This is a genomic window from Streptomyces sp. NPDC090994 (assembly GCF_044768905.1).
Classification (GTDB): domain Bacteria; phylum Actinomycetota; class Actinomycetes; order Streptomycetales; family Streptomycetaceae; genus Streptomyces.
In genome coordinates this window covers 1-56036 of record NZ_JBIVWS010000018.1, presented here as the reverse complement: position 1 = coordinate 56036, position 56036 = coordinate 1, and the positions used below count along the sequence as shown (strand labels likewise).

The 56036-nt window shown below is 72.6% G+C and carries 52 protein-coding genes and 4 pseudogenes (1 of these 56 running past the window's edge); 33 read left to right on the top strand and 23 right to left on the bottom strand.

Annotated features, from left to right (window positions below; all coding sequences use genetic code 11):
* Both ACIQR3_RS28970 and ACIQR3_RS28965 read left to right on the top strand, forming a co-directional pair.
* Positions 1 to 1512, top strand: the 3' portion of a protein-coding gene (locus ACIQR3_RS28970; protein WP_403543586.1) for a PucR family transcriptional regulator. Its footprint begins 180 nt before the window's first position; only the last 1512 of its 1692 coding nucleotides appear in the window; its start codon lies off the left edge, out of view; it ends in the stop codon at positions 1510 to 1512.
* 136 nt (positions 1513 to 1648) lie between these two features.
* The gene (locus ACIQR3_RS28965) at positions 1649 to 2431 is read left to right on the top strand and encodes a hypothetical protein (protein ID WP_403543585.1); all 783 of its coding nucleotides are present in this window, start codon (positions 1649 to 1651) and stop codon (positions 2429 to 2431) included.
* Between the two features lie 105 nt (positions 2432 to 2536).
* Here the strand turns inward: ACIQR3_RS28965 and ACIQR3_RS28960 are convergent, their stop codons facing one another.
* Both ACIQR3_RS28960 and ACIQR3_RS28955 read right to left on the bottom strand, forming a co-directional pair.
* On the bottom strand, positions 2537 to 3277 hold the full coding sequence (locus ACIQR3_RS28960; protein WP_403543584.1) for a hypothetical protein: 741 nt from the start codon (positions 3275 to 3277) through the stop codon (positions 2537 to 2539).
* 277 nt (positions 3278 to 3554) lie between these two features.
* Positions 3555 to 4355, bottom strand: a complete 801-nt coding sequence (locus tag ACIQR3_RS28955; protein ID WP_403543653.1) for a GntR family transcriptional regulator — start codon at positions 4353 to 4355, stop codon at positions 3555 to 3557.
* Between the two features lie 177 nt (positions 4356 to 4532).
* Here ACIQR3_RS28955 and ACIQR3_RS28950 point away from each other — a divergent pair, with 177 nt between their 5' ends.
* Together ACIQR3_RS28950 and ACIQR3_RS28945 are read left to right on the top strand one after the other, a co-directional pair.
* A complete protein-coding gene (locus ACIQR3_RS28950) occupies positions 4533 to 5378 on the top strand; it encodes a (2Fe-2S)-binding protein (protein ID WP_403543583.1) in 846 nt (281 codons plus the stop codon).
* 328 nt (positions 5379 to 5706) lie between these two features.
* Positions 5707 to 6753 (top strand): DUF2637 domain-containing protein, encoded by a 1047-nt coding sequence (locus tag ACIQR3_RS28945; protein WP_215170333.1) that lies wholly within the window; start codon positions 5707 to 5709, stop codon positions 6751 to 6753.
* Between the two features lie 83 nt (positions 6754 to 6836).
* Here the strand turns inward: ACIQR3_RS28945 and ACIQR3_RS28940 are convergent, their stop codons facing one another.
* From ACIQR3_RS28940 to ACIQR3_RS28930, 3 genes are all read right to left on the bottom strand, one after another.
* On the bottom strand, positions 6837 to 7229 hold the full coding sequence (locus ACIQR3_RS28940) for an ATP-binding protein (protein WP_403543652.1): 393 nt from the start codon (positions 7227 to 7229) through the stop codon (positions 6837 to 6839).
* Positions 7230 to 7567: 338 nt separating this feature from the next.
* The gene (locus ACIQR3_RS28935) at positions 7568 to 9313 is read right to left on the bottom strand and encodes a pyruvate dehydrogenase (protein WP_403543582.1); all 1746 of its coding nucleotides are present in this window, start codon (positions 9311 to 9313) and stop codon (positions 7568 to 7570) included.
* Positions 9314 to 9341: 28 nt separating this feature from the next.
* Positions 9342 to 11102 (bottom strand): protein phosphatase 2C domain-containing protein, encoded by a 1761-nt coding sequence (locus ACIQR3_RS28930; RefSeq protein WP_403543581.1) that lies wholly within the window; start codon positions 11100 to 11102, stop codon positions 9342 to 9344.
* Positions 11103 to 11460: 358 nt separating this feature from the next.
* On the opposite strand from ACIQR3_RS28930, the gene ACIQR3_RS28925 reads away from it, so the two are divergent.
* Together ACIQR3_RS28925 and ACIQR3_RS28920 are read left to right on the top strand one after the other, a co-directional pair.
* Positions 11461 to 12444: a helix-turn-helix domain-containing protein gene (locus tag ACIQR3_RS28925; RefSeq protein ID WP_403543580.1), complete on the top strand. Its 984-nt coding sequence runs from the start codon at positions 11461 to 11463 to the stop codon at positions 12442 to 12444.
* 47 nt (positions 12445 to 12491) lie between these two features.
* Positions 12492 to 12974, top strand: a complete 483-nt coding sequence (locus ACIQR3_RS28920) for a DUF456 domain-containing protein (RefSeq protein ID WP_403543579.1) — start codon at positions 12492 to 12494, stop codon at positions 12972 to 12974.
* Positions 12975 to 13000: 26 nt separating this feature from the next.
* Here the strand turns inward: ACIQR3_RS28920 and ACIQR3_RS28915 are convergent.
* The 5 genes and pseudogenes from ACIQR3_RS28915 to ACIQR3_RS28895 form a co-directional block, all read right to left on the bottom strand.
* A pseudogene (locus ACIQR3_RS28915) lies at positions 13001 to 13492 on the bottom strand (methylated-DNA--[protein]-cysteine S-methyltransferase); the annotation flags it as partial.
* Positions 13493 to 13500: 8 nt separating this feature from the next.
* Positions 13501 to 14886 (bottom strand): bifunctional transcriptional activator/DNA repair enzyme AdaA, encoded by a 1386-nt coding sequence (locus tag ACIQR3_RS28910; RefSeq protein WP_403543578.1) that lies wholly within the window; start codon positions 14884 to 14886, stop codon positions 13501 to 13503.
* Positions 14887 to 14954: 68 nt separating this feature from the next.
* Positions 14955 to 16061: a ribosome small subunit-dependent GTPase A gene (gene rsgA / locus ACIQR3_RS28905; RefSeq protein WP_403543577.1), complete on the bottom strand. Its 1107-nt coding sequence runs from the start codon at positions 16059 to 16061 to the stop codon at positions 14955 to 14957.
* Between the two features lie 502 nt (positions 16062 to 16563).
* Positions 16564 to 17346, bottom strand: coding sequence for an MFS transporter (locus ACIQR3_RS28900; RefSeq protein ID WP_403543576.1), 783 nt, complete (start codon positions 17344 to 17346; stop codon positions 16564 to 16566).
* A gap of 204 nt (positions 17347 to 17550) precedes the next feature.
* Complete coding sequence (locus ACIQR3_RS28895) at positions 17551 to 18384, bottom strand: citryl-CoA lyase (RefSeq protein WP_403543575.1); 834 nt, start codon at positions 18382 to 18384, stop codon at positions 17551 to 17553.
* Positions 18385 to 18620: 236 nt separating this feature from the next.
* Between ACIQR3_RS28895 and ACIQR3_RS28890 the strand changes: the two genes are divergently transcribed.
* The 6 genes from ACIQR3_RS28890 to ACIQR3_RS28865 all read left to right on the top strand — a co-directional run bounded on the left by ACIQR3_RS28890 (position 18621) and on the right by ACIQR3_RS28865 (position 24184).
* Positions 18621 to 19481: an extradiol ring-cleavage dioxygenase gene (locus tag ACIQR3_RS28890; protein ID WP_403543574.1), complete on the top strand. Its 861-nt coding sequence runs from the start codon at positions 18621 to 18623 to the stop codon at positions 19479 to 19481.
* Entirely contained in the window at positions 19478 to 19837 is a 360-nt protein-coding gene (locus ACIQR3_RS28885) for a hypothetical protein (protein WP_403543573.1), read from the top strand. The genes ACIQR3_RS28890 and ACIQR3_RS28885 overlap by 4 nt, the downstream gene beginning before the upstream one ends.
* A gap of 53 nt (positions 19838 to 19890) precedes the next feature.
* Complete coding sequence (locus ACIQR3_RS28880) at positions 19891 to 21120, top strand: CaiB/BaiF CoA transferase family protein (RefSeq protein WP_403543572.1); 1230 nt, start codon at positions 19891 to 19893, stop codon at positions 21118 to 21120.
* A gap of 78 nt (positions 21121 to 21198) precedes the next feature.
* Complete coding sequence (locus ACIQR3_RS28875) at positions 21199 to 22752, top strand: bifunctional 3-(3-hydroxy-phenyl)propionate/3-hydroxycinnamic acid hydroxylase (RefSeq protein ID WP_403543571.1); 1554 nt, start codon at positions 21199 to 21201, stop codon at positions 22750 to 22752.
* A 5-nt stretch (positions 22753 to 22757) separates the two neighbouring features.
* Positions 22758 to 23189 carry a nuclear transport factor 2 family protein gene (locus ACIQR3_RS28870; protein WP_403543651.1) on the top strand — a complete coding sequence of 144 codons (432 nt, stop codon included), beginning with the start codon at positions 22758 to 22760 and terminating at the stop codon, positions 23187 to 23189.
* Between the two features lie 161 nt (positions 23190 to 23350).
* Positions 23351 to 24184 (top strand): IclR family transcriptional regulator C-terminal domain-containing protein, encoded by an 834-nt coding sequence (locus ACIQR3_RS28865; protein WP_403543570.1) that lies wholly within the window; start codon positions 23351 to 23353, stop codon positions 24182 to 24184.
* A gap of 17 nt (positions 24185 to 24201) precedes the next feature.
* Here the strand turns inward: ACIQR3_RS28865 and ACIQR3_RS28860 are convergent, their stop codons facing one another.
* The 7 genes from ACIQR3_RS28860 to ACIQR3_RS28830 form a co-directional block, all read right to left on the bottom strand.
* Positions 24202 to 24576, bottom strand: coding sequence for a hypothetical protein (locus ACIQR3_RS28860; protein ID WP_403543569.1), 375 nt, complete (start codon positions 24574 to 24576; stop codon positions 24202 to 24204).
* 108 nt (positions 24577 to 24684) lie between these two features.
* Positions 24685 to 25227, bottom strand: a complete 543-nt coding sequence (locus ACIQR3_RS28855) for a hypothetical protein (protein WP_403543568.1) — start codon at positions 25225 to 25227, stop codon at positions 24685 to 24687.
* An 18-nt stretch (positions 25228 to 25245) separates the two neighbouring features.
* The gene (locus ACIQR3_RS28850) at positions 25246 to 26397 is read right to left on the bottom strand and encodes an FAD-dependent monooxygenase (protein WP_403543567.1); all 1152 of its coding nucleotides are present in this window, start codon (positions 26395 to 26397) and stop codon (positions 25246 to 25248) included.
* A 223-nt stretch (positions 26398 to 26620) separates the two neighbouring features.
* Positions 26621 to 27838 (bottom strand): cytochrome P450, encoded by a 1218-nt coding sequence (locus tag ACIQR3_RS28845; RefSeq protein WP_403543566.1) that lies wholly within the window; start codon positions 27836 to 27838, stop codon positions 26621 to 26623.
* Between the two features lie 173 nt (positions 27839 to 28011).
* Positions 28012 to 28998 (bottom strand): PDR/VanB family oxidoreductase, encoded by a 987-nt coding sequence (locus tag ACIQR3_RS28840; RefSeq protein WP_403543565.1) that lies wholly within the window; start codon positions 28996 to 28998, stop codon positions 28012 to 28014.
* 122 nt (positions 28999 to 29120) lie between these two features.
* Positions 29121 to 29888, bottom strand: coding sequence for an IclR family transcriptional regulator (locus ACIQR3_RS28835; RefSeq protein ID WP_403543564.1), 768 nt, complete (start codon positions 29886 to 29888; stop codon positions 29121 to 29123).
* A 68-nt stretch (positions 29889 to 29956) separates the two neighbouring features.
* Positions 29957 to 30628: a TetR/AcrR family transcriptional regulator gene (locus ACIQR3_RS28830; protein ID WP_403543563.1), complete on the bottom strand. Its 672-nt coding sequence runs from the start codon at positions 30626 to 30628 to the stop codon at positions 29957 to 29959.
* Between the two features lie 129 nt (positions 30629 to 30757).
* On the opposite strand from ACIQR3_RS28830, the gene ACIQR3_RS28825 reads away from it, so the two are divergent.
* The 13 genes and pseudogenes from ACIQR3_RS28825 to ACIQR3_RS28765 form a co-directional block, all read left to right on the top strand.
* Positions 30758 to 31045 (top strand): putative quinol monooxygenase, encoded by a 288-nt coding sequence (locus ACIQR3_RS28825; RefSeq protein ID WP_403543562.1) that lies wholly within the window; start codon positions 30758 to 30760, stop codon positions 31043 to 31045.
* A gap of 62 nt (positions 31046 to 31107) precedes the next feature.
* Positions 31108 to 32349 carry an FAD-dependent oxidoreductase gene (locus ACIQR3_RS28820; RefSeq protein WP_403543561.1) on the top strand — a complete coding sequence of 414 codons (1242 nt, stop codon included), beginning with the start codon at positions 31108 to 31110 and terminating at the stop codon, positions 32347 to 32349.
* A 303-nt stretch (positions 32350 to 32652) separates the two neighbouring features.
* Positions 32653 to 32931: pseudogene (locus ACIQR3_RS28815) on the top strand (hypothetical protein); the annotation flags it as partial.
* A gap of 153 nt (positions 32932 to 33084) precedes the next feature.
* Positions 33085 to 34050: an ABC transporter substrate-binding protein gene (locus tag ACIQR3_RS28810; protein WP_403543650.1), complete on the top strand. Its 966-nt coding sequence runs from the start codon at positions 33085 to 33087 to the stop codon at positions 34048 to 34050.
* Positions 34047 to 34880, top strand: a complete 834-nt coding sequence (locus ACIQR3_RS28805; RefSeq protein WP_403543560.1) for an ABC transporter permease — start codon at positions 34047 to 34049, stop codon at positions 34878 to 34880. Before ACIQR3_RS28810 ends, ACIQR3_RS28805 begins: the two co-directional genes overlap by 4 nt.
* The gene (locus tag ACIQR3_RS28800) at positions 34877 to 35731 is read left to right on the top strand and encodes an ABC transporter permease (RefSeq protein ID WP_403543559.1); all 855 of its coding nucleotides are present in this window, start codon (positions 34877 to 34879) and stop codon (positions 35729 to 35731) included. Before ACIQR3_RS28805 ends, ACIQR3_RS28800 begins: the two co-directional genes overlap by 4 nt.
* Positions 35718 to 36539, top strand: coding sequence for an ABC transporter ATP-binding protein (locus ACIQR3_RS28795; RefSeq protein ID WP_403543558.1), 822 nt, complete (start codon positions 35718 to 35720; stop codon positions 36537 to 36539). Before ACIQR3_RS28800 ends, ACIQR3_RS28795 begins: the two co-directional genes overlap by 14 nt.
* A 52-nt stretch (positions 36540 to 36591) precedes the next feature.
* Positions 36592 to 37554, top strand: a complete 963-nt coding sequence (locus ACIQR3_RS28790; RefSeq protein ID WP_403543557.1) for a cyclase family protein — start codon at positions 36592 to 36594, stop codon at positions 37552 to 37554.
* 64 nt (positions 37555 to 37618) lie between these two features.
* Positions 37619 to 38590 (top strand): fumarylacetoacetate hydrolase family protein, encoded by a 972-nt coding sequence (locus tag ACIQR3_RS28785; protein ID WP_403543556.1) that lies wholly within the window; start codon positions 37619 to 37621, stop codon positions 38588 to 38590.
* Entirely contained in the window at positions 38587 to 39327 is a 741-nt protein-coding gene (locus ACIQR3_RS28780) for an SDR family NAD(P)-dependent oxidoreductase (protein ID WP_403543555.1), read from the top strand. Before ACIQR3_RS28785 ends, ACIQR3_RS28780 begins: the two co-directional genes overlap by 4 nt.
* Complete coding sequence (locus ACIQR3_RS28775) at positions 39324 to 40103, top strand: SDR family NAD(P)-dependent oxidoreductase (protein ID WP_403543554.1); 780 nt, start codon at positions 39324 to 39326, stop codon at positions 40101 to 40103. The genes ACIQR3_RS28780 and ACIQR3_RS28775 overlap by 4 nt, the downstream gene beginning before the upstream one ends.
* A 21-nt stretch (positions 40104 to 40124) precedes the next feature.
* Positions 40125 to 40424 (top strand): annotated as a pseudogene (locus ACIQR3_RS28770) (CoA transferase subunit A); the annotation flags it as partial.
* A pseudogene (locus tag ACIQR3_RS28765) lies at positions 40421 to 40819 on the top strand (CoA-transferase); the annotation flags it as partial. The pseudogenes ACIQR3_RS28770 and ACIQR3_RS28765, both read left to right, overlap by 4 nt.
* Here the strand turns inward: ACIQR3_RS28765 and ACIQR3_RS28760 are convergent.
* On the bottom strand, positions 40803 to 41522 hold the full coding sequence (locus tag ACIQR3_RS28760) for a GntR family transcriptional regulator (RefSeq protein ID WP_403543553.1): 720 nt from the start codon (positions 41520 to 41522) through the stop codon (positions 40803 to 40805). The pseudogene ACIQR3_RS28765 and the gene ACIQR3_RS28760 overlap by 17 nt on opposite strands.
* A 122-nt stretch (positions 41523 to 41644) precedes the next feature.
* Between ACIQR3_RS28760 and ACIQR3_RS28755 the strand changes: the two genes are divergently transcribed.
* From ACIQR3_RS28755 to ACIQR3_RS28730, 6 genes are all read left to right on the top strand, one after another.
* Complete coding sequence (locus ACIQR3_RS28755; RefSeq protein WP_403543552.1) at positions 41645 to 42625, top strand: ornithine cyclodeaminase family protein; 981 nt, start codon at positions 41645 to 41647, stop codon at positions 42623 to 42625.
* A 7-nt stretch (positions 42626 to 42632) separates the two neighbouring features.
* The gene (locus ACIQR3_RS28750) at positions 42633 to 44099 is read left to right on the top strand and encodes an NAD-dependent succinate-semialdehyde dehydrogenase (RefSeq protein WP_403543551.1); all 1467 of its coding nucleotides are present in this window, start codon (positions 42633 to 42635) and stop codon (positions 44097 to 44099) included.
* A gap of 42 nt (positions 44100 to 44141) precedes the next feature.
* Entirely contained in the window at positions 44142 to 45161 is a 1020-nt protein-coding gene (locus ACIQR3_RS28745) for a dihydrodipicolinate synthase family protein (protein ID WP_403543550.1), read from the top strand.
* Between the two features lie 169 nt (positions 45162 to 45330).
* On the top strand, positions 45331 to 46551 hold the full coding sequence (locus tag ACIQR3_RS28740) for an acyl-CoA dehydrogenase family protein (RefSeq protein WP_403543549.1): 1221 nt from the start codon (positions 45331 to 45333) through the stop codon (positions 46549 to 46551).
* A gap of 11 nt (positions 46552 to 46562) precedes the next feature.
* Positions 46563 to 47063: a flavin reductase family protein gene (locus ACIQR3_RS28735; RefSeq protein WP_403543548.1), complete on the top strand. Its 501-nt coding sequence runs from the start codon at positions 46563 to 46565 to the stop codon at positions 47061 to 47063.
* A gap of 27 nt (positions 47064 to 47090) precedes the next feature.
* Positions 47091 to 47384, top strand: a complete 294-nt coding sequence (locus tag ACIQR3_RS28730; protein ID WP_403543547.1) for an antibiotic biosynthesis monooxygenase family protein — start codon at positions 47091 to 47093, stop codon at positions 47382 to 47384.
* A gap of 76 nt (positions 47385 to 47460) precedes the next feature.
* Here the strand turns inward: ACIQR3_RS28730 and ACIQR3_RS28725 are convergent, their stop codons facing one another.
* The 3 genes from ACIQR3_RS28725 to ACIQR3_RS28715 all read right to left on the bottom strand — a co-directional run bounded on the left by ACIQR3_RS28725 (position 47461) and on the right by ACIQR3_RS28715 (position 51450).
* Positions 47461 to 48543, bottom strand: coding sequence for an AraC family transcriptional regulator (locus ACIQR3_RS28725; RefSeq protein ID WP_403543546.1), 1083 nt, complete (start codon positions 48541 to 48543; stop codon positions 47461 to 47463).
* Between the two features lie 91 nt (positions 48544 to 48634).
* A complete protein-coding gene (locus ACIQR3_RS28720; RefSeq protein WP_403543545.1) occupies positions 48635 to 49027 on the bottom strand; it encodes a CocE/NonD family hydrolase C-terminal non-catalytic domain-containing protein in 393 nt (130 codons plus the stop codon).
* A 653-nt stretch (positions 49028 to 49680) separates the two neighbouring features.
* Entirely contained in the window at positions 49681 to 51450 is a 1770-nt protein-coding gene (locus ACIQR3_RS28715; protein ID WP_403543544.1) for a CocE/NonD family hydrolase, read from the bottom strand.
* Between the two features lie 265 nt (positions 51451 to 51715).
* Between ACIQR3_RS28715 and ACIQR3_RS28710 the strand changes: the two genes are divergently transcribed.
* Positions 51716 to 52546, top strand: coding sequence for an IclR family transcriptional regulator (locus ACIQR3_RS28710; RefSeq protein WP_403543543.1), 831 nt, complete (start codon positions 51716 to 51718; stop codon positions 52544 to 52546).
* Between the two features lie 28 nt (positions 52547 to 52574).
* Here the strand turns inward: ACIQR3_RS28710 and ACIQR3_RS28705 are convergent, their stop codons facing one another.
* Positions 52575 to 53159 (bottom strand): helix-turn-helix domain-containing protein, encoded by a 585-nt coding sequence (locus tag ACIQR3_RS28705; RefSeq protein WP_403543542.1) that lies wholly within the window; start codon positions 53157 to 53159, stop codon positions 52575 to 52577.
* 57 nt (positions 53160 to 53216) lie between these two features.
* Complete coding sequence (locus tag ACIQR3_RS28700) at positions 53217 to 54194, bottom strand: AraC family transcriptional regulator (protein WP_403543541.1); 978 nt, start codon at positions 54192 to 54194, stop codon at positions 53217 to 53219.
* Positions 54195 to 54468: 274 nt separating this feature from the next.
* Here ACIQR3_RS28700 and ACIQR3_RS28695 point away from each other — a divergent pair.
* Positions 54469 to 56036: bifunctional 3-(3-hydroxy-phenyl)propionate/3-hydroxycinnamic acid hydroxylase (locus ACIQR3_RS28695; RefSeq protein WP_403543649.1), on the top strand; the 1568-nt coding region annotated here is incomplete at its 3' end.

Genomic DNA, 56036 nt, shown 5'->3' with positions numbered 1-56036 from the left:
TCCGACCCGTTCGTCCACATCCTGGTGCAGAACGGGGTGGCCGCGCTCGCCGCCGGGGAGGCGGAGCTGGGCAGCGTGCCGGAGGACCTGGTGGTGGCGTGCGCCCGGCACCGGCTGCCGCTGTTCGCGGTGCACGAGTCGGTGGCGTTCGCGACGATCACCGAGCACGTGGTGCGGCAGGTCTCCGGGGAGCGCGCCGGGGACCTCGCGGCCGTCGTCGACCGGCACCGCCGGATGATGACCTCCGGTCCGGCGGGCGGCGGCCCGGACGTCGTCCTGGAACTGCTCGGCACCGACCTGGACCTGCGGGCCTGGGTGCTGTCGCCGACCGGACGGCAGGTCGCGGGCGCGAAGACGGCGGAGTCCGCGCTCCCCGGTGAGGTGCGCGCGCGGCTCGCGGCGGAGCACCTGGCGGCCACGCGCGCCGGGCGGCGCGCTCCGCACCGGGTACAGGTCGGCCCGACCGCGTACAGCCTCTTCCCGGTAGGCGGCGGGCCCCGGCCCGGCCGGGCGCCGCAGGACGCCCCCGACGCGCGGGAGGCGGTGCTGTCCGAGTGGCTGCTGGCCGTCGAGGCGGACGCCGGGGACTGGGCGGAGGAGCGGCTCGACCTGCTGCACGGCGTCACCCAGCTGATAGCCGTCGAACGGGACCGCCGGGAGGCCGCCCGCACGGTCCGGCGGCGCCTGGCGCAGGAGATCCTCGAACTGGTCCAGTCGGGCGCCGCGCCCGCCGAGATCGCGGCCCGGCTGCGGGTCGCGGCGCCGGTACTGCTGCCGGGCCTCGGCACCGCCCCGCACTGGCAGGTGGTCGTGGCGCGGGTGGAGTGGGAGGGCCCGGCCGGGCCGGAGAGCGGCACCGGCGCGCTCGCCCAGGCGCTGCTGGAGGAGATCCTGGTCGACCCGCGTGTCCCCGGGCCCGAGCACTCCGACCGGATCGCCGTCGCGCACGTCGGCGACGAGGCCGTCGCCCTCGTACCGCTGCCGGCGGTCGCCCGGGAGCACGACGGCGGCGAGCCGGGCGTCGTCGCCGAGGCGCTCCTCGACGCCGTACGGGAACCGCTGACGGCCGGGCTGGACGACGACGGGCGGGTCACGGTCGGGGTGAGCGCGGCCGTGCACTCGGCGGAGGGGCTGCGCGGCGCGCTGGAGGAGGCGCGGCACGCCCGGCGGGTGGCGGCGGCGCGGCCCGGCCGGGTCTGCGCGGCCGGCCACCAGGAACTCGCCTCGCACGTCCTGCTCCTGCCCTTCGTCCCCGACGACGTGCGCCGGGCCTTCACCGCCCGGCTCCTGGACCCCCTGCGGGAGTACGACCGGCGCCACCGCGCCGAGCTGATCCCGACGCTGGAGGCGTTTCTGGCATCGGACGGTTCCTGGACGCGCTGCGCGGCCCGGCTGCACCTGCACGTCAACACGCTGCGGTACCGCGTCGGGCGGATCGAGCAGTTGACGGGGCGTGACCTGTCGCGCCTGGAGGACAAGCTGGATTTCTTCCTGGCGCTGCGGATGAGCTGACGAATCGGGCCGAACCCGGCCGACCCGGAGTCCCACGACTTTGTGAAATCCTTCACCCACCCTCTTGGCCGGGCCCCTCGTTCCGTGCTGAGATGCGGCCACCACTCGGGCTCGACGGCGTGCTAGGGAGGGCAACGTGGCGCACTCCGCCATGTCCGGTACGGGATCCACCGCCAGTGACGATCCGCTCGGGACCGCCGTGTGGCGGCTGCGCTCACGGGCCTGCTGGGCCGACGCGGCCGCCCTGTTGCAGCCGGCCACTCCCGCCTCCGCGCTCCAGCGGGCCGCGCTGCTGGTGGAGCGGTGCCTGTACACCGAGCAGGGCTGGGCGGAGGCGGAGGACGCGCTGCGCACGGCGGAGGCGCTGGCGGACAGCGACGACGAGCGCGGGGCCGCCGCCTGCGAACGCGGCCAGCTCGCCTACGCGGCGACGCTGCACGGAGTGCGGGACCGGGCCGACGAGGCGCGGGCGGCGCTGGGCCGGGCGGCGGCACTGATCGCGCCCGGCGCGCCGGGGCGGGCCCTCCTCGACTTCCGGCGCGGACTGCTCGCGGAGAACCTGACCGGCTCCCCGCAGGCCGCGCGGGCCGCCTACCGGCGGGCGCACGCCGGGGCCACCGCGCACGCCGATCCGCTGCTGCTGTCGTTCACCTGGCGGCACCTGGCCGGGCTGGCCCTGCGGGACGGTGAACTGGCCGAGGCCCGGCACGGTTTCGCCGAGTCCCTGCGGATCCGGGAGGAACTGGGCTACCTCGTCGGCACGGCCCCGGCGCTCGCCTCCCTGGCGGAGACGGAACCGGAACCGGAGGCGTCCCGCCTGCGCGAGGAGGCCCGCCGCCTGTTCCGCCTCCTCGGCGGCGTCCCGACCTGGCTGGCCCAGCAACTGACCCCACCGGCGCCGGGGGCGGCCACGGCTTGACGCGGGGCGGGGCGGCTCGTGGGGGCGGCGGGGCGGCTTGTGGGGGCGGCGGAGCGGCTTGTGGGGCGGTTTCCCTTACGGGGCCGTCCACAAGGGCGCTGCCCCTCACGGCGGCGTCGGCCGGCGTGCGGTCGTGTCGGCCCATTCCGTCTCCCAGGCGGCCAGGTTGCGCCGCTGGAGCAGCAGCACCCCGACGCCGTACACCGCGGCGCCGGTGCCGGCGACGGCCAGGGCGGCGACCAGGGCCCAGCCCACGGTGCGGCTGCGGATCTCGTCCGTGGACATCGGCGGTTCGGTGAGCCGCCCGTCCGCGGTGACCCAGACCGGGACCGTGCTCCGCGCGGGCAGCCCCGGTTCGACGGCGGTCCGGGCGGTCCGCGTACCGCCGTCCGAACCCACGTAGCGGACCTCGGCCCGGACCGGGCGGGGCACCGGGGAACGCGGGGCGGCGTCGACGAGGACGGCCGTGGTGCGGTGCCGGACGCGTTCCTGGTGCTCGGCGGTGGCGCTGAAGTGCTGGTGGGCGCGGTCGGCCGCCCAGGTCATGGCCGGGGGGAGGGCCGCCGGCACGACGAGGAACAGGGCGAGACCCAGCCGGGTCCGCAGCCGGTCGGTACGGCGCCGCAGCGGGTTGCGCCACCGGCGCCACAACGGGACGTACGGGCTCTTCAGGGGGCGCGAGGTGTACGGGCTGCTCGGGATGTCCGGAGTACCGCTGGTGTTCGGCGTGTTCGACGTGTTCGACGTGTTCGGGGTGTTCGGGGTGTTCGACGTGTTCGGGGTGTTCGACGTGTTCGGGGTGTTCGACGTGTTCGGGGCAAGGGGGCGGTGGGGGTCACCGGCCACGGGTTCCTCCTCGCGGGGGTGTCGCGCCGGCACCGGGGCGGGTCCCGGACAGCGGCGCCGGTACGGGGCGGGCAGGGGCGGCGCGCGTCGGCGGTCCGCGCACCCTCCAGCGTGACCGGCCCGGCGCCGCCCGCCCATCGGGCGCGGGCCCCATTCGGCCCGGTACGCGGCATCCACGACCGGACGCACCGCGGTGCACGGCACACGGCGGACTCCCGTCCCACCGGGCGGACGACCGCCGTCGCACCGGTCGGTGACACCCCGTCGGAGGACGTCCTCAGACCGGCCCGCCGAGCCCGCCCGCTCCGCCCTCCGTCGCGAAGTGCTCCCCCACCAGGGCCCGGACCAGGTCCCGGTCCCCGGCGATCAGCGCGTCCAGCAGCGCGGTGTGCTGGTGCGCGTCGGCGATCAGGTCGGCCCGGCCTCGCGGGGCGGGACCGCCGGCCGGCGGCCACTGCGCCCGGCGGTGCAGGTCCTCGGCGATCCGGACGAGCTGCTCGTTGCCGGCCAGCGCCAGCACCGCGCGGTGGAAGGCGCGGTCGGCCTCGGCGTAGCCGGCGCGGGTGCCCGAGGAGGCGGCCCGGACGGTCGCCTCGGCCAGCGGGCGCAGCTCCGCCCAGCGTTCGGCGGGCACCGTGCGGGACAGCCGCAGCAGGACCGGGGCCTCTAGCAGCGCGCGGATCTCGGCCAGTTCGGCCAGTTCGCGGGCGCCCCGCTCGACGACCCGGAAACCCCGGTTCGGCACCACCTCGACGGCGCCCTCCTGCGCCAGCTGCTGCATCGCCTCCCGCACGGGGGTGGCCGACACCCCGAACCGCTCGCCGAGCGCGGGCGCCGAGTAGACCTCGCCGGGCCGCAGCTCGCCCGCGGCCAGCGCGGCGCGCAGGGCGTCCAGGACCTGCCCGCGCACGGAGGACCGCTGGACGAGGGGCCGGGGACGCGGGCGGGGACGGGGCAGCGGCGTCTCGGCGTGGGTGTGCTCACCGCGTACCGCGGCCGGCCCCGGCACCCGGGCCGCCGGCGCCGGCCGTACGGCGGGGGTCCCCGTCTCGGCGGAGCTCTGCGCGCCCTCCCTCACGGGGTCCACGGGGTCCTCCTGGGGACGTGTCGGTACTTGAGGTCATTACGGCGGGTTGTCACTCGTCCGTCAAGCACCCTAGGGGTACATCACGCCAGTTCAAATCCGGAGGATCATGGGTAAGGTTAGGCTTACCTGTAGACAGCCCGTTCGACCGACGTGGATCGGTGGTTCCGCATGCTCGTGCCCCGTTCGTCCGTCGCGGACGCCTATGCCCGCCTGTCCGAGGTACTGCCCTCGTTCGCCGCCGCGGAGCAGCCCCCCGGGGAGCCGCTGCCCGAGGGCGGGGGCTGGGTCACGGCCGCCGCGCTCGCGGAGGGCGGGGCCGCCCTGGAGGCGTTCCTGGCCTGGGACGAGGCGCAGGTGGTACGGGACTACGGGCAGCGGGCGCGGCCGGACGTGGTCGCGACCTTCGGTCTGCACCGGTACGCCTGGCCGGCCTGTCTGCTGATCACGGTGCCCTGGTTCCTGCACCGCCGGGTCCCCCGCCTGCCCGTGACGCACGTCGCCTACGACCGCACCGCCGAGGAACTGCCGCTGGGCCGCATGGCCGTCCGCCCGGACGGCTTCGCCTGCCTGCCCGGCGATCCGGCCGCCGCACTGCCCGGCGCCCGCGTCGTCGCCGACGAGGAGGCCCTGCGGGCCGAGGTGCGCGCCGCGGTCGCGGACCACCTGACGCCGCTGCTGGCCGGTTTCGGCCCCCGGATGCGCCGGCGCGGCCGGGCCCTGTGGGGCATGGCGACCGACGAGATCGTGGAGGGCCTGTGGTACGTGGCCCACCTGCTCGGCGAGCGCGACCGGGCCCGCCGCGAACTGGAGCTGCTGCTGCCGGGGGCGACCCGGCCGTACGTCGGCACGGCGGCGTTCCGGGAGCTGACCGGACCGAACGGCGAGTCGCTGCCCACCCGGGACCGGGCGAGCTGCTGCATGTTCTACACCCTGCGCCCCGAGGACACCTGCGCCGCCTGCCCGCGCACCCCCGAGGCGGACCGCGTCGGCAGACTCCTCGCCGAAGCGGGCTGACGGCGCCCCCGCCGGGCCCGGCGGGCACCCCGTGGGACGAGAGCGCACCGGCCGTCCCTTAAGATCATCCGCGCGGGTGACACCCGTACCGCCACGCCCATTCACACCTTCCTCATGGGTTGCAGGAAGTTTCCACGGAACCACCCGTGCGGGTATTCTTGTTCGAACTCAACTCTCGCCCCTCCAGCGCCAGTTCGAGCCAGACGCCGCCCCGGACCGTCCCCACGCACTCCCTTGGCGGCCTCTTGCCCCGAAAACCCTTGAGGGCAGGCGGAGTTGGGCCACTATGGCGGGCGTTACGCCCTATCCCAATGCAAGGGACCCCTAGATGAGACTGACCGACATATCGCTGAACTGGCTGCTTCCGGGCGCCGTACTGCTCCTGGGCATGCTTGCGGCGGTGGCGGTGCTCGCGCGCGGCAAGCGCTCCTCGGGGAAGGACGCGAGCGCGGACGACTCGTGGGAGCGGGCCGAGGAGCGTCGCAGGCGCAAGGAGGCCCTGTACGGCACCTTCTCCTACATCCTCCTCTTCTGCTGTGCCGCGGTCGCGGCGGCGCTCTCCTTCCACGGTCTGGTCGGGTTCGGCGAGCAGAACCTCGGGCTGAGCGGCGGCTGGCAGTACCTGGTCCCGTTCGGCCTCGACGGTGCGGCGATGTTCTGCTCCGTCCTCGCGGTCCGCGAGGCCAGCCACGGTGACGCGGCGCTCGGCTCCCGCATACTCGTGTGGACGTTCGCGCTGGCGGCGGCCTGGTTCAACTGGGTGCACGCCCCCCGGGGCGCGGGCCACGCGGGCGCCCCGCACTTCTTCGCGGGCATGTCCCTGTCGGCGGCGGTGCTGTTCGACCGGGCGCTGAAGCAGACCCGCCGGGCCGCGCTGCGTGAGCAGGGCCTGGTGCCCCGTCCGCTGCCGCAGATCCGTATCGTCCGCTGGCTGCGCGCTCCCCGGGAGACCTACGGCGCCTGGTCGCTGATGCTCCTGGAGGGCGTGCGCAGCCTGGACGAGGCGGTCGAGGAGGTGCGCGACGACAAGCGCAAGAAGGACGAGGAGAAGCGGCGCCAGCGCGAGCACGGCCGCCTGGAGCGGGCGCAGCTGAAGGCGATCAGCCGGGGCCACCGCGGCTTCCCCGGCCGTGGCGGACGCCAGGTCGAGGTCGAGGTGCAGGCCGTGGAGCGGGGCTCCGATCAAGCCTCCGCGGAGCCTGCCATAGCGCCTTTGGAGCAACTGCCCGCACGCCGCCTTCCCTCGTTGCAGCCCGTACGCGGCGCGAGTGACCCGGTCACCGTGGACCTCACCGCGGAGGACGACACCCAGGCGCTGCCGCGGCTGGACTCCCTGGAGCGCAAGCTCAAGGACCTCGAGCAGCAGTTCGGTTAGCCACCGGAACGCCGGTGCTCCGGTGCCGGAAGGGGCGTGGCCCGCGGGCCGCGCCCCTTCGGCGTTCCCGCGGCCTCCGGGACTCAGGCGGGTCCGGCGTCCAGTTCGAACCACACGGACTTCCCCACGGCGTGCGCCCGCACCCCCCAGGCGTCGGCGAGGGACTGGACCAGCAGCAGGCCCCGGCCGCTGGTGCTGTCGCCGGCGTCCACGGCACGCGGCCGGGGCCACCGGGACACGAAGTCCCGTACCTCCACCCGCAACGCCCGGGGGCCCACGGTGGCGGTCAGGACGGCGTCGCGGTCGGTGTGGACCAGCGCGTTGGTGACCAGTTCGCCGGCGAGGAGTAGCGCGACCTCCGACCGGTCCGGCCGTCCCCAGTGCCGCAGCAGCTCCCGCAGCGCCCGGCGCGCTTCGGGGACCGCCCCCAGGTCGCACCGCCGGAGCCGGCACCGGATCCGGGACGCCCCGTCCATCGCGTCGCTGGCCTGCTCGCCGGTCTCTCCGCCGCTCTCTCCACGGGTCGTCCCGCCGTTCTTCCCGCCGTTCTTCCCGGCGTTCTTCCGGTCGTCCCGCTCTTCCGCCGCTTCGTCCACCGGGCCGGTCCCCACCCCCACGGGCCCGCCCCTGTGCGCCTGCCGCTCCATGTCCCCCGCCCGCGTTCCGGTACCGCTCTTCCCTCGCGCTCGAACACGTTCACGAGGTTCCATGCCCAGCGGCGGGCCCGGCAGTCATCCGGACCCCGCGGTGACCGGCCGTATCCGGTGTTCGGCCAGGAAATGGCCGAACACCATTGCTCGCGCAAGCCGCCGGCCTATGGACGCGGCAGGTTGCGCAGGTTGGAGCGGGCCATCTGGAGCATGCGGCCGACGCCGCCGTCCAGGACGATCTTGGAGGCGGACAGCGCGAACCCGGTCACCATGTCGGCGCTGATCTTCGGCGGGATGGACAGGGCGTTGGGGTCGGTGACGACGTCGACGAGGGCCGGGCCCTTGTGCTTGAACGCCGCCTTCAGCGCGCCCGCCAGGTCCTTGGGCTTCTCCACCCGCACCCCGAAGGCGCCGCAGGCCTCGGCGACGGCGGCGAAGTCGGGGTTCTTGTTGGCCGTGCCGTGCGAGGGCAGCCCGGCGACCAGCATCTCCAACTCCACCATTCCCAGCGAGGAGTTGTCGAACAGCACGACCTTCACCGGCAGGTCGTACTGGACGAGGGTGAGGAAGTCGCCCATCAGCATCGAGAACCCGCCGTCGCCGGACATCGACACGACCTGCCGCTTGCGGTCGGTGAACTGGGCCCCGATCGCCATCGGCAGCGCGTTGGCCATCGAGCCGTGCGAGAACGAACCGATGATCCGGCGCCGCCCGTTGGGCGAGATGTACCGGGCGCCCCAGACGTTGCACATCCCGGTGTCGATGGTGAACACCGCGTCGTCGTCGGCGACCTCGTCCAGGACGGCGGCCACGTACTCCGGGTGGATCGGCACGTGCTTGTCGACCTTGCGGGTGTACGCCTTGACCACGCCCTCCAGGGCGTCCGCGTGCTTCTTCAGCATGCGGTCGAGGAACTTGCGGTTCTTCTTCTCCTTGACCCGCGGGATCAGACACCGCAGGGTCTCCCGCGCGTCGCCCCACACCGCCAGGTCCAGCTTGGAGCGGCGGCCCAGGTTCTCCGGCCGCACGTCGATCTGGGCGATCCTGACGTCGTCGGGCAGGAAGGCGTTGTACGGGAAGTCCGTGCCGAGCAGGATCAGCAGGTCGCACTCGTGGGTGGCCTCGTAGGCGGCGCCGTACCCGAGCAGACCGCTCATCCCGACGTCGTACGGATTGTCGTACTGGATCCATTCCTTGCCGCGCAGGGCGTGTCCGACCGGGCTCTTGATCTTCCCGGCGAACTCCATCACCTCGGCGTGCGCGCCCGCCGTGCCGCTGCCGCAGAAGAGGGTGACCTTGTCGGCGTCGTCGATCAGCTTCACCAGCCGGTCGATCACCTCGTCGCCGGGGCGGACGGTGGGCCGGGAGGTGACGAGGGCGGTCTCGACGGCGGCCTCGGGGGCCGGCTCGCCGGCGACGTCGCCGGGCAGGGTGACGACGCTGACGCCGGAACGGCCGACGGCGTTCTGGATGGCGGTGTCCAGCAGCCGGGGCATCTGCTTCGGGCTGGAGACCATCTCGCAGTAGTGGCTGCACTCGCGGAAGAGGTGGTCGGGGTGGGTCTCCTGGAAGTAGCCGAGGCCGATCTCGCTGGAGGGGATGTGCGAGGCCAGGGCGAGCACGGGGGCCATGGAGCGGTGGGCGTCGTACAGGCCGTTGATCAGGTGCAGGTTGCCGGGGCCGCAGGAACCGGCGCAGGCGGCGAGCTTGCCGGTGATCTGCGCCTCGGCGCCGGCCGCGAAGGCGGCGGTCTCCTCGTGCCGTACGTGCACCCAGTCGATGCCGGAGTGGCGGCGCACGGCGTCCACGACCGGGTTGAGGCTGTCGCCGACGACGCCGTAGAGGCGTTCCACTCCGGCGCGGACGAGGATGTCGACGAACTGTTCGGCGACGTTCTTCTGTTTGGCCATGCTGTCCATGTAGGCACAAAGGCCCCGTTCATGCCTCCCACACGGCGGCGGCCGTACGGTCGTCGGCGTACCCCTTGACCCGGGTGCGGGCGTCGGCGAGGAAGCCGGCCAGGCCGGGCGGGGTGCGGCCGGACCACCGTCCGGCGAGGTGGTCACGGAGGGCGGCCTCGCCCCGCAGGGGGTCGGCCAGGCCCTCGGTGCACAGCAGCAGGACATCACCCGGGCGGGCGACGGAGGCCCGGAACCGGAAGGGCCGGCGGGACGGCCCGGCGCCCGGCTCGGCGTGCGGGCCCGGCGGCGTGGTGATGCCCAGGTCCATGGTGAGCCGGTCGCCGTCGGGGGTCCCGGGGGCCGCCCCGGCGGGCGGCGATCCGAACCCGACCACGGGTTCGCCGGCGAGGTCGGCGGGCCGGGGCTCTATGTCCTGCCAGGTCCCGTCCCGCAGCCGGAACAGCCCGCCCGCGCCGACGCCGAAGAACACCCGGGTACGGCAGCCGGGGTCGGCGGGCAGCAGCAGACAGCGCAGCCCGGCCGCGTACTCCTCCGGTGTCAGGCCCTGCTCGGTGGCGCTGGCCCGGAGCCGGCCCAGGCTGCGGTCGGTGAGGCGGCGCAGGCCGGACTTCAGCTCACCGCGGCGGGCGGCGCGCAGGTCCTCGGCCAGCCGGACGTGGCTGCGGCCCACGGCCCGGCCGATCCAGCGGCACAGCTCGGCGGCGGCGCGGTGGGCGCCGGTCGCGGCGCGGGCACCGGTGGCCATCGCGACCAGGACCAGGGCGTCGTCGCCCGTCCCGAAGCGGGCGGTGAGCAGCGCGTCGCGGCGCGGGTCCCCCCGGTAGCGCGCGGAGTCCCCGCGCACGGACAGCGCCCGCAGCGTGCAGGACCCGTACCGGGCGCCGTCCAGCACGGTGTCGGCGACCAGGTCGCCGAGGGCGTCCGGGTCGGCGGGCGGCAGGGCGGCGGGCTCGGGGTCGTAGGTGGGCGGGCCCGCACCCACGTACTCCGCTTCCCCTGCGGAGGGGCGGTCGGGCCGCCGGGGGCGACCGGGCCGACGGAGCCGGCCGGTCTGGCCGGACGCCGGGCCCGCGGGAGTCGGGGGCACCCCGTCCGTCGCGGCTCGGGGGTCGATGGCCGCGGGGGGCGTGTCGTCGCGGGGGGCCGGGGGCCAGTTCGCGGGGAGTGGGAGCGGGGGTGCCGTGGGGGGTGGGGGTGGAGGTGAGGGCGGAGCCGGGGACGGAGTCGGAGTCGGGGGTGGAGGTGGTGATGGGGACGGGGGCGGGAGCGGAGACGGCGATGGGGACGGAGCCGGAGTCGGGGGCGGAGACGGCGATGGGGACGGAGTCGGAGTCGGGGGTGCGGTCGGCCGGGGAGGGGGCGGCGCGCTCCCGGGGTCGGGCGGGAAGGTCACGGGCCCGGTGGGCACCCCCGGCGGCGGCTCCCAGGGAGCGCGGGCCGGCGCTCCCGTACGGTGCGCCGCCCCCGTACCGCGCGGCCCCGGCCCCGGCCCGGATTCCGTACCCGGTGGAGGCAGGTCAGGTTCCGTACCCGGCGAAGCCCCGTCGGGCCACGCATCGGGAGGAGACCCCGCCCCTTCCCCCCGCCGTGGCCCCGGCACGGCCGGGAAAGGTGACCGCCGGCCGGGACGGTCGCCCAGCGCTCCCGCCGCGGAGGCGAACCGGTCGTCGAGGGAGTCGGCCGCGCCCGCGCCCCCGGTGTCGTCGCTGGAGTCGTCGTACAGCTCCCCCCACCAGTCGTCCTCCCGGCCGGTGGGACTTCCCCCCTGCTGACTCATGCCCCCAATTGTCCACCGCGCGGGCCGGTTGAAAACGGCGCATCCGGAAAAACCGGCGCGGTGGCGGCCGCCGGGCGGTCCCACCCCCCACGGGAGAACCGCCCGGCGACAGCGAGGCGACCCGGGCCCCGCCTCCCCCGTGCGCGTCGGCGCATGTCAGGGCCCGGATCACGGTACGGCGGCACGACGGCCGCCGGTGCCGGGCGCCGTCGGGCGCCTCGGTGACGTCACCTTGGCAGAGGGGCCGCCGGTACCGCGATGATGTTCCGAGGCGGGTTTGCGCCGTGGCCGTTTCCCGCCACGGAGGGGCGGTCCGGAGGCCGGCGGCTGCCGGGATCAAGGGGAGGGACGGCGTTCGATGCTGGGAGTGCTGGGGCTGGAGGAGGCCCAGGAGTCGGCGTACCGGGCCCTGGTGTCCGTGGGCGCCGCCGATGTGCCGGATCTCGCCCGGCGGCTGGCGCTCGGCGAGCAGGACACCGAGCGGGCGCTGCGGCGGCTGGAACAGAACGGTCTGGCGGCCCAGTCCCCCGCGCGGCCGGGCCGCTGGGTCGCGGCGCCGCCGGGCGTGGCGCTGGGCGCCCTGCTCACCCAGCACCGGCACGAACTGGAGAAGGCGGAACTGGCCGCCGCGCTGCTGGCCGAGGAGTACCGGGCGGCGGCCGGCGAGCCCGCGGTGCACGACCTGGTCGAGGTGGTGACCGGCGCGGCGGCGGTCACCCGGCGCTTCCTCCAGCTCCAGCTGGGCGCGACCGGCGAGGTGTGCGCGCTGGTCACCGGCACCCCGGTCGCCGTCACCGGCATGGAGAACCACGCGGAGGAGGAGGCCGCAGCGCGGGGCGTGCGCTACCGGGCCGTGGTGGAGCGGGCGGTACTGGACCGGCCGGACGGCATCACCGAGCTGACCGCGGCGCTCGGCCGCGGGGAGGAGGTGCGGGTGGTGGACCGGGTGCCGACCAAGCTGGTGATCGCCGACGGCGCCCTGGCCCTCGTACCGCTCACGGCCCGGTCCGCCGAGCCCGCCGCGCTGGTGGTGCATGCCAGCGGTCTGCTGGAGCTGCTCACCGGTCTGTTCGAGTCGGTGTGGCGGGACGCCCTGCCGCTGCGGCTCGGCGCCCGCGGCGTGACCGAGGACTCCCCCGGCGGCCCCGACGCCACCGACCTGGAGATACTCTCCCTGCTGCTGGCCGGGCTGACCGACGCGAGCGTCGCCAAACAGCTCGACCTGGGGCTGCGGACCGTACAGCGCCGGGTGAAGCGGCTGATGGAGCTGACCGGGGTGACCACCCGGCTGCAACTGGGCTGGCACGCCTACGAACGGGGCTGGGTGACCCGGGACCGTTAGGGGGCTGTCGTTTCGCGGACGGCCGATGTCGGGCGCACCCTGGTCAGATGGGAGTGGTGGACCTCCTGCTGGTGGGCCTGGTCGTCCTGCTCGGACTGTGCGGCGTCCTGCTGCCCGGCGTGCCCGGGTCCTGGCTGGTGTGGGCGGCGGTCCTGTGGTGGGCGCTGAAGGACCCGCGGCCGCTGGCCTGGGCAGTCCTGGTCGGCGCCACGGTCGTGCTGCTGCTGTCCCTGGCGGTGCGCTGGGCGCTGCCGGCGCGGCGGCGCCGGGCCGGGGACGCCGAGGGCCGGCTGACGGTGTACGCGGGCGGCGGCGCTCTCCTCGGTTTCGTCCTGCTTCCCGTGGTGGGCGCCGTCCCCGGCTTCCTCGGCGGCGTCTACCTGGCCGAACGGCTGCGCCTTGGCCGTCACGGCGAGGCGGTCGCGGCCGTGCGGTCGGCGATGGGCTCGGGCGGCTGGAGCGTGCTGACGGAGCTGTTCGCCTGCCTGCTGATCGCAGGGGCGTGGCTGGGCGCGGTGTTCGCCGGCTGACCCGCGCCCAGGACCCCTTCCCCTTCCAGGACCCCCTCCAGGGCCAGCAGCCGCGTCTTGCGCTCCAGTCCGCCGGCGTACCCGGTCAGCGAGCCGTCGGCGCCGATCACCCGGTGGCAGGGGCGCAGGATCAGCAGCGGGTTGGCGCCGATCGCGCCGCCCACGGCCCGTACGGCGGCGCGGGAGGCGCCGACGCGGGCGGCGATCGCGCCGTACGTCGTGGTGGTGCCGTAGGGCACCGCGTCGAGGGCGTCCCACACCTTCGTCCGGAAGGCGGTGCCCTCGGCGCGCAGCGGCAGCCGGAACGCGGTCAGCTCCCCGGCGAAGTAGGCGTCCAGTTGCGCCACGGCCTCCCGGAAGGGTCCGGGGTCGGCCCGCCAGTCGTCGCCGTCCCGGACGGTCCGCCCGCCCTTCTGCCCGGGCACGGACAGCGAGGTCAGCGCCCCGTCCGCGGCGGCGGTGAGCAGCAGCGGCCCGACGGGGCTCGCGGCCTCGGTCCAGTAGGTACGCGTGTCCATGTGCATGTTCACTCCAACTCCCCCGCTGTGCGCAGGTGGTTCAGGGCGTACGAGCGCCAGGGGCGCCAGGTGTCGGGGACGCCGGCGCCGGGCGGGGCCGCGTCCGGGTCGCCGAGGGCGCGGGTGCGGACGGCGGTGACGGTCGCCGGGTCCATGCCGGGCAGGGCGAGCAGGGCGGCCTCGGCCTCGTCCCGGTCGGCGCCCGGGTCGAGGCGTACGGCGCCGTCGGCGAGGGCGGCGGTGAGCGCGCCGAGGGTGCCGTGCGGCTCGGCCTCGGCGATCGCCGCCGGTTCGGGGAAGAGGTGGGTGAGGCCGCCGCTGGGCGCGTCGAGCCGCTTGCCGTACCGCGCGACGAGCCGTTCGGCGCCGGCCCGGCCGGTCAGCAGCCGTACCGCCAGTTCCTCCGGATCGGCGGTGCCCGGTGAGCGCAGCCCGGGGCGGGCGGCGACCAGCGGGGCGAGGCGGGGGTCGGCGCCGAGCCGTTCGTCGACGGCGTACGGGTCGGCGTCCAGGTCGAACAGCCGCCGCAGCCGCCGTACGGCGGTGGTCAGGTCGCGCGGGTCGGTGAGGAGCAGCCGCGCGTCGAGCCAGCCGCCGGAGCCCTGTCCGGAACGGCTCGGCCCGCCCGTCCGCTCGTCGACGGCGACGACGCCGGTGCCGTAGGGCAGCCGGAGCGTACGCCGGTAGACGCGGCGGCCCGGCGGCCCGCTGACCTCCTCCACTCCCGCCAGGGCCTCCCGCTGGAGCAGGTCGAAGACGGGCCCGGCCGGGTAGGGCCCGCGGTGGGCGAGCCGCAGCGGTATGCCGCCGCCGGGGGCCGCCCGGTCCCTGGCCGGGGCGGCGGCGCGCAGCCCGCTCGGGGTGTCGGCGTACACGCTCCTGATGGTGTCGTTGAACTGCCGCACGCTGCTGAAACCCGCCGCGAACGCGATCTCGGTGACCGGCAGGCCGGTGGTCTGGAGCAGCACGCGCGCGGTGTGCGCCCGCTGGGCGCGGGCCAGGGCGACCGGCCCGGCGCCCAGTTCGGCGGTGAGCTGCCGCTGCACCTGCCGGGCGCTGTACCCGAGCCGGGCGGCCAGCCCGCCCACCCCCTCCCGGTCCACGACCCCGTCCCCGATCAGCCGCACGGCCCGGCCCACGACGTCGGCGCGCACGTCCCACTCCGCCGAGCCCGGCACGGCGTCCGGCCGGCACCGCCGGCAGGCCCGGAACCCGGCGCCCTGCGCGGCGGCGGCCGTCGCGAAGAACCGCGTGTTGCGGCGGTGCGGCGTACGGGCCGGGCAGCTCGGCCGGCAGTACACACCGGTCGTCTCGACGGCGAAGAAGAACACCCCGTCGAACCGGCCGTCCCGGCTCCGCACGGTCTCGTACCTGCTGTCGTCGTCACCTTCCACACCGTCCAGTCTCCGCCACCCCGCCCCCTCGGGCTGGCGGAAATCGGACACGGCGTGCGGGCTACCGGCTAGCGCAGGCGCCCCTGCTTGGCCTCCATGGCCGCCCGCCCCAACGCGCCCCGCCGCTTCCACTCCTTCCGCAGCTCGGCCCGGACCCGGGCGTCGGTCTTGGCGACGATCCGCTGGTTCTCCCGCAGCAGCTTGCGGTAGCTCTCCAGCCGCCGTTCGGGCAGCTCACCGCTGTCGACGGCGGCCAGCACCGCGCACCCGGGCTCGCTCTCGTGGGCGCAGTCGTGGAACCGGCACTCCTCGGCCAGCTCCGCGATCTCGGCGAACACCTGCCCCACCCCGTGCCCGGCGTCCCACAGCCCGACCCCGCGCAGCCCGGGCGTGTCGATCAGCACGCCCCCGCCGGGCAGGACGAGCAGGTTGCGGGTGGTGGTGGTGTGCCGCCCCTTGCCGTCGACGTCACGGGTCGCCTGTACGTCCATGACGTCGTCGCCGAGCAGCGCGTTGGCGAGGGTGGACTTGCCCGCGCCGGACTGCCCGAGCAGCACGGCGGTGCCTCCGGAGACGACGGCCCCGAGGACGTCCAGCCCCTCCCCCAGCGCGGCGCTGACCGCCAGCACCGGCACGCCGGGCGCGCTGGTCTCGACGTCCCGCACGAGGTGCGCCAGCGTCACCGGGTCGGGCACGAGGTCGGCCTTGGTGAGCACGACGACGGGCTGCGCGCCGGACTCCCAGGCCAGCGCGAGGAACCGTTCGACGCGGGCGAGGTCCAGTTCGGCGGCGAGCGACACCGCGACGACGGCGTGGTCGACGTTGGCCGCGAGAATCTGCCCCTCGGAACGCTTGGAGGAGGTGGACCGCACGAAGGCGGTACGGCGGGGCAGCAGGGTGCGCACGTACAGCGGGTCGCTGCCGTCAGGATCGACGGCGGCCCAGTCGCCCGTGCACACCACCTTCATCGGGTCACGGGGGACGACGAACTCGGTGTCGGCACGGACCGGGCCGGCCGGTGTGACGACGTCGCAGAGACCGCGGTCGACCCGGACGACGCGACCGGGTACGAGACCCAGCTCGGCGTACGGGGCGAACTCGGCCTCCCAGCCCGCGTCCCAGCCGTACGGCTGGAGCGGATGCGAGGAAGAACCGAAAGAAGAGGAGAGAGACAAGGGGTGACCCTTCACAAGGGTGGCCCCGGCACCGCGCCCACGGGCACGGAGGAAGGAGTGAGGTCAGCCGGCGGCCACGGAGGTGGACTTGACGAACTTCCGGATGCGGGCAACGCCCATCGCAGCGACAGCCATCGGTCGACACCTCCAAGAACACGCACAGCGGACAACAGCGGCACACAGCGGCCGCACGAGCGAACACGACCCTAGCCACCCACGCCGACGTCCGCGAGTGATTTTCCCCTCGACTGAAGCAGCACTACTCGGGCGCTGCTCGGACTGTCAGCGGGAGTGACTACCGTGGCAAACGGGTGAGCTTCCTGCGGCTGGAGGGGGACGTGTGCTGCACGCGGAGGGGGAAGCGGAGCCAGGGGGCGCCAGCGGAAGGCCGGAGCGCGCTCGAAGCTTTGCTCAGCGCATGCGACACGGAGCGGAGCCGCGTCGTACCAGGGCAGACGAGTGTCCATGAACTGCCGTAGCAACTAGGGGGTGAATCTCCTTCCTAGTGGTAACCAGATGGAGCGATGGTCCCCGGGGGACTCCAACTGCGCGATCCGGAACTTGGGCGTACTGCTGAGCCCGGTTGGGCGGGGACTTGCTCGAACAGGAGGGCCGATGTCAGCAGCAGCCCGCAGAACGCCATCAGCCAGAACAGGAGGGTGGTGGGAGCCGGCCGGCGCGACAGCAGCAGGCCCAGGCCCAGCAGGCGGTCCGGCACGGTGCCCGCGGGCGGCTGCGGTTCGGGCAGGCCGAACCGCGCGGCGACGTCCCGCGCCTGCTCGGCACGTCCGGTGCGCATCAGGTGCAACGGACTCTCGGGCAGCCGGAACAAGGCCCGGGGAACCACGGTGACGAGCGCCGCCGCCCCGACGTAGTACAGGGCCCGGAACGACACGTCGGGCAACAGCCACGAGCCCAGCAGCGGCGCGCCCAGGGATCCCAGGCACGAGGCCGCCATGACGATGCCGATGTTGCGGGCGCGCTGTCCGGCGGGGGACATCTCGGCGACCACCGCCGTCAGCGTCGGCAGCACCACGCCCAAGCCCACACCGGCGAGGAAGCGGGAGGTGGCGAAGGTGGCGGGGCCCGCGGAGGCGCCCGAGGCGAGCATGCACAGCGAGAAGAAGGACGGCCCCGGCACAAGGAGCCGGCGAGGTCCGACGCGGCGGCCGGCCGCCCCGGCCACACCGGCACCGACAAGCATGCCCAGCGCCGCGAGGGAGCCGATGTCACCGGCCTCCCCGGCGGAGAGGTGCCAGGAGGGTGTGGCCGGCAGCGCGGGCACCGTGGTGGAGGACCGGCGGGCGCGCGGGGCGGCGTGGGCAGCGGCACGCGGTGCCCGTCACGGTTGGCGCTGGGCTGGGACGGCCACGGTGGGTGCCGGGACGGGCGGGTCCTCGTGCGGTGACCGGACGGTAGTCCGGCCGGGACACGGGCGGGTCCTCGTGCGGTGACCGGACGGTGGTCCGGCCGGGCCGGGCGAGGGGCGTCAGTCCGTTCCGGGACCGGTGTAACGGGCGTTGCGGTCGACGGAGTAGTAGACGTCCGGGGCGATCGGCTGCTCCATCTCCTCGGCGAGGTGGCCAAGGAGACCCGCGGTACGGGCCAGCAGGGCGAAGCCCCGCAGGATCTCCGGGCGGAAACCGAGGTCGGCCAGGGCGGCACCGCACACGCCGGCGCCGTTGAGCGGCAGGGTGCGGCCGAGGACCTCCGGCGCGATGCGGCCGATCGCTTCGAACAGGCGCAGGTGGGGCCCGCGCAGTCCTTCCTCCTCCGCGATGGCGAGGATGACCGGCGTCCGGGGGTCTCCCTTCTTGTGCACCGGGTGGCCGAGCCCCGGGACGAACCGTCCGGCGGCCCGCCGCTCACGGACGGCTTCGCGGGCGAGATCGTCCCAGCGCGCGTCGTCGTCGGACAGCGTGGGCACAGTCTTCGGGGCCTCGGCCGCCGCCCGCAGCGCCTCGGCCAGGAACGCCCCGGTGTCCTCGGTGACTCCCAGGAAACGAGACCCGCCGCCGAGCAGTCCGGCGGCCAGGGCTCCCTGCAAGGAGTCGGGGGCGCTGTAGTAGGTCATGCGGGCGGCGATGGCAGTGGGGGTGAACCCGTGGTCGGCCAGCGCGACCAGTACGGCTTCGAACAGCCGTGACTCGGCCGGGGTGGGCCGCCGCTTGGCGACCAGCCAGAAGGCCAGCTCGCCGAACGAGGTGCGGCCCAGCAGTTCGCCGGCCAGATCATGGCCCAGCAGGCGGATGGTGTCCAGATCCGAGGTGCCGATCCCGGTGGCGTAGACGTGAGCGGAGGGCGTCTGACCGTCGTTTTCCATAGCATTCCCAGCGTTGCGCGGACATGTGTCCGGAAGCATAGGAGCCACCTTCACCTGGAGCAAGAGCATGGCTAACACGTGAACGGGCCCTTGACAGGGCGGGCGGCTGAAGCGAGTGTGGCGCAGGGAGATCGATCCAACGGACACATGTCCGCGACTTGCTTCCCCAGGACGACGGCGTTCATCCGGGCCCGCCTCCCCCGCGACGGGGGGGCGCCCTCAGGCAAGGAGATTCCATGGCGGAACTCGTGGCCGTACTGGCCACCACGCACCATCCGTTCTTCTACCGCACCAGCCGGCTGCCCGCCGGGGACCGGCCGGAGTACGCGGACGAGTGGGTGCGCAAAGTGGAGGCGTACCGCGCGACGTTGGAGCGGGCGCGCCCGGACCTGCTGGTGATGGTGGGCTCGGACCACTTCCACCAGCTCTGGCTGGACAACATGCCGCAGTTCCTCGTCGGCAAGGCACCGGTGTACGACGCCAACTTCTACAACGAGGAGCGGGAGTTCGGCCTGCCGCGCATGCTGCTGAAGGGCCACGAGGAGCTGTCGGCCTACATGCTGCGCGAGGGGCTGGACCGCGGTTTCGACCTGGCCTTCAGCAACGAGCTGCGGATCGACCACAGCATCACGTGCCCGATCATCACGGTGCGGCCCCAGAACGACCTGCCCATCGTGCCGATCTACACCAACATCTTCGCCCCGCCGCTGCCCCAGCCCAAGCGGTTCGTGCAGCTCGGCCGCACCATCCGGGAGATCATCGACTCCTGGCCCGCCGACCTGCGGGTCGCGGTGATCGGCACCGGGCACCTCTCCCTCGAACTGGGCGGGCCGCGCCAGTTCGGCCCGCACGGCCCCGATCCCGAGTTCGACCGGCGGGCGGTGGAGTGGATCTCCTCCGGTGACATCGAGGGCGCGCTGTCCGAGGTCACGCTGGACAGCCTGTGGGAGCCGGGCAACGCCACCCACGGGTTCATGGACTTCCTGCTGATGATGGGTGTGGCCGGCGAGCGCAAGGCCGATTACGCGGACCAGCTCGATCTGTTCCACACCATGGAGGCGTACTTCACCTGGTACCCGAACGGAGCACCGGCATGAGCAAGTACCTGCTGAACAAGTTCCTCTACACCGTGGACCGCGACCCGGAACTCGTCGCCGCCTACAAAGAGGACCCGGCCGCCCTGGTCGCCCGCTGGGAGGGCGATCACATGACCCGGCTGACCGGCATCGACGCCGACCGCACCACCTGGCTGGCCTTCACCGAGGAGGAACGCACCGCGCTGGTCGAGCACGACCACGTCAAGCTCTTCGAACTCGGCGCCCACCCCTTCCTCACCCTCACCCTGTGGATCGGCCTTTTCGAGGACGACTACGAGGAGCCGCTCGCCATGCAGCACGAGTACGCCGCCAGGCTCGCGCACATGACGATGCCCTACCCGGACATCACCACCTGAGCCCCGGCCCACCCATCCGGCCTGACGCACAGCACCGACCAAGGAGACACCCCATGTCCGCCCCCCAGCCCACCGCCGTCCCCTCCTCCGGAACCGGTTCCGCGCCCAGCCGCACCGGCCCGCTCTCCGGCCTGCTGGTGGCGGACTTCTCCCGGGTGCTGGCCGGCCCCTACGCGACCATGCTGCTGGCCGACCTGGGCGCCGAAGTGGTCAAGGTCGAGAGCCCCGGCGGTGACGACACCCGCACCTGGCTCCCCCCGGTACGCGACGGCGTCTCCACCTACTACCTGGCGATCAACCGCAACAAGCGCTCCGTCACCCTGGACTTCAAGGACCCGGACGACCTGGCCGCCGCGCAGGAGCTGGCCGCGCGCGCCGACATCGTCATCGAGAACTTCAAACCGGGCGGCCTGCGCCGTTTCGGCCTGGACTACGACAGCGTCCGGGCCCGCAACGCCGACGTCGTCTACGCCTCGATCAGCGGGTTCGGCACCGGGGCCGGCGCCTCACTGCCCGGCTACGACCTGCTGGTGCAGGCCATGTCCGGGCTGATGAGCCTGACCGGAGACCCCGACGGGCAGCCCTACCGGGCCGGGATCTCGGTGTTCGACGTGATGACCGGCATGCACGCAGCCATCGGCATCCTGTCCGCGCTGCACCACCGCTCCACCACCGGGCAGGGCCAGCACATCGAGGTCAACCTGCTCTCCTCGGCGCTGTCCGCCCTGGTCAACCACACCTCCGCCTACGTGGCCGGCGGCACCGTACCGCTGCGCATGGGCAACGCCCACCCCAGCCTCTTCCCCTACGAACCGCTGCCCACCGCCGACAAGGACCTGATCGTCATCGCCGGCAACGACGGACAGTTCCGCAAGCTGTGCGCCGTCCTCGGACTGGAGGAACTGGTCGACGACCCGCGCTTCCTGCACAACGAGGACCGCACCGCCAACCGCGAACAACTGCGCCCCCACCTGGTGGCCAGGCTGAAGGAACGCGGCGCCGACGAGTGGTTCGACCTCCTGACGGCCGCCGGCCTGCCCGCCGGGCCCATCAACACGGTCAAGGACGGTGTCGAGTTCGCCGAGCGCCTGGGCCTGCAACCCGTCGTGGAGGTCGGAACGGGCGACGCCATGGTGCCCTCGGTGCGCAACCCGATCACCTTCTCCGCCACCCCCGCCTCCTACCTGCTGCCCCCGCCCGCGCTGGGCCAGCACACCGAGGAGATCCGCGCCTGGCTCAGCACGCCGGGCGCCGACGGCGAGTCCGCCGGCCCGCGCGGCTGACCCGTCACCCCCCGGCTACGCCGCACCCACCACATCCCCGGCCCGCGCCCCGGGCCCGCTTTTCGAATCGAGAGCATCATGGAGTCGTTCGACATCGTCGTCGTCGGCTACGGCCCCACCGGCCGGCTGCTGGCACTGAAACTCGGACGGCGCGGCCACCGCGTCCTGGTCCTGGAACGGCAGCGCACCGCCTACCCCCTGCCCCGCGCGGTCCACCACGACGACGAGATCGGCCGCATCCTCCAGGGAATCGGACTGCCGCCCTCCGCGATCCCGCACATCACCGAGGCGTACGACGACTTCTACGAGTGGCGCAACGCCGGCCGCGAGCCCCTCGTCCGGCTCGACTGGCGTGGCCGCGGACCGTCCGGCTGGAACATCAGCAACTTCTTCCACCAGCCCGCGCTGGAAGAGGCCCTGGACGACCTCGTGCGCGCCACCGGCACCGTCACCGTCCGCTGCGGCCACCGCGTCACCGGCCACCGCGAAGACGACGACGGCGTCCAGGTCGAGGTGGAGGCCGACGGGACGTCCTACGCCGTCCGCGGCCGGTACGTGGTGGGGGCCGACGGCGCCAACAGCACCGTGCGCGACTGGATCGGCGCGGGCTTCAGCGACCTGGGCTATTTCCGCGACTGGCTGGTAGCGGACCTGGTCCTGACGCAGCCCCTCGGCATCGAGCCGCCCGCCTGGCAGTCCTGCGACCCCCGGCGGCCCACCACCCTGGTGCCCGCCGGTCCCGGCCGCCGGCGGTGGGAGTTCATGCGGCTGGACGACGAGGACCCCGCCCGCTTCGCCTCCGAGGAATACGCCTGGCAGCTCCTCGCCCCCTGGGGCGCCACCCCCGGCAACGCCACGCTGACCCGGCACGCCGTCTACACTTTCCAGGCCCGCTGGGCCGACCGGTGGCGCAAGGGCCGGCTCCTCCTCGCCGGTGACTCCGCCCACCAGATGCCGCCCTTCGCCGGGCAGGGCATGTGCTCCGGCCTGCGCGACGCACAGAACCTGGAATGGAAACTCGACGCGGTCCTGCGCGGCGCCCCCGACACCCTGCTGGACAGCTACGGGTCCGAACGCGCCGAGCACGTGGCGGACTTCATCTCCTTCTCCATGGAGTTGGGGCAGGTCATCTGTATCAGCGACCCGGCGGACGCCGCGGCCCGCGACACCCGTCTCAAGGCGGACCTCACAGCGGGCCTGACACCGTCGCCCCGACCGCTGCCCCGCCTCGGACAGGGCCTGCACACCGGTGACGGCGGCCTCGCCGGCACCCTCTCCCTCCAGGCCCAGGTCACCGGCGAGACGGGGACGGCTCTGTTCGACGACGTGACCGGCTCGCCCGGCGCCCTGATCGGTCCCGCCGACGCCCTGGCCGGCTTGGGTTCCGCACACCGGGACGCCCTCGCGGCGGCCGGCATCGGCGTGTGGTCGCTGGGCGACCGTCCCGGACCGGACACGGTCGTCGACACCGACGGCGCCTACACCGCCTGGCTGACCGACGCCGGAGCGCAATGCGTGCTCGTGCGGCCCGACTTCTACGTCTACGGCACCACCGCGCCCGGCGAGGACCCGGAACAGCTCGCCGCCGGCTTCCTCCGCGCCCTCGGTGCTCCGCAACCGGTACGGCGGTGAGCGGCATGGACCTCGCCGGGGCGCACCTCGCCGCGCTGTACTTCTGGGCCGACTACACCGACGCTGTCGACCGCCGCGCCTTCGACTCCCTCGCCGGTCTGCTCGGCGACGCGGATGTACACCTCCCCGGCTCGGCCGGGCCGCTGCGCGGGGGCGCCGCGGTGGCCCGGCGGTACCGCGACGTGCTGGCTCCCGAGCCGGACGGGCACCATCTGATCTCCAACCCGCGCGTCCGGGCCGACACGGACGGTACGGCCATGACGGCGGAGTGCCGCTACCACTACGTGGACGGGCGGACCCTGACCGTCCGGGTGCTCGGCCGCTACCGCACCCGCTTCGTCCGGCGGGAGGAAGGGTGGCGGCCGGTGCGCCACGAGATCGTCCGCGACTTCGCCTCCCCTGCCGCCACCCCCCTGGCGGCAACGGACGCGAACTGAGCCACGATGGACCGGTCACATGTCCGCATAGCGGCGCCACGTCCCTCGACGGACACCCATCAGCCCGTCCTCACCCGGCGGATGGGTGTCCGCCTGTGGCACCATGGGCGTCGAAATTCCGAGGGCCGGGGCGAACCGGCACGAACGTACGGAGGCAGCAGATGGCGGGACGGGGCACCAGCCCGGATTTTGTGGAGGCATTGGCCAGGGGGCTGGACATCCTGACCTGCTTCGACTCCCGCCGTCCCCGGATGAGCTTGGCCGACGTGGCCGGGCAGGCCGGCCTGGCCCGGCCCACGGCCCGGCGTCTCCTGCTCACCCTGGAGGAACTCGGGTACGTCCGCAGTGAGGAGGGCGTCTTCACCCTCACCCCGAAGGTGATGCGCCTCGGCATCGCTTACACCTCCTCCCTCGGGCTGTGGGACATCGCCCGTCCGCACCTGGCCGACCTCGTGGCCACGACCCACGAGTCGTCCTCCATGGCCCAGCTCGACGGCTCCGACATCGTCTACGTCGCCCGGGTCGCGGTCCCCAAGCTCATCGCCCTGCGCGTCGACATCGGCACCCGGTTCCCCGCGCTGCGCACCTCCCAGGGCAAGGTCCTGCTCGCCGCCCTCGACCCGCGGGAGCTGCGGGAGGTGCTCGCCGAGCCCAGCCGCTCCGGGCTGCCCGCCTTCCTGCCGCGCGATCCCGAGGCCGTCACCACAGAACTGATGACCGTACGCGCTCGCGGCTGGGCCCTGGCCGACGAGGAACTGGCCCCAGGCGTACGGTCCATCGCCGCGCCGGTGCGTGACGGCGACGGCGCCGTCCGGGCCGCCATGAACATCACCGTCCACGCCGCCGAGACCAGTGTCGAGACACTTCTCGACAAGCACCTGCCGCAGCTGTTGCGCGCCGCGAGCGACATCAGTGCCGACTGGGCCCTGTGGCAGCGACGGCCGCACAGCGAGATCGACCCGGCCGAGCATGTCCGGCAGGCGGTGGGTGAGTAGCGCCTCACAGTGAGCCCTCATAAGCGGGTTTCGACGTCGTGCAGGAGGGTGCCCAGGCCGTCGGCGGCCCTGCAGCCGAGGGCTGGGCGCCATAGCCAGCGGAGCGCATCGGGGAGCAGGACTCCGCCGTGGTTGGGGCTGTGGCCACCGTCGCCGAGGACGAGACGGAAGTCGTAGCCTGCTTCCGCGAGAGCGGCTGCCACGCGCAGATTGCTCGCGAGCCAGTTCCTTTCGGGCCCGTTCCAGTTGAGGTCGCGGTGGCCTGCTTGCATGAAGATGCGCAGCGGTCTGCGGGGGGCGTGGGGGATCAGGGCAGGGTACGGGTTTCCGTTCGGCATCTGCGTGAAGCTGGAGAGGTAGCAGATGACTCGCCGGAACTTGTCCGGGCGCATCCACGCAGCCGTGAAGGCGCAGTTGCCGCCGCTGCTGCCACCGCAGATGCCCCATCGGTCGGCGTCCTCGGCGATCGAGTAGCGCCGTGTGACGTGAGGGCCCTGTTGTCAACGGGAGTTGGGGGAAGCGCCACCCCGGCGCCGGGCCAAAGTGAACAGGCCGGGGACATCCTCGTCCAGCCAGCCCCGCTCCACCAGCCGCTTCAGCTTCCACCGGGTGCCCTCGATCTTCCCAGTCTCGGCGGGCAGCCCGATCCTGGGCACGATCTGCTTGGCGCGGACTGGTCCCGGCGCGTCCGCCACCACCTCCATGATGTCCCGATACACCTGCGGCAGGACCTCCGTCCCCGTTCCGCGCTGCCCGTTCGGCACCGTCAGCACCCCGATGACCTGCCGCTCGGCCCCTGCACAGGCAGACGCCACCGAATCACCCGCGCTCGGCCGGGCGCTGTCTGCCGCGACCGCCGACTCCTCCGGGGTCATCTCCGCGAGGACCTCGGCGAACCTGGGCGTCGTTCCTGGCCCCGTGCCGCCGAAACGGCGCCCGCAGCAGGACGACGCGGCGGCATCGGCGACCAGGAACTCACCGCCGGTGAAGAGGCTGCTTGCCGCGCTCGGGCCGTCGCTCCCCGGCTCCGTGTCCTTCGTCAAGGCACCGCCTCACACGGGTCAGTACGGTTCCGCCAGCCTGGCCTGAGCCGCCGGCATCGGGGTGCGCAGCAGTTCCTCGTCCAGCGACGTCGGCACACCCGACTCGCTGCGGAGCAGGGCCGCCGAGTAGTCCTGGACGAAACCCGCCCGCGGCATGCGCCGCTCCCACCAGGTGCGCAGCGCCTTCTCCACGTCGTGCTCGGCGTCCAGGCACTGGGCGAGGACGACGGCGTCCTCGGCGGCCATCGCCGCACCCTGGGCCATGTGCGGGGTGCTGGCGTGGGCGGCGTCACCGGCGACGACGACACGTCCGCGGTACCACGGCTCGCGCAGGGTCACCTGCTCGATGGGGCTGAATGCGGCGGAGGCGGAGTCCGCGGAGACCACTGCGGCCAGCTCACCGATCCAGCCGGGGAAGCGTCCGAGCAGGGTCTTGATGGTGTCCGCGATCTGGCTCGCGGTGGGCCGCACACCGATCTGCTCCTGCGGTGCCACCAGGGCGACGTAGGAGTCGGTCGCGCCGAGCGGGATGAGTGTGGCCTTGACGTCGCCGGAGAGGGAGTAGACGATGCGGTCGAGTTCCGCCGGGCGGGGCAGGCTGATGCGCCAGCAGGTGAAGCCGGTGTACTCGGCGTCGTAGCGGTCGCCGAACACGTGCTTGCGGACCTGTGAGCGGATGCCGTCGAAGCCGGCCAGGAGGTCGTAGCGGGCGGCCTCGGGCACGGTGGCGCCGTCGGCCTTGGCGGCGAAGGCGGCGTGGACGCCGTCGGCCTCCTCCCGGATCTCGGACAGGGTCGTTCCGTGGTACAGGCGGGCACCCGCGTTCCGGGCGGCGTCCAGCAGGACCTGGCACAGTTCCCGGCGCTGGATGGCGTTGTTGGGCGGCACGCCGGGGAACGGCGGGGGCGGTATGTCGACGGTCGCGCCGTCCGCAGTGATCACGCGGAGGTCGCTGTACTGGTAGCCGCGTCGCAGACAGTCGTCCAGGACGCCGATCTCCCGCATGACGGCGAGGGCGTTGCCGGGCTGGTTGAGGCCGACGCCCAGGACGGCCCCGGGCGGGCGGTGTTCGACGACGTCGACGTGGACACCGCGCCGGGCCAGGGCGGTGGCGGCGACCAGCCCGCCGATGCCGGCGCCCTGGATGAGGACTCTGGAGATCTTGCTCATGCTGCCTTTCCTTCGGACCGGCGGAACGGGTACCGGCGCCGGGCCGGGGACACTGGGGTTCCCGAAGTGTCCGATGTGGATACGTACGGTGTCGCCCGGGCCGAGGGGCGGTACTGCCGCGTCGGGGGCGCGTGGGTGAGGAGTGCGAGTGGTGGCGGCGTCAGGAGCAAGACGTGTTGGTGCTCTTGGTGTCGCCGGTTGGTCGTGGGCCTGCCGGGGCGTTTCAGCCTGCCGGGCGTATCCGGATCGGAAGTGAGGCCCAGGAGCGGAGTGTGTTGTTGATGTGGCGCCGGGGTTCACCGGCCAGTTCCAGGTGATCGACGCGCTTGACGAGGGCGGTGAGCAGTGTCTCCGCCTCCAGGCGTGCGACGTGCTGGCCGACGCACTGGTGGATGCCCATGCCGAAGCCGACGTGGCCGGAGGGGTCGCGCCCCAGGTCGAAGCGGTCGGGGTCCGTCCAGCGGGCCGGGTCGCGGTTGGCGGCGCCGAGGAACATGAGGATCTTGGCTCCCTCGGGGATGACGGTTCCGGCGACGGTGACGTCCGTGGTGGCCGTGCGGAAGAAGGTCTGCACCGGTGACTGCCAGCGCACCGCTTCGTCGAACGCCACCCGGGCCAACTCCGGCTTCTGCCGCAGCCGTTGCCACTGGTCGGGGTGGGTGGCGAAGGCGTAGAGGGTGGCGGCCAGTCCGTGGACGGTCGTGTCCACCCCGGCGGTGAGCAGGGAGCGCACCACCAGTGGTGCCTGCTGCGCGGTGAGGTCGCCTCGGTCAGCGGCTGCCCAGATGCGGGCGCCGATCCCGCCCTCTGCCAGCGCCTCACGGGTGCACTGGGCGCTCACCCAGGCGGACAGTTCGGCCACGCGGGGGGCGTCGGCTGCCACCAGGGCGTTCCGCGGGCCGAAGGCGTTGAAGGCCATGTTCCCGTAGGGCAGGAGGTTCTCCCGCCCCTCGGCACCGAGTCCCACGGCATCCGGGAAGACGCGCAGGGGGAAGGCTTTGGCCAGCGTGTCGAAGGCGTCGAACTCCGTGCGTCCGCTCGCGAGCAGGTCGTCGACGAGTTCCTCGGCGGCCGCCCGCCAGGTCTGCCGCAGTCGGTGCAGGGCGGGCGGGGCCAGGACGTCCCGCAGTACGCGCCGCGGGGCGTCGTGGTGCGGCGGGTCGGCCTCCAGCAGCAGGCTCGGTGGCCGCCACGGCTTTTCGTGACGGAAGTCGGCCAGTCCGACGCCGGCGCCGGACTGGAAGGTCTGCCAGTCGACCAGCGCGGCGCGCACCTCCTGGTAGCGGGCCAGCGCGTGGACGTCATACCGGGTGAGGTGGACCACCGGGCCGGCTTCACGCAGTGCCTGGTGCAGCGGCTCGGGGCGGGCGAGGTGGTCGGGGGCGAACGGGTCCGCGTCGCTGGTGGGCTGGGCGGCCGTGGCGTGCGGGGCTGGGGTCATGGGTGCGGCTCCCGGTACGTTCCGTGTGCGGCTCGGCGGGGTCAAAGATCCGGGTCGGCGGGCTCACAGGCCCGGATCGGCGGGGTCAAAGGTCCGGGTCGGCGGGCTCACAGGCCCGGATCGGCGGGGTCAAAGGTCCGGGTCTGCGGGCTCAAAGATCCGGGTCGGCGGGGTCAGAGGTCCAGGACGAGGCGGTCGCCGCGGGAGCGGGACACGCAGGGGAACATGCGGTCGTTGGCTGCCCGTTCGTGGTCGGCGAGGAGCGTGTCGCGGTGATCGGGCACCCCTTCCAGCACGGGGGTGAGGCACGTCCCGCAGGTGCCCTGCTCACAGGACGACAGGATGTCGGCTCCCGCTCGGCGCGCGGCCTGGAGGACCGAGAGGTCCGGGGTGACCGTGACCGTGGTGCCGGTACGGCGCAGCTCCACCTGGAAGGGGGCGGTCCGGGCCGGCGCGGGCTGTTCGGCGGCGGCGAAGCGTTCGGTGCGCAGGCTGTGGGCCGGCCAGGCCGAGCACGCCCGCTCCACGGCGGCCAGCAGCGGTGCCGGCCCGCAGCAGTACACCTTGGTCCCGGCGTCGGGCACGCTCAGCCACGAGGCGAGGTCCAGCAGCCCGCACTCGTCCTGCGGCACGATGTGCACCCGGTCGCCGTAGGTCCGCGCCAGTTCCTCCCTGAACGCCATCGAGGCCCGGGTGCGGCCTCCGTACAGCAACTGCCATGCGACACCCATCAGTTCGGCCTGGTGGATCATCGGCAGCAACGGGGTGATGCCGATGCCTCCCGCGACGAACACGTACCGGTCGGCGGGCACCAGCGGGAAGTTGCCGCGCGGTCCTCCGACGTCCACCAGGTCTCCCGGGGCGAGGCGGTCGTGCACGTACGCCGAGCCGCCCCGGCCCCCGGGTTCGCGCAGGACCGCGATCCGGTAGGTGTACGGGTCCCATCGGTCACCGCACAGGGAGTACTGCCGGGTGATTCCCTCGGGCAGGACCAGGTCGATGTGCGAACCGGGCGTCCAGTCCGGCAGCCGTCCGCCGTCGGGTCGGGCAAGGACGAGGGACACGACGCCGTCGGCGACGGCGTCCTTGCCGCGGACCTCCAGCGTCGCGGTGGACGCGGTGTTCTGAGGTTTCGGCGAGATCAGGGTGTGTACGACCACGTTGTCGCCTCCCGTCTGTGGATTGCAGGCAGGATGCGCGTGATCACGGTCACACCGCGACGCCATTCTCATTCAGCGAGAGAAGACCTTTGTGAAGATGTCACACGGCCGTCGCGCAGCCGTCACGCGCGCCTGTCCCGTGCGTCGCGGGCCGCCAACGCCCGGGAGATGCCGCGGGCCGCGGTGCGCACCACAGGGACGAGCGTGTGTGCGTGGGGGGTGTTGGGCACGATGACTGCCAGCGCGGCCGCCACCGTGCCGTCGGCGTCGCGGATCGGCGCGGCGAGGCCCAGGGCTTCCTCGTGCACGTAGCCGGGGCAATAGGCGTATCCCTGCTTGCGGACCTCGGCCAGGACGGCGCGCAGCCGCTCCGGAGTGGCCGGGGTGTCGGGGGTGTAGGCGGTGCGGGGGCCGGCGAGGACGCGCTGCCTCAGTTCCGCCGGGCCGTGCGCGAGGAACACCAGGCCGCTGGAGGACGCGTGCAGGGGCAGGCGGCCCGCGATCCGCGAGTAGTTGATCACCGCGCCCGGAGCCGACAGCCGTTCCAGGAACAGCACCTCGTCGCCGTGGAGTACTCCGAGCTGCACATGGTGGCCGACGACATCGTGGACTCCCTCCATGAACGGCATGGCCGCATCGCGCAGGGAGAGCGTGGGGGACGCCCGGGTCGCCAGTTCCCACAGGCGGACCCCGATCCGCACCCTGCGGTCGTCGTCCCGGCTCAGAAAGCCCTGGGCGACCAGCTCGGCCACGAGCCGGGACGCCGTCGCGACATGCAGCCCGGTTCGCCGCGCGATCTCGGACACGGTCAGCGCGGGCGTGTCCTGGCTGAACGCCTCCAGGATGCGCGCCGCCCTGGAGAGAACCGATTCACCGTGCTGAGTTTTCATGTCGCGCCACTCCCGTGACAGGGCTCAGTCCGCCGGAACGCCAGGGTGGCACAGCCACTCACTCCGTCTCACCGACCGCCGGGGCCGGACGTCCGCGCGAGCAGGGTGCGGGCGGCGCTCAGGGCGAGGTGGGCGGTGAAGGTGTCGTGGTCGACGGCCGGTCCGGTGAAGTCGGCGCCGTGGGCGGTGCGGACGACGCAGGCGGAGAAGGCGGTGGCGAAGCACTGCCGGGCCGCGGCTTCGGGATCGGGGTGGGTGATGTGGTCGCGGGCGGTGAGCAGGACGGCGGTGAAGGCGTCACCGAAGGCGTGCACGTGGGCGCGGCCGCGGCGCAGGATCTCGGGGTGGACGCCGGACAGCAGCAGTATCGGCTTGAGGAAGGCGGTGTGCCGGGCGAACAGGGCGGTGAGTTCGGTGACGGCCTCGGTGATCAGCTCGGTCGGCGCCAGCCCGGCCCAGCGGCCGGACTCGGCGAAGACGCGCTGGTCGGCGACGACGCGGGCCAGGCCGTGCTCGTAGACGGCCAGGAACAGGGCGTCCTTGTTGGTGGTGCGGTCGTACAGGGCGCGGGGCGCCACCTGGGCGCGCTCGCAGACGGCGGCGATGGTGAAGGCCTCGTACCCGCCCTCTTCGAGCAGCGTGACACCGGCGTCCAGGATGCGCGCCCACGCCTGGCGGGTGCGTTCCTGGCGGGGTTCCCGGATCACCAGGTCGTCCGTGAGTTCTGCTGAGGTGCCCATGCGGGCCATTGTCGCGCCCGTCAGCGGCGCGGAAAAACGGCGCCCCGGCCCTTGACATCGGTCGGCCTGGAGGCGGAGTCTCCTGCAAGACCGTAGTACGCGCTACGGTATGGGGATCGGAGCCGCATCATGCTGATCGTGCTGAGCCGGGCCCGCGCGGCCCGGGGAGCCACCGGCCGCCTGGTGGCCGCCGCCACCGACATGGCCCGCGCCACCCGCACCGACCCCGGCTGTGTGTCGTACACCTTCGCCGCCGACGTGGAGGACCCCGACACCATCGTGTGCACCGAGGTAGGGGACAGCCGTGAGGCGCTGGACGCCCACCTGACCCACGCCCACACCGCCGCCTTCCTCGACGCCACCGGCGAACTGCTCGACGGCGAACCGGTCATGGAGTTCCACACCACCGCCGACTGACCTCCCCGTGCCCAGCGCGCCCGTACCGAACGCCCCACCCCCTCACCGTCGAGGAGCCGCACATGCCCCCGTCGCAGCCCCGCACCCCGGGCCGGGTAGCCGTCGTCGGCGCCGGCCCGGCCGGAATGGCCGCCGCCCTCTCCGTCCACCAGGCCGGCCACCACGTCACCCTCTTCGAACGCCACCCGCAGACCCGCCCCGCCGGCAACATCCTCAACCTGTGGCCGGCCCCGATCAAAGCCCTCGGCCTGCTCGGCGTCGACATCACCGACCTCGGCGCGCCCTGCCGGAGCGAGTTCCGCAACCTGCGCGGCAGGACCCGGGTCCGTGTGCAGCTCCCCGACCACGTGATCCGCGACTTCGGCGGCGGTTTCATCGGCCTGCTCCGCCCCGACCTGTACGAACGCCTGCTGGCCGCCCTGCCGCCCGGCATCCTGCAGACCGACCGGACCGTCGAGAGCATCGAGCAGGACACCCACTCGGTACGCCTGCGCCTGGCCGACGGAGAGATCCACGAAGCCGACGTCCTCATCGGCGCCGACGGCATCAACTCCCTGGTCCGCCGCACCCTGTGGGGCGAGGACCCCATCCGCCCCCACCACCTCCAGCTCTACGGCGGCTACACCTTCGACGACGTCGCGGGCGTCCCGCGCAACCAGTGCGTACTCACCCACAGTCCGCTCACCCAGGGCGCGTTCACCGCCATCCGCAGCAAGGGCCGCGACGGCTTCCAGTGGTGGGTCCTGTCCGCCCACCGCATCGACACCCCCGCCCCCGCCGACCTGCACGCCGCCGCCACCGGCCTGGCCCGCGGCTTCCCCCACCCCCTGCCGCAGCTCATCGCCGCCACCGACCCCGGCCAGGTGCAGAGCTGGCCCATCCGCGACCGCAAGCCCCTCAAGCAGTGGTCCAAGGGCCGCGCCACGATCATCGGCGACGCCGCGCACGCCACCTCCCCCTACGCCGCCTACGGCGCCGGCATGGCCACCGAGGACGGCTACTTCCTCGGCCGCCGCCTGGCGGGTGTCGACCTCACCGACCACACCGCCGTACGCCAGGCCCTCGACACCTTCGAAACCCCCCGCAAGCCCCACACCGCACGCCAGTCCCAGACCGCCTGGCTGCTCGGCAAGGTCTTCCACCACGCCCCCGCACCCCTGCGCCCGCTGCGCGACGCGGTCTTCGACCACACGCCCCTGCTGCAGAAGGTCGCCGGGGAGAGCACCCCCGGGGAGATCCTCAAGCAGCTCGCCGAGATCGACCGCGCGGAGGCCCGGTTCCAGAGGCTGTCGGAAGCGGCGTGAGAGCCACCTGACAGCACTCTGCCCGCGAGATCGAACGACGGAGTCAGCGTCCGGCGTCCGCCCCACCTGACCGGCCCCGCACGACACCACGCGCGAGAACGTCCACGCCCCGTCCGCCGGTAGCGTCAGGGCGCCGCCTCACCTCCGGCGCCCTGTCCGCCGACTCCGTCGGCCGTCCCAGGTGTCGCCGACCGGCCCCGGGCGTTCCGCCGTGGCGCTGGCCCCGGATCGTCAAGGCACCCCGGATCGAGGTCACGCGACGCCACATTCCTCATCGGCACCCCACGTCAGGACGACCACATCGTGCGCGCGATCACCGGTGAGGTCGGCGCGGTCGTGGTGAACGTCGACTGCTGCACGGCTCCCCGCCGCGCGGTTTCCCCAGGCGCTGGAGGAGGGTTTCGGCGTCGTCCGAGGGGTCGCGCGGTCCGGCGAGCGGGAGGGCTGGGGCCCGGAGCGCGGCTGCCGCCGCTTCTGGTCATCAGCGCGAGCCGGGACTCGTTGCTCCCCCAGACCGAGGTCTACGTGGCAAAAGCCACGGCCAACGGCGCAGCTCTCACCTACCGGTGTTTCGACGGCGTCGATCACGGCTTCCCGATCAGCGGGTCGGAGCGGGTCCGTCCACAGCGTCCCGGTTCCGCACGCCTGCGGATGCTCCTCGACAACCCCCTTGTTGGCGAAGAATATCCAATGTTAAATGTGCTGGACATCGGCGCGGATGCCGTGGAGGCATGCATGAAACGCAGAAGTTTCCTGGTGGCGGCTGGTCTGAGCGCTACCGGCCTGGTGGCCGCCTGCGGCAACCAGGCGTCCGACACAGGCACCACGGCGGACGGCCGGGCGGTGATCAACGTCGGCATCACCCCCCTGGTCAACGCGGCTCCCTTGTATCTGGGCATCAAGAAGGGCTTCTTCACCGCGGAGGGGCTCGCCGTCACCCCGAAGACGATCCAGGCGGCCGCGACGGCCATTCCGTCGATGCTCAAGGGCGATCTGCAGTTCGCCCTCGTCTCGACCGTGCCCGCCATCAACGCCCGAGTGCAGGGCTTGGACATCAGCATGGTGCTGGGCAACGACGTGTACGCCCAGAAGGCCGCGGACGACGGCTCGGCCATCCTCGTCCGCGGTGACAGTCCGATCCGGGACTCGGGGGATCTGGCCGGCAAGACCATCGGCGTGGTGGGTCTGAAGTCGATGCCGGAACTGGCCGTCCGGCTGGCCATGCGGCAGGCCGGCGCCGACCCGGCTTCCGCGGAGTTCGTGGAGCTGCCGTACCCGGAGATGACCTCCGCCGTGCAGCAGGGACGCGTGGACGCCGTCCTCTCCGCCGACCCCTTCCTGCGACAAGGTCAGAACGGCGGTCTGCGGGTGGCCGGTTGGCCCTACTCGGAGGCGCTCCCGGGTGCGACGGGTCTGAGCTGGCTCAGTGCCGCCGCCTATCTCGACGCACACGCGAAGTCCGCGCGGGGCTTCGTCAAGGCGATGACCAAGTCGGTCGCCTACGCGGCGGAACACGCGGACGAAGTCCGCTCCGTGGCCGGCACCTTCACCACGATCCCGGCCAAGGCCCTGGCGGCCATGAGGTTGCCGGTGTTCGACTCCGCACTGGCCACGGCGTCACTGGACAAGATCGCCGATGCCATGGTCGCCGAGGACTTCATCACCAAGAAGCCCGACCTCGACAAGCTGGTGCGGGCATGACGGTCACCGATACCCGCGTACGCAAGTCCGTCGCCGCCCCGCCGGCCAGGTCCGCCGGGCCCGGGGCCGGGCAGGCCTGGGCCGCGAAGACCGGGTTCATCGCGCTGCTGCTCCTGCTCTGGGAGGCGGCCGTCCGGCTCGGCGATCTCGGTTCGGTCCCCGCGCCGACCGCGCTCGCCGGTGCCTGGATCGACCTGATCACCGAGGGCGAGATCATCTCCCCCGTACTGGACACCCTGGCCTCCTGGGCGCTGGGGCTGCTCACCTCGGCGGCGATCGGGGTGCCGGTGGGCCTCCTCCTGGGGGTCAGCGCCAGCACCTACCGCGCGTGCCGGTTCCTGCTGGACTTCCTGCGGACCATTCCCGCACTGGCACTGGTCCCGCTGGCGGTGCTGCTGTACGGGGCCGGGCTGGAGAGCAAGGTCCTGCTGATCACCTGCGCCTGCGTCTGGCCGATCATGCTTCAGGCGGTCTACGGCGTCCGGGACATCGATCCGGTCGCGGAGGACACCTGCCGCTCGTACCGGGTCCGCCCCGTCCAGTGGGCGCTGTTCCTGGTCCTGCCCAGCGCCGCCGCCTATCTGGCGACGGGGGTGCGCATCGCCGCCGGGGTCAGTCTGCTGCTCTCGCTCAGTTCGGAGATCATCATGCCGGCGCCCGGCATCGGCCAGGCGATCACCACGGCCCAGCTGGGCGGGGCCGTACCCACCATGTACGCCTGGATCGTCACGGCCGGTGTGCTCGGCATCGTGATCAACTTTCTGTTCACCAGAGTCGAACGCCGGGCCCTTCGCTGGCATCCGTCGCAGCGGCAAGGAGGCGGGCGATGACCCGGACAATTCGCGCGGTGCGCACCCTGGCCTGGGAGTTCACCCTCCCCGCCGCCCTGGTCGTGGTGTGGTGGCTGGTCTCCGCGCAGACCGGTTCGCTGTACTTCCCGCCGCTGTCCCGCATCCTGACCCGGTTCCACGAACTGTGGCTGTTCGAGCGGTTCACCAGTGACGTGCTGCCGAGTGTGGTGAACCTCGCGGTCGGTTACCTCGCCGCGGCCGTCGTGGGCGTCGCGCTCGGCGTGGCCATGGGCCTGGTGCCCTGGCTGCGGGAGGCCGTCAACCCGGCCGTGCAGTTCCTGCGGGCGCTGCCCGCCGTGGCCCTGCTGCCGCTGGCCATCCAACTGCTGGGCATCGGATGGTCGATGAAGGCGGGTGTCATCTTCTTCGGAGCGCTGTGGCCGGTCCTGCTCAACACCATCGACGGGGTCCGGTCCATCGACCCCCTCGTACGTGAGATGACCTCGTCCTACCGCATCACCCGCCGGGAACGCGTACGGCACGTCGTGCTGCCGGCCGCCGGACCGCAGATCTTCGTCGGGCTGCGGGCCAGTCTCTCGGTGGCCGTCATCCTGCTGCTCGCCAGTGAACTGGTCGGCTCCAGTTCCGGCCTCGGGTTCTTCGTCCTCCAGGCCCAGCGCCAGTTCAACACCACCGACATGTGGGCCGGGATGGTCCTGCTCGGTGTCATCGGCTACCTGCTCAACGTCGGGCTCCAGGCACTCGAACGCCGGGTCCTGGGCTGGCACTTCGAGCGGCGCCGCAAGAACCGTCCGGAAACCCGGGCGCGCCGGGAGCAGCCCGGGCCACGTCCGTCGCTCTCGAAGGAGTCCGCCGTTGACCAGCACTAGCACGCCGACCAGCACCGTGGCACCGCCCCTGCTCTCGGTCGCCGGTCTCGCCAAGGCGTACGGCTCCGGGGCCGACCGCCGGCAGATCCTCGACGATGTCGAGTTCACCGTGCACACGGGCGACTTCCTGACCATCGTCGGCCCGTCGGGCGCCGGCAAGACCACCCTGCTGCGCTGTCTCGCGGGCCTTCTGTCGCCGGACACGGGAGACATCCGGCTGTCGGGAACGCCGGTGTCGGCGCCGCCCGCCGAGATGGCGCTGGTGTTCCAGGACTACAGTCGCTCGCTGCTGCCGTGGATGTCGCTGCTCGGCAATGTCGCCTTCCCGCTGCGCAGCAAGGGGCTGCAGGCGGCCGAACGCGACCGCACGGCGCGGGAGGCGCTGGCCGCCGTCGGGCTTGAGGCATCGGCCCGGCTGTATCCCTGGCAGGTCTCGGGCGGCATGCAGCAGCGCGTCGCGATCGCGCGGGCCCTGGCCTACGGGCCGCGGATCCTCGTGATGGACGAGCCCTTCGCCTCCGTGGACGCGCAGACCCGGGCCGACCTCGAAGACCTGGTCCTGGATCTCCGCGACCGTCTGGGCATCACGTTCCTCCTGGTCACTCATGACATCGACGAGGCGGTCTACCTCGCCGACCGGGTCGTGGTGCTCTCCGGGGCACCGACCACCGTCACCGCTGTCGTGCCCGTGGACCTCGGCCGCCACCGCGACCAGGTCGACACCAAGGCACGCCCGGAGTTCGTGGAGTTGCGCAGTCAGGTGTACCGCCTCATCCGCGCGGCCTCGAACGACCGGAAGACGAAGTGACGGACGCGGTGACGGCACCCGTGATCGACGGCCACTGCGGAAGGGGAAGGTCATGACACTGGATCGACACGATCCGGCGGGCGCGATAGCCGAGGCCGCGAAGGCGTACTCCAACTGGGGCCGCTGGGGCGAGGACGACGTGCTCGGCACCCTCAACTTCCTCGACGAGGCGGGGCGCCGCGAGGGCGCCGCCCTGGTCCGGCGGGGCGTCAGCTTCTCCCTGTCCCAGCGGTTCGACATGAACGGCCCGCAGAAGGGCTGGCGGCGCCGGACCAACCCGGTGCACACCATGCTGGACACCGGCACCGACGCCGCCGCCGGCAACCAGGGGTTCCCGCACGGCCTGGGCGGCGCCGACGACGTGATCGCGATGCCGTTGCAGTGCTCCACGCAGTGGGACGGGCTCGGGCACATCTTCGACCACGGCAAGGCGTGGAACGGGCGGGACGCGGCGCGCACGGTCACCTCGGACGGCGACCTCGTCACCGGCATCGAGCACATGGCCCCGCACGTCGCCGGACGCGGCGTGCTGCTGGACGTCGGCCGGGTGATCGGCACCGACGGCGAGCTGCCCGACGGGTTCGCGATCACCGAGGAGCACCTGACGGCGACCGCCGAGGCGCACGGGGTGACGGTGGGCCGCGGTGACATCGTGGTCGTACGGACCGGACAGCTCACCCGGGTGCGGCGCGAGGGCTGGGGCGAGTACGCGGGCGGCCCGGCACCTGGCTTGTCGTTCACCTCGGCCGGCTGGCTGCACCGTACCGAGATCGCCGCGATCGCCACCGACACCTGGGGCTTCGAGGTCCGGCCCAACGAGTTCGAGCACGCCTTCCAGCCGCTGCACCAGATCGCCATCCCCCACATCGGGCTGCTGATCGGCGAGATGTGGGACCCGGACGCGCTCGCCGAGGACTGCGCGGCCGACGGCGAGTACGCCTTCTGGCTCACCGCCGCTCCGCTGCCCATCACCGGCGCGGTCGGCTCCCCCGTCAACCCGATCGCCGTCAAGTAATCCCCGACCGCGCCGTCTTCGTCACGCCCCCGGTCTGGTCCCGCACGCCCTCTGGAGCCACACCTTGCGATTCGCTGCATACGAACATCAGGATCATCACCAGGTAGCCGTCGTCGGAGCGGACGGCATCCTCCACCCGCTGTCCGGCGTCACCTCGCTCACCGCGCTGCTCGCGCGGACCGACGGGCTGCCGGGGCTGCTCGCCGTCGGGGCCGCCGCCCTGGACGCGGCACCCGGGCCGCACGTGTCCGAGGTCCGGCTGCTGCCGCCGCTGCGCCCCGCCTCCGTACGGGACTTCGTCACCTTCGAGGAGCACGTGGAGGGCGTGCGCCGGTCCGTCGACGGCGTGGCCGGGGTGCCCGAGCAGTGGTACGCGGCGCCGACCTTCTACTTCACCAACCCGCACGCGATCTACGGCCACCTGGACGACATCCCCGTGCCGCCCGGCTCGGCCGTGCTGGACTTCGAACTCGAAGTGGGCGCGGTGATCGGCCGGGAGGGCGCCGACCTCACCCCGGAGCAGGCCCGCGAGCACATCGTCGGCTACACCGTCTTCAACGACTGGTCCGCCCGCGACCTCCAGTCGGCGGAGATGAAGGTCAGGCTCGGCCCCTGCAAGGGCAAGGACACCGCCACCACCCTCGGCCCGTACCTCGTCACTGCCGACGAACTGGAGCCCTACCGGGACCCCGACGGCTTCCTCCGTCTCGCCCTGACCGCCGAGATCAACGGCGAGAAGGTCGGCGAGGACCTGCTGTCCAACATGAGCTGGACCTTCGAGGAGATGACCGCCTACGCCTCGCGCGGCACCCGGGTCGTCGCCGGTGACGTCCTCGGCTCGGGTACCTGCGGCAACGGCGGCTGCCTCGCCGAACTCTGGGGACGGCGGGGCGAGCAGACCCCGCCGCCGCTCAAGCCCGGCGACACCGTCACCCTCACCGTCGAAGGCATCGGCACCCTCACCAACACCGTCGTCCCCGGCCCGGAGCCCGTACCGCTCCCGGCCGGACGGCGGCGCAGCCGGGAGCGGCCGTGAGGAGGCTCGAAGACAAGGTCGTCGTCGTCACGGGCGCCGCCCGCGGCCAGGGCGCCGCCGAGGCCGAGACCCTCACCCGCGCGGGCGCCCACGTCATCCCCACCGACGTGACCGAGACGCCCGGCTGCCGCCGCCTTGATGTCACCAGCGAGGACGACTGGGCCGCACTCGCCGCCGAACTGCGGGCCTCGCACGGGCAGGTGCACGGCCTGGTGAACAACGCGGGCATCACCTGGCGCGCCCGGCTCGGCGACGTACGGCCCGCGGACTTCGCCCGGGTGCACGAGGTCAACGTCACCGGCCCGCTGCTGGGCATCCAGCACCTGAGCCCGCTGATGCCGCCCGGCTCCTCGATCGTCAACGTCGGCTCCTCGGCCGCGCTCACCGCCCACTACCCGGTCGCCTACACCGCCGGTAAATGGGCGCTGCGCGGCCTGTCGAAGACCGCCGCGCTGGAACTCGGCCCGCGCGGCATCCGGGTCAACACCGTTCACCCCGGCTACATCGAGACCGAGATGACCGCCTCCGCCGCGCCCGCCTTCCGCGACGCCAGTGTCCGGGAGACCCCGCTGGGCCGCACCGGCACGGTCGACGATGTCACCCCGCTGGTGGTGTTCCTGCTGTCGGACGAGGCGTCGTTCATCAGTGGTGCCGAGATCCCCGTCGACGGCGGGATGACCGCGCACGGCGGTGTGAAGTCCGTGTCCGACGCCTTGCGGGAAGGAACAGCACGGTGAGGCGGCTCGAAGGGAAAGTCGCGCTGATCTCGGGCACCGCCCGTGGCCAGGGCCGGGCCGCCGCCCTGCGGTTCGCCGCGGAGGGCGCCCTCGTCGTCGGCGGCGACCTGCTGCACGAGGAGGCCGTGGAGACCCAGCGGCGCATCGGCCGCGAGGGCGGCACCGCCCTCACCCCCGGTCCGCTGGACGTCACCGACGAGGCTTCCGTGCGCGCCTGGGCCGAGGCGGGCGCGGAGGCGTTCGGCGGCATCGACATCGTCTACGCCAACGCCGGTGCCGTCCGCTTCGGGGCGCTCACCGACCAGTCGTACGAGGACTTCACCTTCACCCTGCGTGCCGAGCTGGACTCGGTGTGGCTGACCGTCCGCGCGGCCTGGCCGCACCTGGTCGAGAGCCGCGGCTGCGTGCTGACCGTCGGCTCCACCGCCGGCCTGACCGGCTCGCTCACCAACCGGCGCACCGCCCACTCCGCCTCCAAGGGCGCGGTGATCGCGCTGACCAGGCAGCTCGCCGCCGAGGGGGCGCCGTACGGCGTCCGCGCCAACTGTGTCAGCCCGGGCATGGTCGACACCGCCGGTTCGCGCGGCAACCTGCTCGCCGACGACCACCCGATGCGGGAGATCTCCCGGCACATCCCCCTGGGGCGCCTCGGCGTGCCCGACGACGTGGTCAACGCGGCCGTCTTCCTCACCTCCGAAGAGGCGGCGTACATCACCGGCGCCAACCTGGTCGTCGACGGCGGCTGGTCCACCGTCCTGCCCGGTGCGACCCCCTGAATACGGAAGGAATCCCGGTCCGTGAACAAGGTCCACGACCGTGCCGCCGAGGCCGTCGCCGACATCCCCGACGGTGCCTCGCTCGCCGTCGGGGGCTTCGGCCTCTCCGGCATCCCGGCCGTCCTCGTCGACGCCCTGTACGCGCGGGGCACCACCGGCCTGAAGGTCGTCTCCACCAACTGCGGCACGGACGGCCACGGCCTCGGCGTCCTCCTCGCGGCCGGCCGGATCGCCCGCGTCACCGGCTCCTACGTCGGCGAGAACAAGGAGTTCGCCCGTCAGTACCTCGGCGGTGAACTGGAGGTCGAGCCGACCCCGCAGGACTCTCCTTCGGCATGATCCGCGGCGGTCACGTCGACACCGCCGTGCTCGGCGCGATGCAGGTCTCCGCCCGTGGCGATCTGGCCAACTGGATGATCCCCGGCAAGATGGTCAAGGGCATGGGCGGCGCGATGGACCTCGTGCACGGCGCCCGCCGCGTCATCGTGCTCACCGAGCACACCGCCAAGGACGGCAGCCCGAAGATCGTCGGCGCGTGCACCCTGCCGCTGACCGGCGAGCGGTGCGTCCGCCGGATCATCACCGACCTCGGCGTCCTGGACGTCACCGACGCCGGCCTGACTCTCGTCGAGACCGCCCCCGGGGTCACCGTCGAGGACATCACCGCCCGCACGGGAGCGCCCCTGCGCCTGGACCGCGTCACGGCCGCGGGCTGATCCCGCCGTCGAGGCCGGCTGCCGGGGCCGCCAGCACCGCGGCGAGCGCCGAGCCGGGCGGGACCTGGTAGTCCTCGCCCATGGTCATGCGGTGAGCGGTGAGGATGTGGTCGCGGGTGGCCGCGACCACGGCCTCCACGTCCCGGCGCGCGCAGGCGTCCAGGATCTCCTGGTGATGCCGCCCCGCCGGGCTCTGGCGCAGGTCGAAGTGCATGCGGATGCGTTCGGCCTGCCCGGTGAGGCTCTCGATGGTCCGCAGCAGGACCGGGGACTCGGCGCGCTCGTACAGCGCCAGGTGGAAGCGGCGGTTGAGTTCGTTGAACTCACGCTGCGGATGCTCGCTCGTCAGGGCCTGGCCCAGCCGCTCGTGCGCCTCGCGCATCGTCGCGAGGTCCGTCTCCCGCAGCCTCGGCACCGCGATCCGCGCGGCCAGCGTCTCCAGCTGGATCCGCAGGGCGGTGACCTCCTCCGCCAGGCCGCGGTCGAGTTCGGCCACCACCACGCCCCGGTACGGCAGCCGCCGTACCAGGCCGGCGCTGTCCAGTTGGAGGATGGCCTCACGGACCGGGGTCCGGCTGACCCCCAGACTCTCCGCGATGTCGGTGGGGTCCAGGCGGTCCCCGGGGGCCAGTTCGCCCGCCACGATGCGCTCCTGGAGGTGCTCGAACACCAAGTCCGCGGCGCGCCGCTGGATGCTGGGCATGTCCACCCGCCCCTTCACTCTTCCCGATGGCTTCCCGGGACAACTTATCGGCATCGTCTTGCCCGCATAGAATATCCAATGTTCAATGTCCAGAATCTGGCATCCTCTACTCCGGAGTCCACGTGACCACTTTCCTCACCGATGCCGACGTCAGAGCCGCCTTCGACTGGCCGGAGGCCATCGCCGCGCTGCGGGCCGCGTATGCCGCGCCGTCGGGCGAGGCCCGTTTCCCTCCGCGCGGGATGGCCCGCGGTGACGGTCTGTGGCTGCGGACCCTCAGCGGTGTGCCGGCCGACGGCACGCCCATGGGCGCCAAGCTGATCGCCGCCTCGATGCGCCACCGGCGTGCCTCGTACCTGATCCCGCTCTTCGACCAGGACACCGTCGAGCTGCTCGCGCTCCTCGACGGTCACTCGATCACCGGTTTCCGTACGGCCGCGACGTCCGCCCTCGCCACCGACGTCCTGACCCGTCCCGGCCCGCTGCGGGTGGGCGTGGTCGGGTCCGGTTTCGAGGCGCAGACCCATGTCCGGGCGCTGGCCGCGATCCGCGAGCTGTCCTCGGTCACCGTCTTCAGCCCCAGCCCGGCCAGCCGCGAGCGGTTCGTCGAGCGGCTCGCCGACCTCGGGGTGCGCACGGACACCGCGGGCAGTGCCGCCGAGGCCGTCGCCGGGGCCGATCTGGTGCTGTGCGCCGCCCGCTCCCGCGACGAGCAGCCGACGCTGCGCGAGGCACCGCGCGGCGCCACGGTCGTGTCGATCGGGTCCACCCTGCCCGAGCAGCGGGAACTGGCTCCCGAGGTGATCGCGCAGGCGGAACTGATCGTCGCCGACGTGGCCGACGAAGTCGCCCACGAGACCGGGGACATGATCGCGGCGAAGGAGTCGGGCGTCGACTTCGCCGGACGGCTCGTCGCACTCGCCGACGTGGTCGCCGGCCGGGTCCCGGGCCGCCCGGCCGGCGACCCCGACGCGGTCGTGCTCTACAAGTCGGTCGGCTCGGCCGTCCAGGATCTCGCGGTGGCCGCGATGTGCGCCCGGCGCGCCCGCGAACTCTCCCTCGGCACTCCGCTGCCCGTCACCATCACCCCGGTATCGAAGTGAGCACCCCATGCGCAGTGAACTGACCGACCCGCACCTGCTGAAGACCGCCGCCTACGTCGACGGCGCCTGGGTCACCGCACCCGGCACCTTCCCGGTGCACAACCCGTCCACCGGCGAGCTGCTGGCCGAGCTGCCCGAACTGGACCGCGAGCGGACCGCCGAGGCGATCGACGCCGCGCACCGCGCCCTGTCCGCCTGGCGGGCACGGTCGGCCAAGGACCGCTCCCGGGTCCTGCGCCGCTGGTACGAGCTGGTCACCGAGCACGCCGAGGACCTGGCCCGGCTGATCGTCCTGGAGGAGGGCAAGCCGTACGCCGAGGCGCTGGGCGAGGTCACGTACGCCGCCTCGTTCCTGGAGTGGTTCGCCGAGGAGGCCAAGCGCGTCCGGGGCGATGTGATGGCCGCTCCGGAGCCGGCCCGGCGGATCGTCGTCCTCAAGGAGCCGGTGGGGGTCTGCGCGGCGATCACGCCGTGGAACTTCCCCGCCGCGATGATCACCCGCAAGGCGGCGCCGGCCCTGGCCGCCGGCTGCACGATGGTCCTCAAGCCCGCCGAGCAGACGCCGCTGACCGCCCTGGCCCTGGCCGAACTGGCCGACCGGGCCGGCGTACCGGCGGGTGTGTTCAACGTGGTCACGGGCGACCCGCGGGTGATCGGACCGGAGCTGACCGGCAACCCCCTGGTGCGCAAGCTGACGTTCACCGGCTCCACCGAGGTCGGCCGGCTGCTGCTCGCCCAGTCGGCGCAGACGGTGAAGAAGACCTCCATGGAGCTGGGCGGCAACGCGCCCGTCCTGGTCTTCGACGACGCCGACCTCGACCTCGCGGCGGAGGGCGTGTTCGCCGCCAAGTACCGCAACACCGGGCAGGCGTGCATCAGCGCCAACCGGGTCTATGTGCAGGACGGCGTCTACGACGCGTTCGCCGCGAAGCTGGCCGAGCGGGTCGCCGGCCTGGTCGTCGGGGACGGTTTCGACGACGGCGTCCGCCAGGGCCCGCTGATCGACGCCGCCGCCGTGGCCAAGGTGGAGTCCCATGTGGCGGACGCGGTCGCCCGCGGGGCCGCGGTCCTGCACGGCGGGAAGCGGCACGCGCGGGGCGAGCTGTTCTACGAGCCGACCGTGCTGACCGAGGTCACCGCCGACATGCTGGTGACCCGGGAGGAGACGTTCGGCCCCGTCACCCCGCTGGTGCGGTTCACCGACGAGCAGGACGCGGTCCGGATGGCCAACGACACCGAATTCGGCCTCGCCGCCTACCTGTTCGCCCAGGACGCCGAGCGGATCTGGCGGGTCGGCGCCGCCCTGGAGGCGGGCATGGTCGGCATCAACACCGGGCTCATCTCCAACGAGGTCGCCCCCTTCGGCGGGGTCAAGCAGTCCGGCATCGGCCGCGAGGGCTCGGTCTACGGCATCGACGAGTTCCTGGAGCTGAAGTACCTCGCCTGGGAAGGCGCCCGGACCACCCACCCCTGACACCACCCCAGACACCACCCCTCAACCCCACAGGAGCGAAGCATGGCACGTTACACCCGCGCGGAAGCCCGCGACTGGGCCCGCGAGCACCTCGTCGGCGTCGTGAACTGCACCATCCCCTCGTTCACCGGCGACCTGCGGCACATCAACGAGAAGGCGATCCGGCACGACACCCGGCTGGCCGTCGAGCACGGCTTCATGGGCACCCTCGGGGTCTCCGAGGTCGCCATCCAGCTGCCCGAGTACCTGGACTTCCTCCGGATCATCAAGGACGAGGCGGGCGACCGGCTGCTGCTCACCCACCACGCCAGCTGGAGCAACCTGGAGCAGAACCTGGAAGCGGTGAAGGGGGCGGAGGAAGCGGGCGCCGAACTGGTGCTGCTGTCCTACCCGCCCAACTTCTACCCGGAGTCCGAGCAGGAGATCTACGACTACACCAAGGCCGTCTGCGACGCGACGAACCTCGGGGTCATGCTCTTCCCCATGTACCTGTGGGGCTTCAGCCCGCGCATCCACCCCTCCGACATCCCGGTGCGGCTGATCCGGCGCCTCCTCGACGACTGCCCCAACATCGTCGCCATCAAGGCCGAGGGCGGTTTCCCCAGCATCCAGAGCGTCATCGAGTGCCACCGGCACTTCGGTGACGAGGTGGTCATCTCCATGCCCATCGAGGGCGAGCTGCTGCCGCTGTCGCAGATCATGCCCATCCAGTTCTCCGCCACCAGCGACCACGAGTACTACGGCCCGATGATCCCGCGCGCCTTCCAGCTGCTGCGCGAGGGCAAGTACGACGAGGCGGCCGAGATCTACTGGCAGCTCCACCCGGCCCGCAAGATCAAGTCGGGTCTGGCCGGCGCCCTGCACGGCGGCGCGTTCCTCAACCGGCAGGCCTGGAAGTTCCAGGGCTGGCTCCAGGGCTACAACGGCGGCCCGCTGCGCCAGCCCACCCAGCGCATCCACGACGCCCAGATGACGGCGCTGCGCAAGGGCCTGATCGACGCCGGACTGGAACCGAGCATGGATCCGTTCCGCGAGTTCTTCGTGGGCCGCAACCCGGCCTGAGCGGCCTGAGCACGGTGCCGTCCCGGAGCGCTTCCCCGGCGTGCGGCCTCGCCGGGGAAGACTCTGCGCCGTTCGTCCTCACCGCTGCGCGCAACGTCTCTGTCCCGCACGACATGGCTCTTAACGTTCAGTCCACCTTCCCGCCACGCCCCGAGCAAAGGAGCTTGCCGTGACCGAAGTACTGGACTCGCGCGCAGCCGCCCAGCAGTCCGCCGACCCCTCGGTGGCCGTCGACGAGGAGCTGGTGCGCCGCGCCGCGGAACTCGTGCCGCTCATCCGGGAGTACGCCGAGCAGAGCTCGCAGGCGCGCCGGGTCGTTCCGGAGGTCGTCAAGGCACTGGAGGACGCCGAGCTGTTCAAGCTCTTCGTCCCGAAGCGGTACGGCGGTCATGCCGCGAACATGGCCACCGCCACCCGGGTCGTCGCGGAGGTCGCCCGGGGCGACGGCTCGACGGCGTGGGCCGTGTCGCTGCTCAACGTGTGCACCTGGTTCGCCACCACCTTCTCCCAGCAGGCCCAGGACGACGTGTTCGGGGCCGGCCCCGGCGCCAAGGTGTGCGGCATCTTCACACCGGGCAGCAAGGCCGAGCGGGTCGACGGCGGCTACCTGGTCAGCGGCCGCTGGCCCTACTCCTCGGGCTCCTTCGCCGCCGACTGGGCCACCCTCGGCGTCGCCCTGGACGTGCCGGAGGGCGAGGACCCGCGGGCCCTCGCCCTGATCCCGGCCGAGGCCTGGACGATCGAGCCCACCTGGTTCGTCGCCGGCATGAAGGGGTCGGGCAGCGACACGATCGTGGTGAAGGACCACTTCGTGCCGGACCACCGCGTCCAGTCCTTCCTCGACATGCGGGAGGCCCGGTACCTGACCCCGCACACGGACGAGCGGAACTCGCACATGGCGTTCATCGCCGTGGCCGCGCTGATCCTGGTCTCCCCCCAGCTGGGACTGGCCCGGCACGCGCTGGAGCGGACCCGGGAACGGCTCCCGGAGAAGCCGGTCGCCTACACGTCGTACCGCACGGCACGCACGTCGCCGACCCACCAGTACGGTGTCGCCACGGCCGCCACCAAGTTCCACCTGGCGGAGCTCCTGATGCGGCAGGCCTGTCTCGACATCGACTCCGGCGCCGCCGCCCACACCCTGCCCTCCATGGAGGTCCGGGCCCGGGTACGCAACGACACCGGTGTGATCGCCGAACTCGTCAAGGACGGCGTCGACCTGCTCATGACCGCGAACGGCGCCGGCTCCTTCGCCGACGCCAACGTCCTCAGCCGCATCTGGCAGGACGCGGAGATCGCCGGGCGGCACGCCTACGTGAGCCCGGAGGTCGGCAAGGAGATCTACGGCAAGATCCTGCTCGGCGACGACGACCTGACGATGGACCTGTGAGAGGACTCGTGATGACCGCACCCACCGTCCTCAGCCCCCACGACACCACCCAGTTCCGCTCCGTCCTGGGCCATGTGCCGACCAGCGTCGCCATCGTGACCGCGATGTCCCGCGGCGGTCCGGTCGGTGTCACCGTCGGCTCCTTCAGCTCCGTGTCGCTGGACCCGCCGCTGGTCAACTTCTTCATCGACCGCTCCTCCCGGACCTGGCCCCGGCTCAACGAGTCGAGCACCTTCACCGTCAACGTGCTCGGCGCCGGCCACGGCCACCTGTGCCGGGCGTTCTCCCGCCGCGGCGTGGACCGTTTCGACGGCGTGGCCTGGCAGCCCTCCGAGGCCGGCAACCCGGTACTGGAGGACGCGATGGTCGCCCTCGACTGCACCCGTTACAAGATCGACCTTCTCGGTGACCACATCCAGGTCGTCGGCCGGGTCGACGCGATGCAGATCCGCACCGCGGGTCTGCCGCTGGTCTTCCACCGCGGAGACTTCCTCCAGTTCGGCGCGGCCTGAGCGCCGGTCCACCGTCAGGAACACACCATGATCCATGAACACGCGCTGCTCACCATCGGCCCGGCCGATGTCGAACGGTTCGAGAAGGCCGTTCCCGAAGCACGTGAGGTCCTGCTCTCCGCGCCCGGCTGTCGCGCCGTCTCCGTACACCGCAGCGTCGACCTGACCGGCGGGTACCTGCTGCGGGTCTCCTGGGAGAGGATCGAGGACCACCTCGACACCTTCCCCGCCACCGCGCAGGCCACCCGGCTCGCCGAACTGATCGGGACCTGCTTCGCCGAGCCCCCTCACGTCGTCCACTTCGCTGACGAAGAGGTCTGACGGAGAGGAAACCCGTCCACGCCGGCGCCGCGCCGCACGTTCTCCCCCGTGAGGCGCGGCCCGGCGTGGACACGTTTCAGCGGACGGACCGGCGGGTCGCACCCCGGCCCGCCCGGCCGGCGGACAGCGTCTGGGACGGGAACACCCCGAATCGGCCGCGGTAGGCCCGGGCGAGGCGGCCGGTGTTGGTGAAGCCCCACTTGTAGGCGATGTCGGAGACCTTCCCGTTCCCGTCGAGCAGCTCTTCGTGGATCCGGTCGAGCCGTACTTGCTGCACATACGCGCTGGGCGTCGTCCCCAGGTGTTCCCGGAAGGCGTACTGCAGGCCGCGGGTGCTCAACCCGGCCAGATCCGCCAGGTCGGCCAGAGTGTGGGGCAGCTCGGGGGCGGCTTCGATCGCCGTCACCGCCTTGTGCAGCGGGCGCGGCAGCGCCGGACTCGTGCGGCCCGGCATCAGCGCGTCACTGTAGGAGTGGGACTGGGCCAGCAGCAGTCCCGAGATCAGGGAGCGCTGGAGCAGTTCCAGGTGCACGACGGCCGCCGGGCTGCCGGGCCCGGCCTCGTCCAGGAAGGCGATCAGGCTGGACAGCTGAGAGAGCCAGCGCCGGCCCGGCCCCGTGTCGACGGGGAACGCGAGCCGGAAGTCGATGGGCCGGCTGACCGGACGTCCGGTCATGGCCGCCAGTTCAGACTCCACCTGGAAACGGTCGAACTTGACACACAACTGAGCCGCGTCCTGCCCCCAGTGCGGCAGGAACGTGTGCCGGTGCGGTGAGAAGACGACCGCTGTGCTCGGCGTGGCCAGGGCCTCCTCGTCCCCGCACTGGGAGAGGACCTGGCCACGAAGGGGGACATTGACGTGGTACCCGTTGAGGTCACCCGGGTCGACGCTGGCGGGGGTGCCGAAGCGGACGTGCCCGATCGTCATGTGGGTGAGGCGGACGGCCGACAGCTTCGGACGGCGCATGAAGGGCGAACGGTCCAAAGGCTCGACCCGAGCCGGGTAGTAGTGGCGGTTCAGGACGTCGCGGAACAGGTCGAAGTCCGGCTCCGTGATCTCGTTCGGGAGCGTGCCGAGGACGTCGCCGACAAGTTGCCGTTCCAGCCCCCCGAGCCTGCGCCGCGACGGGGGATGGGTGTATTCCGAGTCCCAGTCCATCCGCTGTCTCCTTCACGTCCGTCCCATCTTCGCCTCCGGCTCGGTGCCGGGCAATCGTGGTGGCGGGTTCAGCGGATCGCTCCTCGCGAGGTCAGGACACCACCGGCAGCTCCACCCAGCACTTCTCCCGTCCGGTGTGCAGGGTGACCGTGCCACCCGTGCGGCGGTTCTCGGGGATGAGGTGCAGGAACGGGAACGCCCGGAACGGGTCGCGCGCGCAGACCTCCAGGACCAGCCGGTGGCCCGCCTCGAACACCGTGCCCGTGGGGCCCACCGCGATGCCGATCGCCACCACCTCGCCGGGAGCGGGCGCGTCCTCGACGTCTGGCCGGTGCACGGGCCGGTGCAGGTGCGGCTTGTCACGCTCGGTGTCGAGGGCGCGCCGCGACGGCCTGCCCCAGCCGATGCTCACCGGCGTCTCGGGGTTGCCGACGCCGGGGTGGACGGCCTCCGTGCCGTCGGGAGCGATGTCCCGCAGGCACACGTTCGCTCGCGTCGTCCGGTGCCTTCTCAAGCACCGGCGGCTCGCCCAGGGACGCCTCGAAGGCTGAGGCCGAGTCGGCGGCGGGCGGCGTGGGGGTCAGGCTCGCGTCACGGCCGCCCAAGCACCACTTGGTCCACTCGGTGCGCGCGTGCGGCCACTCGTGCTCGTGGAGCCACTCCGACTTCTCGGGCCGCCGCAGGCACAGTTTCCGCGGAGGCTGCTCGGACACGCCGCTCAGTCCCGCCTTCCCGGTGCTCCAGGGCTGGCCGCCGATGACCTCGATCGCGTCCTTGAAGTCGGCGAACTGGCTCGGGGAGAAGACGTCGACCACGCCGGGCGTTCCTTGACGGCGAAGTGGATGTCCTTGCCGTACGGGGTGAAGCACATCACCACGGGGACGGCCTCGTCGGTGACCGGTCGGTAGGCGTCCGCCGTCATGCGGGTGGATGATGCCTGCGTCGCCGTCCCCGTCGTGTCCGGCGCCGTCGCGGCCGAGGGTGATCGGGAGCCGGTCCGCAGGTGGCCCACGCCGTCGCCCCGTACCCGTCCGCGCCGCAGCGCGCGGGCCGCTCCTGTGCAGCACAGGAGCGGCCCGCGTGTTCTCCCTCGCGGGCGCACACGACGGCGGCCCGGGAACCGGTGACCGGTGAGGGTCAGGGGATGACGGGGAGCAGGAGGTGCGAATCGTAGGCGCCGCCCGTGCGGATGCGGTGGGCGCCCCGGTTCCTGGTCGCCATGTTCAGGTCGGCGCCGGGCAGGTCGTTGGCGGCGACCGGGCCGACCGGGTGGCCCGCGATCTCCACGACCAGCCGCTCGCCGGGGTGCACCAGGAGAGACGTCGGCCACAGCGACAGTTCCACCGGCACACACTCCCCCGGGGTCAGCAGTTCCTCGGCGGTGTGGGTGAGGAACGGCTCCGAGGGCGTGGACCGCTCGGGGTCCAGGGCCCGGTGGGAGACGCGCAGCCGGCCGACCGGGCCGGTGTAGCTGAGGGTGGCCGGCAGCTTGCCGTCCTTCTCCAGCGACTGCACGAAGGCGCGCGCCTCGGGCGCCCTGAGGGTGATGTGGTGCAGCAGGTTGCCGTCGGCGTCCTCCTTGTAGACCGCCGCGAACAGGTCCATGTCGTCGGCGTCGGCGGCCTCGACCCACAGGTGCAGATTGAGGTAGCCGGTGATCTCGGTGTCCTGGTCGAAGGTGGTGACGAACCGGACCGAGGACCCGAGGTCGTCACCGGCGTACTCGGCGACCGACTCGGCCGGCTTCTCGTCCGTCAGGGAGCCGGAGCCGGCGTCGAGGTACAGCGTCCGCCACTGCTGGCGGGGCAGCGGCCAGTCCTCCTCCACGCGGCCCACGATGTCCGTGCCGCCCGGGTCGAGCACGGAGAGGCGGACGCGGGGCGTCTGCTCCCAGCCGTTGTCGAGTCCCTTGAGGTAGCGGTCGAAGAACTTGCGCTGGTCGGCGACGTGCTCGGGGTCGGCGCCGTCGATCCACTCCTGGTCGTTGTGGACCCGCAGCCACTTGTCCGTGGACGCGAGGGAGCGGAACGCCTCGAAGGTGCCGTGCGGGTGGAGCGGGCTGGTGTAGCTCGCGACGACCAGCGCGGGGACCTCGATCCGGTCGAACGCCGCCCGCTTGTCGGCCCAGTAGGCGTTCATGAGCGGGTACTGGTGGGCCATCGCCACGGCGTCCTCGGTGGCGTTCTCCCCGAAGATGTGGTCGGCGATGTCCTCCTTGTGGAACCGGGTGTCGGGGATGCCGCCCCGTACGCTGACCTCACGGTAGATGTCGATGCAGCCCTCGGTCGGCGAGATGGCCGCGAGGTGCGGCGGCTGGAGCGCGGCGACCGCCCACTGGATCATGGCCAGCTGGGAGATGCCCGCCGTGCCGACCTTGCCGGTGCTCCACTCCTGCTCCGCGAGCCACTCGATCACGTCGTAGAGGTTCTTGGCGGACCTGTTGCCCATGAAGTACTCGTCGCCGCCCGAGTGGGAGGTGCCCGCGGCGTCCACGACGGCGAGCGCGTACCCGTGGTCGCACCAGTACCCCGGGTCCGGCGCCTCGAAGGACTGCAGACCGGAGACCCACTCGCCCGGGACGCCGAACTTCTTCACGTCCATGTTCGTGTTCCACCAGCCACCGCGCCGGCTGTACGGCGTGTAGGTGACGATGACGGGCACGGGCTCGTCGCCCGTCGGCCGGAACACGTCCCCGCGCAGGATGCTGCCGTCCCTGGTCGGGATCTCGACGTCCCGGTCCAGCACGATGTCGCACGGGAGCGGGTACGCGCCCTCGGCGTGCACCGAGCCCTTCGGCAGAACCGTCCGGCCCGGCTGCACGTCGGCCACGGGCGGGACGGAGTCCGACAGGGGGTTCGCGGGCCGGAAGGCCACCTCCAGCCCGTACTCCTCGATGTACTTCTTCATGAGGCCTCCTCTGTCCTGGTGATCGGTTCCGCACGGCCCCGACGCAACGCCCGGCCGCGGGCGACGGCACTCGGTGGCGAGCTGTGCTCAGTCAAACAAGGCCGGGCACCGCGACCGGAAACACCCGTTCCACCATGTGGCACACGGGTCACCGGGCAGCACGAGGACCCGGGAGGGTGCGGGTTCGGTTTACTTCGTCGAAACCGGCACTTAAAATGGACGGGCGTCCATTACGCTGGTCCGCAAGGTCGTCCCCGGAGTCGCCATGCCAGTCCTCCCCTCGCAGCCACCGTCCGACTCCGCCCCTTCCGCACAGACGGCGGTGGACAAGGCGCTGGTCCTGCTGAAGTCGCTCGCCGAACTCGACGGGAAGATCGGCGTCACCGACCTCGCCCGGCGGACCCGGCTGACCAAGTCGACCACGTTCCGACTGCTGGGCATCCTCCAGCGCCATGATCTTGTGGAGCGGGTCGGCAGCGACTACCGGCTGAGCGCCCGCCTCTTCGACATCGGCGCCCGGGTCTACGGCTCCACGCCCCTGGTCCTCCATGAGCGCCTGATGCCCTACCTCGCGGATCTCTACGAGATGACCCACGAGACCGTCCACCTGGCCGTGCTGCACGGCACGGACATCGTCTATGTCAACAAACTGCAGGGCCACCGGGCGATCCGCTCGCCCTCCCGGATCGGGGCGCGGCTGCCCGCCCACTGCACGGGCGTCGGCAAAGCGCTGCTCGCCTTCGATCACGATGCGGCGGAGGCCACCATCACGGCCGGCCTGACCGCGCGCACCGTACACACCTGTACCGACCCGGAACAGCTCCGCACCGAACTCCGCCGCATCCGCCAGGAGGGCATCGCCTACGACCGCCAGGAGGCCCTTCCCGGCCTGTCCTGTGTCGCCGTGCCGGTCATGGGATCCGCCGGGCGTCCGGTCGCCGCCCTCTCCGTAGCGGGGTGCACCCGCCGCATCGACGCCGCCCGGCTGGCCCCGGCGCTGCGCCGCGCGGCCTACGAAGCGGGACGCGCGATGAGCGCCGCCAGCGTTGCCCGGCATCCGGCGTCCGCAAGCCTCAACGGCCTGCCGGCGGCCTGACCCCCTCCTCCATGAGCCGGTCGGCGGGTCACTTCTCCCTGTCCGAGGGAGCCGGATACGCCGAGCCCGAGCCGGGCTGCACCCGCGGCACACTCACCACGACATGCACCAATGCCTCGCCGTCCAGGGACTCGTACACATGCGGCCGGTCCGCGGGGAAACGCGCGAAGTCACCGGCGTCCAGCACCGTCGGACTCTCGACGGGTCCCACCCGCACCCTTCCGCTGATGACATACAGGTGCTCCAGCGTGCCCACCGGATGGGCCGCTGAGGCACCGGCCGATCCGTCACGCGTCTGGATGATCCGCATCACGTAGTTCTCGATGACACCGGATCCGTAGACGTGATCGAGCGCCCGCGCCTGATGCCCTCCGTGGTCGCGCCAGACGCCCTGGTCACCGCGGAGCACGAGCATCATCTGCTCGTGCTCCGCGACCAGGCGCGTCATCGGCACCCCCAGTGCGGCGGCGACGGCGAACAGCGTGTCCAGGGTCGGGTTGCCGAGGCCCTGCTCCAGCGTGGACAACGTCTGCTTCGCGACCCCCGCCTGCCGCGCCAACTCGGCCAGCGACATCCCCCGCTGGTCCCTCAGCAGGCGCACATTGCGCGCCACCACCGCGTTTCCTTCGGACACGAGTCCATGTTATGGGACGCGACGACCGAAGGATGATCATGAAGTGTGCCGGGCGAGTGTCTCGGAGGGGGCGACACCGAAGCGCCGACGGTAATCGGCGGCGAACCGGCTCAGATGGGTGAAGCCCCACCGCTGGGCCACCTCCGTGACCCCGGCGGCACCGTCGAGCAGTTCGGCGTGGGCCCGGTCCAGACGGGTGTTGCGGAGATACGTCATCGGGGTGACCCCGATGTATTCCCGGAAGCCCTCCTGCAGGCGGCGGGCGCTGACACCCGCCAGCTCGGCCAGGTCCCCGACGGTGTAGGGGTGCTCGGGGCGGGCGTCGATGACGTCGATGGCCCTGCGTACCGTGCGCGGACAGGCCGGGGGCTGCGGGCGCCGCAGGGCCTCCGTGTAGTTGTGCGTCTGGGCGAGCAGCAGTCCGCTCACCAGAAGCCGCTCGACGTGCTGCTGGACCGGCTGCTCACCGAAGAGTCCGCCGGCGCTGTCGGCTTCGGTCAGCAGCAGGTCCAGGGCGTTGCGCCAGCTGCGACCCGGCGCCGACGTGAGGTCGAAGCCGAAGGCGAACTCCAGCGGGGCCTGCGGCGGACGGCCGAGGAGAGCCTGGAGTTCGGCCTCGACGACGGTCCGGTCGATCTTGATGCCGAGCTGTTTCGCGCCGCCCTCACAGCTCAGGAGCCGGTGGTGCCGCGTCGGTGTGAACACCATGGCCCGGCCGGCGGTGGCCACCATTTCCTCGGGCCCGCAGGCCGCCTCGATGGTGCCCTTGAGGACCAGGTTGACGTGGTAGTGGGACAGCGTCCGCCCGGCATCGACGCGCGTGCGCTGACCGAACTCCATCAGGCCGACGGTGACATGGCGGGTGCGGGTGCCCCGCAGTTCCCCGCCGGGTACCTCCGAACCGGTGAGCGAGGTGACGTCGGCCGGGTAGAACAAGTCGTTGAGGCGGTCGCGGAAATCCGCGAAGCCGGAGTTGCGGCACAGTACGTGGCGCGCCAGTGGCGAGCGGCCCATGGCTCATTCATACCCGCGCCGCCACCGTGCGACAAGGGGTTCCTCCGGAGGTCACGGACGGAATCGTCGCGCTTTTCGGCTGCCGACGGCGCCCAGCGGATATCGCGGTGAGGTCCGGATCCATAGCGTTTCCCCAGCTTGCTGACCTGTTCAAGCCGATCAACCGCAAGCCCCCGGGTCAGGACGAACCCGGGTCGGCCGCTCGATTCAAGGAGGAATCGTGTCGGAATCGCGCCACGACGTGGCCATCGTCGGCTGCGGTCCGGTGGGACTGATGCTGGCCCTGCATCTGGGCAGGGCGGGACACGACGTCGTCGTCGTCGACAAGTACCCGGAGCGCTTCTCACTGCCCCGTGCCGTGGTGTGCGACCACGAAGCACGCCGCATCTACCAGAGCGCCGGTGTCGGCGACGAGATCGCGCGCATATCGGCTCCCGTGCCCGACTGGTACGAGTGGCGCAACCAGCACGGTGACACCCTGGTGCGCATCAAGTGGTGGGGCGACGGGCTGTCCGGCTGGCCGGAGGTGAGTTTCTACTCCCAGCCCGAGGTCGAGACGGTGCTCGAGGACGCCGCCGCCGCGCTCCCCACGGTCTCCGTACGGCGGGGGCTGACCGTCGTCGACGTGCGGGAGGGCGCGGAGGACGTCGAGGTGTCGCTGACCGCCGCGGACGGCGGTCAGGACGTGCTGCGGGCGCGTTGGGTCATCGGCGCGGACGGGAGCAACAGCTTCGTACGCGAGCGCATGGGCGCGTCGGTCACCGACCTGGGTTTCGCGTACGACTGGCTGATCATCGACGTCGTCGAGCACGAACCGCGCGTCTGGTCCCCGATGAACCTCCAGGTGTGCGACCCGGCGCGGCCCCACACCATGGTCGCGGGCGGCCCCGGCCGACGCCGCTGGGAGTTCATGCGGCTGCCCGACGAGACGATCGGCGAGCTGAACACGGCGGAGACCGCCTGGCGGCTGCTGGCGCCGTGGGGGCTGACCCCGGACAACGCGACGCTGGAGCGGCACACCGTCTACACCTTCCAGGCACGGTGGGCCGACCAGTGGCGGCGGGGCCGGGTGCTCCTGGCGGGCGACGCGGCCCACCTCATGCCGCCGTTCGCCGGTCAGGGGCTGTGCTCGGGGCTCCGGGACGCCGCCAACCTGGCGTGGAAACTGGATCTCGTCCTGCGGGGCACGGCCCGGGACGGGCTGCTGGACACCTACGTCTCGGAGCGGTCGTATCACGTGCAGCACGCGATCCAGACCTCGATCGCGCTCGGCCGGGTCATCTGCGTCACCGACGCCGAGGCCGCGGCGGAGCGGGACCGGCGCATGGTCGCCGCCGGCGGCGACCCGGCCCGGGCGCTGCCCCCGCTGCCGCCGCCGGTGCTCGGACCCGGCGCGCTCTCCGCGTCGTCCGATCCGGCGAACCGGATGGCGGGGCAGCTGTTCCCGCAGTTCCAGGTGGCCCGCGCGGGACGCACGGGCCGTTTCGACGACATCGTCGGGCAGGGCTTCCGGATCCTCACGACCGAGGACGCCCAGGCGTCGCTCACCGCCGAACAGCTCGACTTCCTGCGGGAGGTGGACGCGGTCCTCGTCCACGTCGTCCCGGCGCAGGGCGCGGCCGACTCGCCGGCGGGGACCGGCCCGGTGACCGACACGACCGGGGCCTGCCTCGCGTACCTGCGCGAGCAGGGCGCGCGGGCTGTCGTGGTCCGGCCCGACTTCTACGTGTTCGGAGCCAGTACCGAGGCAGGCGGACTCGGTGCGCTGGTCGACGAACTCAAGCACGCTCTCACCGGGACGGCTGCTCCGGCAGCGTCCGGCCCGGTCGCCCTGGAGGTATG

Bases quoted from the DNA above. Each gene is read 5' to 3' on its own strand.
- ACIQR3_RS28805 (WP_403543560.1), top strand. From the start codon at position 34,047: ATGACGGTCACCGATACCCGCGTACGCAAGTCCGTCGCCGCCCCGCCG.
- ACIQR3_RS28810 (WP_403543650.1), top strand. From the start codon at position 33,085: ATGAAACGCAGAAGTTTCCTGGTGGCGGCTGGTCTGAGCGCTACCGGC.
- ACIQR3_RS28715 (WP_403543544.1), bottom strand. From the start codon at position 51,450: ATGAAGAAGTACATCGAGGAGTACGGGCTGGAGGTGGCCTTCCGGCCC.
- ACIQR3_RS28820 (WP_403543561.1), top strand. From the start codon at position 31,108: ATGCCCCCGTCGCAGCCCCGCACCCCGGGCCGGGTAGCCGTCGTCGGC.
- ACIQR3_RS28800 (WP_403543559.1), top strand. From the start codon at position 34,877: ATGACCCGGACAATTCGCGCGGTGCGCACCCTGGCCTGGGAGTTCACC.
- ACIQR3_RS28700 (WP_403543541.1), bottom strand. From the start codon at position 54,194: ATGGGCCGCTCGCCACTGGCGCGCCACGTACTGTGCCGCAACTCCGGC.
- ACIQR3_RS28890 (WP_403543574.1), top strand. From the start codon at position 18,621: ATGGCGGAACTCGTGGCCGTACTGGCCACCACGCACCATCCGTTCTTC.
- ACIQR3_RS28825 (WP_403543562.1), top strand. From the start codon at position 30,758: ATGCTGATCGTGCTGAGCCGGGCCCGCGCGGCCCGGGGAGCCACCGGC.
- ACIQR3_RS28735 (WP_403543548.1), top strand. From the start codon at position 46,563: ATGACCGCACCCACCGTCCTCAGCCCCCACGACACCACCCAGTTCCGC.
- ACIQR3_RS28865 (WP_403543570.1), top strand. From the start codon at position 23,351: ATGGCGGGACGGGGCACCAGCCCGGATTTTGTGGAGGCATTGGCCAGG.
- ACIQR3_RS28885 (WP_403543573.1), top strand. From the start codon at position 19,478: ATGAGCAAGTACCTGCTGAACAAGTTCCTCTACACCGTGGACCGCGAC.
- ACIQR3_RS28880 (WP_403543572.1), top strand. From the start codon at position 19,891: ATGTCCGCCCCCCAGCCCACCGCCGTCCCCTCCTCCGGAACCGGTTCC.
- ACIQR3_RS28730 (WP_403543547.1), top strand. From the start codon at position 47,091: ATGATCCATGAACACGCGCTGCTCACCATCGGCCCGGCCGATGTCGAA.
- ACIQR3_RS28760 (WP_403543553.1), bottom strand. From the start codon at position 41,522: ATGCCCAGCATCCAGCGGCGCGCCGCGGACTTGGTGTTCGAGCACCTC.
- ACIQR3_RS28930 (WP_403543581.1), bottom strand. From the start codon at position 11,102: ATGAGTCAGCAGGGGGGAAGTCCCACCGGCCGGGAGGACGACTGGTGG.
- ACIQR3_RS28950 (WP_403543583.1), top strand. From the start codon at position 4,533: ATGCTCGTGCCCCGTTCGTCCGTCGCGGACGCCTATGCCCGCCTGTCC.
- ACIQR3_RS28835 (WP_403543564.1), bottom strand. From the start codon at position 29,888: ATGAAAACTCAGCACGGTGAATCGGTTCTCTCCAGGGCGGCGCGCATC.
- ACIQR3_RS28725 (WP_403543546.1), bottom strand. From the start codon at position 48,543: ATGGACTGGGACTCGGAATACACCCATCCCCCGTCGCGGCGCAGGCTC.
- ACIQR3_RS28710 (WP_403543543.1), top strand. From the start codon at position 51,716: ATGCCAGTCCTCCCCTCGCAGCCACCGTCCGACTCCGCCCCTTCCGCA.
- ACIQR3_RS28895 (WP_403543575.1), bottom strand. From the start codon at position 18,384: ATGGAAAACGACGGTCAGACGCCCTCCGCTCACGTCTACGCCACCGGG.
- ACIQR3_RS28845 (WP_403543566.1), bottom strand. From the start codon at position 27,838: ATGACCCCAGCCCCGCACGCCACGGCCGCCCAGCCCACCAGCGACGCG.
- ACIQR3_RS28925 (WP_403543580.1), top strand. From the start codon at position 11,461: ATGCTGGGAGTGCTGGGGCTGGAGGAGGCCCAGGAGTCGGCGTACCGG.
- ACIQR3_RS28940 (WP_403543652.1), bottom strand. From the start codon at position 7,229: ATGGACGGGGCGTCCCGGATCCGGTGCCGGCTCCGGCGGTGCGACCTG.
- ACIQR3_RS28875 (WP_403543571.1), top strand. From the start codon at position 21,199: ATGGAGTCGTTCGACATCGTCGTCGTCGGCTACGGCCCCACCGGCCGG.
- ACIQR3_RS28750 (WP_403543551.1), top strand. From the start codon at position 42,633: ATGCGCAGTGAACTGACCGACCCGCACCTGCTGAAGACCGCCGCCTAC.
- ACIQR3_RS28790 (WP_403543557.1), top strand. From the start codon at position 36,592: ATGACACTGGATCGACACGATCCGGCGGGCGCGATAGCCGAGGCCGCG.
- ACIQR3_RS28945 (WP_215170333.1), top strand. From the start codon at position 5,707: ATGAGACTGACCGACATATCGCTGAACTGGCTGCTTCCGGGCGCCGTA.
- ACIQR3_RS28935 (WP_403543582.1), bottom strand. From the start codon at position 9,313: ATGGCCAAACAGAAGAACGTCGCCGAACAGTTCGTCGACATCCTCGTC.
- ACIQR3_RS28830 (WP_403543563.1), bottom strand. From the start codon at position 30,628: ATGGGCACCTCAGCAGAACTCACGGACGACCTGGTGATCCGGGAACCC.
- ACIQR3_RS28920 (WP_403543579.1), top strand. From the start codon at position 12,492: ATGGGAGTGGTGGACCTCCTGCTGGTGGGCCTGGTCGTCCTGCTCGGA.
- ACIQR3_RS28870 (WP_403543651.1), top strand. From the start codon at position 22,758: ATGGACCTCGCCGGGGCGCACCTCGCCGCGCTGTACTTCTGGGCCGAC.
- ACIQR3_RS28745 (WP_403543550.1), top strand. From the start codon at position 44,142: ATGGCACGTTACACCCGCGCGGAAGCCCGCGACTGGGCCCGCGAGCAC.
- ACIQR3_RS28850 (WP_403543567.1), bottom strand. From the start codon at position 26,397: ATGAGCAAGATCTCCAGAGTCCTCATCCAGGGCGCCGGCATCGGCGGG.
- ACIQR3_RS28860 (WP_403543569.1), bottom strand. From the start codon at position 24,576: ATGCGCCCGGACAAGTTCCGGCGAGTCATCTGCTACCTCTCCAGCTTC.